This window comes from Streptomyces caniscabiei, from assembly GCF_014930365.1.
GTDB lineage: Bacteria > Actinomycetota > Actinomycetes > Streptomycetales > Streptomycetaceae > Streptomyces > Streptomyces caniscabiei.
This window is the reverse complement of sequence record NZ_JABXWI010000001.1, coordinates 218,786-274,304: the sequence shown is the minus strand read 5'-3', so window position 1 is coordinate 274,304 and position 55,519 is coordinate 218,786. Positions and strand designations below refer to the sequence as shown.

The 55,519-nt window shown below is 70.6% G+C and carries 57 protein-coding genes (2 of these 57 cut by a window edge); 37 read left to right on the top strand and 20 right to left on the bottom strand.

Annotation, left to right across the window (positions count from 1 at the left end; translation table 11 throughout):
- Positions 1 to 347 carry the 5' end (the start) of a helix-turn-helix domain-containing protein gene (locus HW837_RS01515; RefSeq protein ID WP_078853475.1) on the bottom strand. It extends 670 nt beyond the left edge of the window, so 347 of the gene's 1,017 nt are visible here — the first part of the coding sequence; it begins with the start codon at positions 345 to 347; its stop codon lies beyond the left edge, outside the window.
- Positions 348 to 655: 308 nt separating this feature from the next.
- Here HW837_RS01515 and HW837_RS01510 point away from each other — a divergent pair, with 308 nt between their 5' ends.
- Positions 656 to 991 carry a Rieske (2Fe-2S) protein gene (locus HW837_RS01510; RefSeq protein ID WP_033524521.1) on the top strand — a complete coding sequence of 112 codons (336 nt, stop codon included), beginning with the start codon at positions 656 to 658 and terminating at the stop codon, positions 989 to 991.
- 285 nt (positions 992 to 1,276) lie between these two features.
- On the opposite strand, the gene HW837_RS01505 is transcribed toward HW837_RS01510, so the two are convergent.
- Positions 1,277 to 1,690, bottom strand: a complete 414-nt coding sequence (locus tag HW837_RS01505; RefSeq protein WP_045558290.1) for a pyridoxamine 5'-phosphate oxidase family protein — start codon at positions 1,688 to 1,690, stop codon at positions 1,277 to 1,279.
- Between the two features lie 139 nt (positions 1,691 to 1,829).
- On the opposite strand from HW837_RS01505, the gene clpB reads away from it, so the two are divergent.
- From clpB to HW837_RS01485, 4 genes are all read left to right on the top strand, one after another.
- Entirely contained in the window at positions 1,830 to 4,499 is a 2,670-nt protein-coding gene (gene clpB / locus HW837_RS01500) for an ATP-dependent chaperone ClpB (RefSeq protein ID WP_234442555.1), read from the top strand.
- 149 nt (positions 4,500 to 4,648) lie between these two features.
- Positions 4,649 to 5,194, top strand: coding sequence for a YbjN domain-containing protein (locus HW837_RS01495; RefSeq protein WP_045558187.1), 546 nt, complete (start codon positions 4,649 to 4,651; stop codon positions 5,192 to 5,194).
- A gap of 489 nt (positions 5,195 to 5,683) precedes the next feature.
- Positions 5,684 to 6,637, top strand: a complete 954-nt coding sequence (locus HW837_RS01490) for a hypothetical protein (protein ID WP_193379497.1) — start codon at positions 5,684 to 5,686, stop codon at positions 6,635 to 6,637.
- Between the two features lie 77 nt (positions 6,638 to 6,714).
- Positions 6,715 to 7,251: a Uma2 family endonuclease gene (locus HW837_RS01485; RefSeq protein WP_193379498.1), complete on the top strand. Its 537-nt coding sequence runs from the start codon at positions 6,715 to 6,717 to the stop codon at positions 7,249 to 7,251.
- 30 nt (positions 7,252 to 7,281) lie between these two features.
- Here the strand turns inward: HW837_RS01485 and HW837_RS01480 are convergent, their stop codons facing one another.
- Both HW837_RS01480 and HW837_RS01475 read right to left on the bottom strand, forming a co-directional pair.
- Complete coding sequence (locus tag HW837_RS01480) at positions 7,282 to 8,541, bottom strand: pyridoxal phosphate-dependent aminotransferase (RefSeq protein WP_193379499.1); 1,260 nt, start codon at positions 8,539 to 8,541, stop codon at positions 7,282 to 7,284.
- 112 nt (positions 8,542 to 8,653) lie between these two features.
- The gene (locus tag HW837_RS01475) at positions 8,654 to 9,112 is read right to left on the bottom strand and encodes a DUF8189 domain-containing protein (RefSeq protein ID WP_143110805.1); all 459 of its coding nucleotides are present in this window, start codon (positions 9,110 to 9,112) and stop codon (positions 8,654 to 8,656) included.
- 651 nt (positions 9,113 to 9,763) lie between these two features.
- Between HW837_RS01475 and HW837_RS01470 the strand changes: the two genes are divergently transcribed.
- From HW837_RS01470 to HW837_RS01460, 3 genes are all read left to right on the top strand, one after another.
- The gene (locus HW837_RS01470; protein ID WP_045558177.1) at positions 9,764 to 9,976 is read left to right on the top strand and encodes a hypothetical protein; all 213 of its coding nucleotides are present in this window, start codon (positions 9,764 to 9,766) and stop codon (positions 9,974 to 9,976) included.
- Between the two features lie 133 nt (positions 9,977 to 10,109).
- A complete protein-coding gene (locus HW837_RS48310; protein WP_078853473.1) occupies positions 10,110 to 10,520 on the top strand; it encodes a hypothetical protein in 411 nt (136 codons plus the stop codon).
- Positions 10,521 to 11,016: 496 nt separating this feature from the next.
- On the top strand, positions 11,017 to 11,538 hold the full coding sequence (locus tag HW837_RS01460; protein ID WP_045558176.1) for a DUF2617 family protein: 522 nt from the start codon (positions 11,017 to 11,019) through the stop codon (positions 11,536 to 11,538).
- Between the two features lie 1,006 nt (positions 11,539 to 12,544).
- Here HW837_RS01460 and HW837_RS01455 read toward each other — a convergent pair.
- From HW837_RS01455 to HW837_RS01435, 5 genes are all read right to left on the bottom strand, one after another.
- Positions 12,545 to 13,363: an AfsR/SARP family transcriptional regulator gene (locus HW837_RS01455; protein ID WP_193379500.1), complete on the bottom strand. Its 819-nt coding sequence runs from the start codon at positions 13,361 to 13,363 to the stop codon at positions 12,545 to 12,547.
- A 283-nt stretch (positions 13,364 to 13,646) separates the two neighbouring features.
- Entirely contained in the window at positions 13,647 to 15,308 is a 1,662-nt protein-coding gene (locus HW837_RS01450; protein WP_313895526.1) for an MFS transporter, read from the bottom strand.
- Positions 15,309 to 15,488: 180 nt separating this feature from the next.
- Positions 15,489 to 16,106 carry an NUDIX hydrolase gene (locus tag HW837_RS01445; protein ID WP_193379501.1) on the bottom strand — a complete coding sequence of 206 codons (618 nt, stop codon included), beginning with the start codon at positions 16,104 to 16,106 and terminating at the stop codon, positions 15,489 to 15,491.
- A 107-nt stretch (positions 16,107 to 16,213) separates the two neighbouring features.
- Positions 16,214 to 16,753 carry a GTP cyclohydrolase I gene (gene folE, locus HW837_RS01440; RefSeq protein WP_045558173.1) on the bottom strand — a complete coding sequence of 180 codons (540 nt, stop codon included), beginning with the start codon at positions 16,751 to 16,753 and terminating at the stop codon, positions 16,214 to 16,216.
- A 90-nt stretch (positions 16,754 to 16,843) separates the two neighbouring features.
- A complete protein-coding gene (locus HW837_RS01435) occupies positions 16,844 to 17,245 on the bottom strand; it encodes a cupin domain-containing protein (RefSeq protein ID WP_143110804.1) in 402 nt (133 codons plus the stop codon).
- A 186-nt stretch (positions 17,246 to 17,431) separates the two neighbouring features.
- Between HW837_RS01435 and HW837_RS01430 the strand changes: the two genes are divergently transcribed.
- From HW837_RS01430 to HW837_RS01345, 18 genes are all read left to right on the top strand, one after another.
- A complete protein-coding gene (locus HW837_RS01430; RefSeq protein ID WP_193379502.1) occupies positions 17,432 to 18,130 on the top strand; it encodes a phosphoribosylaminoimidazolesuccinocarboxamide synthase in 699 nt (232 codons plus the stop codon).
- 68 nt (positions 18,131 to 18,198) lie between these two features.
- Positions 18,199 to 18,879: an SDR family NAD(P)-dependent oxidoreductase gene (locus HW837_RS01425; protein ID WP_234442552.1), complete on the top strand. Its 681-nt coding sequence runs from the start codon at positions 18,199 to 18,201 to the stop codon at positions 18,877 to 18,879.
- Positions 18,880 to 19,011: 132 nt separating this feature from the next.
- The gene (locus HW837_RS01420) at positions 19,012 to 19,479 is read left to right on the top strand and encodes a hypothetical protein (RefSeq protein ID WP_045558171.1); all 468 of its coding nucleotides are present in this window, start codon (positions 19,012 to 19,014) and stop codon (positions 19,477 to 19,479) included.
- A complete protein-coding gene (locus HW837_RS01415) occupies positions 19,476 to 20,300 on the top strand; it encodes an HAD family hydrolase (RefSeq protein WP_177262164.1) in 825 nt (274 codons plus the stop codon). Before HW837_RS01420 ends, HW837_RS01415 begins: the two co-directional genes overlap by 4 nt.
- A complete protein-coding gene (locus tag HW837_RS01410; RefSeq protein ID WP_159062547.1) occupies positions 20,297 to 20,455 on the top strand; it encodes a hypothetical protein in 159 nt (52 codons plus the stop codon). The genes HW837_RS01415 and HW837_RS01410 overlap by 4 nt, the downstream gene beginning before the upstream one ends.
- Before the next feature lie 612 nt (positions 20,456 to 21,067).
- A complete protein-coding gene (locus HW837_RS01405; protein ID WP_193379503.1) occupies positions 21,068 to 22,720 on the top strand; it encodes a polyamine aminopropyltransferase in 1,653 nt (550 codons plus the stop codon).
- A 134-nt stretch (positions 22,721 to 22,854) separates the two neighbouring features.
- Positions 22,855 to 23,814 (top strand): SRPBCC family protein, encoded by a 960-nt coding sequence (locus HW837_RS01400; protein WP_193379504.1) that lies wholly within the window; start codon positions 22,855 to 22,857, stop codon positions 23,812 to 23,814.
- Positions 23,815 to 24,308: 494 nt separating this feature from the next.
- A complete protein-coding gene (locus tag HW837_RS01395; protein ID WP_093792765.1) occupies positions 24,309 to 25,103 on the top strand; it encodes an aldose epimerase family protein in 795 nt (264 codons plus the stop codon).
- 48 nt (positions 25,104 to 25,151) lie between these two features.
- On the top strand, positions 25,152 to 25,706 hold the full coding sequence (gene pyrE, locus HW837_RS01390; RefSeq protein WP_045558166.1) for an orotate phosphoribosyltransferase: 555 nt from the start codon (positions 25,152 to 25,154) through the stop codon (positions 25,704 to 25,706).
- A gap of 188 nt (positions 25,707 to 25,894) precedes the next feature.
- Positions 25,895 to 26,917, top strand: a complete 1,023-nt coding sequence (gene fbaA, locus HW837_RS01385; protein ID WP_193379505.1) for a class II fructose-bisphosphate aldolase — start codon at positions 25,895 to 25,897, stop codon at positions 26,915 to 26,917.
- Positions 26,918 to 27,009: 92 nt separating this feature from the next.
- Positions 27,010 to 28,506 carry an MFS transporter gene (locus HW837_RS01380; protein ID WP_193379506.1) on the top strand — a complete coding sequence of 499 codons (1,497 nt, stop codon included), beginning with the start codon at positions 27,010 to 27,012 and terminating at the stop codon, positions 28,504 to 28,506.
- A 54-nt stretch (positions 28,507 to 28,560) separates the two neighbouring features.
- A complete protein-coding gene (locus HW837_RS01375) occupies positions 28,561 to 28,974 on the top strand; it encodes a DUF3151 domain-containing protein (protein WP_045558163.1) in 414 nt (137 codons plus the stop codon).
- 154 nt (positions 28,975 to 29,128) lie between these two features.
- Positions 29,129 to 29,974, top strand: a complete 846-nt coding sequence (locus tag HW837_RS01370; protein ID WP_045558162.1) for a tryptophan 2,3-dioxygenase family protein — start codon at positions 29,129 to 29,131, stop codon at positions 29,972 to 29,974.
- Positions 29,967 to 31,214 (top strand): kynureninase, encoded by a 1,248-nt coding sequence (kynU, locus tag HW837_RS01365; protein WP_093792763.1) that lies wholly within the window; start codon positions 29,967 to 29,969, stop codon positions 31,212 to 31,214. The genes HW837_RS01370 and kynU overlap by 8 nt, the downstream gene beginning before the upstream one ends.
- Before the next feature lie 264 nt (positions 31,215 to 31,478).
- On the top strand, positions 31,479 to 32,387 hold the full coding sequence (locus HW837_RS01360) for an alpha/beta hydrolase (protein WP_045558160.1): 909 nt from the start codon (positions 31,479 to 31,481) through the stop codon (positions 32,385 to 32,387).
- A 120-nt stretch (positions 32,388 to 32,507) separates the two neighbouring features.
- Positions 32,508 to 33,857, top strand: coding sequence for a sensor histidine kinase (locus HW837_RS01355; RefSeq protein WP_086784698.1), 1,350 nt, complete (start codon positions 32,508 to 32,510; stop codon positions 33,855 to 33,857).
- Positions 33,854 to 34,519: a response regulator gene (locus tag HW837_RS01350; RefSeq protein ID WP_045558159.1), complete on the top strand. Its 666-nt coding sequence runs from the start codon at positions 33,854 to 33,856 to the stop codon at positions 34,517 to 34,519. Before HW837_RS01355 ends, HW837_RS01350 begins: the two co-directional genes overlap by 4 nt.
- Before the next feature lie 61 nt (positions 34,520 to 34,580).
- Positions 34,581 to 35,798, top strand: a complete 1,218-nt coding sequence (locus HW837_RS01345; protein ID WP_093792761.1) for a cytochrome P450 — start codon at positions 34,581 to 34,583, stop codon at positions 35,796 to 35,798.
- On the opposite strand, the gene HW837_RS01340 is transcribed toward HW837_RS01345, so the two are convergent.
- The 3 genes from HW837_RS01340 to HW837_RS01330 all read right to left on the bottom strand — a co-directional run bounded on the left by HW837_RS01340 (position 35,781) and on the right by HW837_RS01330 (position 38,896).
- Positions 35,781 to 36,044, bottom strand: coding sequence for a hypothetical protein (locus HW837_RS01340; RefSeq protein ID WP_237269804.1), 264 nt, complete (start codon positions 36,042 to 36,044; stop codon positions 35,781 to 35,783). The two genes, HW837_RS01345 and HW837_RS01340, sit on opposite strands and share 18 nt — an antisense overlap.
- 231 nt (positions 36,045 to 36,275) lie before the next feature.
- The gene (locus HW837_RS01335; protein ID WP_193379508.1) at positions 36,276 to 37,937 is read right to left on the bottom strand and encodes an ABC transporter permease; all 1,662 of its coding nucleotides are present in this window, start codon (positions 37,935 to 37,937) and stop codon (positions 36,276 to 36,278) included.
- Positions 37,934 to 38,896, bottom strand: coding sequence for an ABC transporter ATP-binding protein (locus HW837_RS01330; protein ID WP_193379509.1), 963 nt, complete (start codon positions 38,894 to 38,896; stop codon positions 37,934 to 37,936). The genes HW837_RS01335 and HW837_RS01330 overlap by 4 nt, the downstream gene beginning before the upstream one ends.
- A gap of 102 nt (positions 38,897 to 38,998) precedes the next feature.
- Here HW837_RS01330 and HW837_RS01325 point away from each other — a divergent pair, with 102 nt between their 5' ends.
- A complete protein-coding gene (locus HW837_RS01325; RefSeq protein ID WP_045558155.1) occupies positions 38,999 to 39,508 on the top strand; it encodes a GbsR/MarR family transcriptional regulator in 510 nt (169 codons plus the stop codon).
- 22 nt (positions 39,509 to 39,530) lie between these two features.
- Here the strand turns inward: HW837_RS01325 and HW837_RS01320 are convergent, their stop codons facing one another.
- The 3 genes from HW837_RS01320 to HW837_RS01310 form a co-directional block, all read right to left on the bottom strand.
- A complete protein-coding gene (locus HW837_RS01320) occupies positions 39,531 to 39,920 on the bottom strand; it encodes a hypothetical protein (RefSeq protein WP_193379568.1) in 390 nt (129 codons plus the stop codon).
- 83 nt (positions 39,921 to 40,003) lie between these two features.
- Positions 40,004 to 40,468: an SUKH-4 family immunity protein gene (locus HW837_RS01315; protein ID WP_193379510.1), complete on the bottom strand. Its 465-nt coding sequence runs from the start codon at positions 40,466 to 40,468 to the stop codon at positions 40,004 to 40,006.
- Positions 40,469 to 40,534: 66 nt separating this feature from the next.
- On the bottom strand, positions 40,535 to 40,987 hold the full coding sequence (locus HW837_RS01310; RefSeq protein WP_045558152.1) for a hypothetical protein: 453 nt from the start codon (positions 40,985 to 40,987) through the stop codon (positions 40,535 to 40,537).
- Positions 40,988 to 41,213: 226 nt separating this feature from the next.
- On the opposite strand from HW837_RS01310, the gene HW837_RS01305 reads away from it, so the two are divergent.
- Together HW837_RS01305 and HW837_RS01300 are read left to right on the top strand one after the other, a co-directional pair.
- The gene (locus HW837_RS01305; protein ID WP_143110801.1) at positions 41,214 to 41,708 is read left to right on the top strand and encodes a hypothetical protein; all 495 of its coding nucleotides are present in this window, start codon (positions 41,214 to 41,216) and stop codon (positions 41,706 to 41,708) included.
- Between the two features lie 66 nt (positions 41,709 to 41,774).
- A complete protein-coding gene (locus HW837_RS01300) occupies positions 41,775 to 42,644 on the top strand; it encodes a hypothetical protein (RefSeq protein ID WP_159040897.1) in 870 nt (289 codons plus the stop codon).
- Between the two features lie 53 nt (positions 42,645 to 42,697).
- Here HW837_RS01300 and HW837_RS01295 read toward each other — a convergent pair whose 3' ends face one another.
- Together HW837_RS01295 and HW837_RS01290 are read right to left on the bottom strand one after the other, a co-directional pair.
- Positions 42,698 to 42,910, bottom strand: a complete 213-nt coding sequence (locus HW837_RS01295; protein WP_045558150.1) for a hypothetical protein — start codon at positions 42,908 to 42,910, stop codon at positions 42,698 to 42,700.
- A 244-nt stretch (positions 42,911 to 43,154) separates the two neighbouring features.
- Positions 43,155 to 43,568, bottom strand: a complete 414-nt coding sequence (locus HW837_RS01290) for an ATP-binding protein (RefSeq protein ID WP_045558149.1) — start codon at positions 43,566 to 43,568, stop codon at positions 43,155 to 43,157.
- Between the two features lie 178 nt (positions 43,569 to 43,746).
- Between HW837_RS01290 and HW837_RS01285 the strand changes: the two genes are divergently transcribed.
- Together HW837_RS01285 and HW837_RS01280 are read left to right on the top strand one after the other, a co-directional pair.
- Positions 43,747 to 44,616, top strand: coding sequence for a helix-turn-helix domain-containing protein (locus HW837_RS01285; RefSeq protein ID WP_045558148.1), 870 nt, complete (start codon positions 43,747 to 43,749; stop codon positions 44,614 to 44,616).
- The gene (locus HW837_RS01280) at positions 44,613 to 44,813 is read left to right on the top strand and encodes a DUF397 domain-containing protein (protein ID WP_093792745.1); all 201 of its coding nucleotides are present in this window, start codon (positions 44,613 to 44,615) and stop codon (positions 44,811 to 44,813) included. Before HW837_RS01285 ends, HW837_RS01280 begins: the two co-directional genes overlap by 4 nt.
- A 118-nt stretch (positions 44,814 to 44,931) precedes the next feature.
- Here HW837_RS01280 and HW837_RS01275 read toward each other — a convergent pair whose 3' ends face one another.
- Positions 44,932 to 45,507, bottom strand: a complete 576-nt coding sequence (locus HW837_RS01275) for a hypothetical protein (RefSeq protein ID WP_196788732.1) — start codon at positions 45,505 to 45,507, stop codon at positions 44,932 to 44,934.
- A 605-nt stretch (positions 45,508 to 46,112) separates the two neighbouring features.
- Between HW837_RS01275 and HW837_RS01270 the strand changes: the two genes are divergently transcribed.
- Both HW837_RS01270 and HW837_RS01265 read left to right on the top strand, forming a co-directional pair.
- The gene (locus HW837_RS01270) at positions 46,113 to 46,688 is read left to right on the top strand and encodes a hypothetical protein (RefSeq protein WP_052682883.1); all 576 of its coding nucleotides are present in this window, start codon (positions 46,113 to 46,115) and stop codon (positions 46,686 to 46,688) included.
- Positions 46,685 to 47,056: a peptidase inhibitor family I36 protein gene (locus HW837_RS01265; RefSeq protein ID WP_045558145.1), complete on the top strand. Its 372-nt coding sequence runs from the start codon at positions 46,685 to 46,687 to the stop codon at positions 47,054 to 47,056. The genes HW837_RS01270 and HW837_RS01265 overlap by 4 nt, the downstream gene beginning before the upstream one ends.
- A 75-nt stretch (positions 47,057 to 47,131) precedes the next feature.
- Here the strand turns inward: HW837_RS01265 and HW837_RS01260 are convergent, their stop codons facing one another.
- Entirely contained in the window at positions 47,132 to 48,244 is a 1,113-nt protein-coding gene (locus tag HW837_RS01260) for a diacylglycerol kinase catalytic domain-containing protein (protein WP_045558144.1), read from the bottom strand.
- A gap of 197 nt (positions 48,245 to 48,441) precedes the next feature.
- Here HW837_RS01260 and HW837_RS01255 point away from each other — a divergent pair, with 197 nt between their 5' ends.
- The 4 genes from HW837_RS01255 (at position 48,442) to HW837_RS01240 (ending at position 55,241) form a co-directional block, all read left to right on the top strand.
- Complete coding sequence (locus HW837_RS01255; RefSeq protein WP_045558143.1) at positions 48,442 to 49,725, top strand: adenylosuccinate synthase; 1,284 nt, start codon at positions 48,442 to 48,444, stop codon at positions 49,723 to 49,725.
- Positions 49,726 to 49,840: 115 nt separating this feature from the next.
- On the top strand, positions 49,841 to 51,118 hold the full coding sequence (locus tag HW837_RS49525) for an AAA family ATPase (RefSeq protein WP_093791132.1): 1,278 nt from the start codon (positions 49,841 to 49,843) through the stop codon (positions 51,116 to 51,118).
- Complete coding sequence (locus HW837_RS01245) at positions 51,118 to 51,882, top strand: RloB family protein (RefSeq protein WP_193379511.1); 765 nt, start codon at positions 51,118 to 51,120, stop codon at positions 51,880 to 51,882. Before HW837_RS49525 ends, HW837_RS01245 begins: the two co-directional genes overlap by 1 nt.
- On the top strand, positions 51,843 to 55,241 hold the full coding sequence (locus HW837_RS01240; protein ID WP_319677998.1) for a type I restriction-modification system subunit M: 3,399 nt from the start codon (positions 51,843 to 51,845) through the stop codon (positions 55,239 to 55,241). The genes HW837_RS01245 and HW837_RS01240 overlap by 40 nt, the downstream gene beginning before the upstream one ends.
- Before the next feature lie 42 nt (positions 55,242 to 55,283).
- Here HW837_RS01240 and HW837_RS01235 read toward each other — a convergent pair whose 3' ends face one another.
- Positions 55,284 to 55,519: the 3' end of a serine/threonine-protein kinase gene (locus tag HW837_RS01235; protein WP_193379512.1), read on the bottom strand. 1,645 nt of this gene lie beyond the right edge of the window; 236 of the gene's 1,881 nt are visible here — the last part of the coding sequence; its start codon lies off the right edge, out of view; the stop codon is at positions 55,284 to 55,286.

Genomic DNA, 55,519 nt, shown 5'->3' with positions numbered 1-55,519 from the left:
GCCGACACCTGGGCGCTGAGTGCCATGAAGGGTTCGAAGGCGTCGCTGAGCTCGATCGACCGGCGCCGCTGTTCGGCGATCTCGCGCTCTATCGGGTTGAGCCGCTGGGCCAGTGCGACCGATGGGGGAACGGGACGGAGCCAGCCTGCGTCATCAGGGTCGGGATGGAGCAGGGGGAACTCCATGAGGCAGGGGGCGGACTCCACCTCCTCGCGTGCGATGCGTCCCGTCCGCAGTGCGTGTGCGTAGAGACGTGCTCCCTCGTCGCACAGATCAGCCACCGTGTGGGGATGTATCGCTTCAACCCGATTTTCCACCAAATCTCCACCCCCCAGGGTCCTGAACATGCAGGAACATGATGCATCGATTATGTGGCCATGACGTGCCCGAATGAGCCATCGTCGTACTCGACGGGGGAAGAGGGACCTTCAAGTGAGGACGAAGCCGACTATGCGCAAGAGAATGCTTCGCTCGGTGCTTGTCGCCGCCTTCTCCACCGTTGCCGTGTTCGGAGCGCTGAGCGGTCTCTCCGATGCGAAGGGTGACGCTCGCGCGGACACCAGTTGGCCGGCGGTGGTGGAGTCGACGACACTGGCGCGGGCCGCTGACACGTCTTGGCCGGTGCCCCCGGCTGACGACGGAGCAGGGAGCTGATGTGACCACTCCGCCCGACGACCGTTCCTTCCGGCGCGAGATGGCCACCGCCTATCGCTCCGGCTGGCACTTCATCGACCTGGCCACCGCCATCCCCCACAGCGGTGACTCGTTGATGGTGACCGTGTTCGGCGAACCGGTGGTGGTGACCCGGGACGAGGACGAGGACATCCGGGCGTACCGGTGTCTGCGGCGACCGCGCGGCGCGCCGCAGCCAGTACGGTGTGCCGTTCGGTACGGGATGGTCTTCGTCAATCTCGACCAGCGCGACCACCGGCTCGCCGAGCCGGAGACCCAGGCCTCCACGGCCGTCTCAGCCACCCCCCGCAGTGCCTGAAGCGATTCCCCCGTCGTTTCAAATCGCTCAGGCGCTTCCCCCCAGCAGCGGCGTCACCGTGACCTGAACACGGTGACGCCGCTGCAGGTTTACGGCGACATTTCGGGATGCCGCCCGGTATAGGGGGCCGCCTCGCCCGTCCGCTCATCTGTCCGAAAAATGGTCAACCGGAAGCGAGCGGTCACCATCGGCACGCGGCAGCCCCTGGTGGCTCGCGTGGCCCAGTCGGTCGCCCCGTCGGTCACCCCGTCGGTCACCCCGTCGGTCGCCCCGTCGGTCACCCCGTCATCCCCGCCCCAGCGCCCGGGTCAGCTCGATCTCGATCACCACGCGTTCCGGATTGGGCCGGGGCTCCCTGCCGTACCGCTCCGCGTACCGCCGCTCGGCGTCCGCGACGCGCTCGCGGTCCTCGTACACCTGGGCGAGCCCCTCCAGCGTGGCCCAGCGCCCGCCGTCCAGCTGGCACACCGCGACCCGGGCCCCTTCGGCCCCCGCGGCGCGCACATGCCGCGCCTTCGCGCTCCCCGTACGGGTGATCACCCGAGCGAGTCGGGCCTCGGGCTCGTATGTCACACCGACGGGCACCACATGGGGGCTCCCATCGGCGCGGAGGGTGGTCAGCGTGCAGAGGTGCCGCTCCTGCCAGAAGGCGAGGTAGGCGGCGTCCGGGTCATCCAGATCCACTCGATAGATGCTCACGGCCTGGAATGTAGCGGCCGACCCGGCGGCAGGCCGGAGGAACCCCTCCCCGCACCACCTTGAGTGGAATAGACTCAACTTTATGCACGTTGCCCAAGTCACTGTGGCCGACGGCTGACGCAAGGAGGGAATCGCGAACGTGGACGCCGAGCTGACCAACAGGAGCCGGGACGCGATCAACGCGGCCAGCAACCGGGCCGTGTCCGAGGGACACCCCGACTTCACCCCCGCCCACCTGCTGCTGGCTCTGCTCCAGGGCCAGGACAACGAGAACATCACGGACCTGCTCGCCTCCGTCGAGGCCGATCAGGCGGCCGTGCGCGCGGGCGCCGAGAAGATCCTCGCCGGTCTGCCCAGCGTGACCGGCTCCACCGTCTCGCCGCCCCAGCCCAACCGCGAGCTGCTGAGCGTCGTCGCCGAGGCCCAGGCCAAGGCGAAGGAGCTGGGCGACGAGTACGTCTCCACCGAGCACCTCCTGATCGGGATCGCGGAGAAGGGCGGCCAGGCCGGGGACGTACTCTCCCGGCAGGGGGCGAACGCCAGGAAGTTGCAGGAGGCGTTCCAGAAGGCAAGGGGAGGACGCCGGGTGACCACCGCCGATCCGGAGGGCCAGTACAAGGCCCTGGAGAAGTTCGGGACCGACTTCACCGCCGCCGCGCGGGAGGGCAAGCTCGATCCCGTCATCGGCCGGGACCAGGAGATCCGGCGGGTCGTCCAGGTGCTCAGCCGCAGGACCAAGAACAACCCGGTGCTGATCGGCGAGCCCGGCGTCGGCAAGACCGCCGTCGTCGAGGGGCTCGCCCAGCGGATCGTCAAGGGCGACGTGCCCGAGTCGCTGAAGGACAAGCGGCTCGTCTCGCTCGACCTGGGCGCGATGGTCGCCGGGGCGAAGTACCGGGGCGAGTTCGAGGAGCGTCTGAAGACGGTCCTCGCGGAGATCAAGGACTCCGACGGGCAGATCATCACCTTCATCGACGAGCTGCACACCGTCGTCGGCGCGGGCGCCGGCGGGGACTCCGCGATGGACGCCGGCAACATGCTGAAGCCGATGCTGGCCCGTGGTGAGCTGCGCATGGTCGGTGCCACCACCCTCGACGAGTACCGGGAGCGGATCGAGAAGGACCCCGCCCTGGAACGCCGCTTCCAGCAGGTGCTGGTCGCCGAGCCGACCGTCGAGGACACCATCGCGATCCTCCGCGGACTCAAGGGCCGCTACGAGGCCCACCACAAGGTGGTCATCGCGGACGCGGCGCTGGTCGCCGCCGCCACCCTCTCCGACCGCTACATCACCTCCCGCTTCCTGCCCGACAAGGCCATCGACCTCGTCGACGAGTCCGCCTCCCGGCTCCGCATGGAGATCGACTCCTCACCCGTCGAGATCGACGAGCTCCAGCGGTCCGTGGACCGGCTGCGCATGGAGGAGATGGCCCTCGACAAGGAGACCGACGCCGCCTCCCGCGAGCGCCTGGAGCGGCTGCGCCGCGACCTCGCCGACAAGGAGGAGGAGCTGCGCGGCCTCACCGCCCGCTGGGAGAAGGAGAAGCAGTCCCTCAACGCCGTCGGTGAACTGAAGGAGAAACTGGACGAGTTGCGCGGCCAGGCCGAACGCGCCCAGCGCGACGGCGACTTCGACACCGCCTCCAAGCTCCTCTACGGCGAGATCCCCACGCTGGAGCGGGCGTTGGAGGAGGCGTCCGAGGCCGAGGAGGAGGCCGCCGCGTCCAAGAACACCATGGTCAAGGACGAGGTCGGCGCCGACGACATCGCGGACGTCGTCGCCTCCTGGACCGGCATCCCGGCGGGCCGGCTGCTGGAGGGCGAGACCCAGAAGCTGCTGCGCATGGAGGACGAGCTGGGCCGCCGCCTCATCGGCCAGACCGAGGCCGTGCGGGCGGTGTCCGACGCCGTGCGCCGCAGCCGGGCCGGTATCGCCGACCCGGACCGCCCGACCGGCTCCTTCGTCTTCCTGGGCCCCACGGGCGTCGGCAAGACGGAACTCGCCAAGGCCCTCGCCGACTTCCTCTTCGACGACGAGCGGGCCATGATCCGCATCGACATGTCGGAGTACAGCGAGAAGCACAGCGTGGCCCGGCTGGTCGGCGCGCCCCCCGGCTACATCGGCTACGAGGAGGGCGGCCAGCTGACGGAGTCCGTCCGCCGCCGCCCGTACTCCGTGGTCCTGCTCGACGAGGTGGAGAAGGCCCACCCGGAGGTCTTCGACATCCTCCTCCAGGTGCTGGACGACGGCCGCCTCACCGACGGGCAGGGCCGCACGGTCGACTTCCGCAACACCATCCTGATCCTCACCTCGAACCTGGGCAGCCAGTACCTGGTCGACCCCGTCACCACCGAGGTGGTGAAGAAGCAGCAGGTCATGGACGTGGTGCGGGCCTCCTTCAAGCCGGAGTTCCTCAACCGCCTGGACGATCTGGTCGTCTTCTCCGCCCTGGACAAGGCGGAGCTGGAGCGCATCGCGAAGCTCCAGATCGACCGCCTCGCCAAGCGGCTCGCCGAGCGCCGCCTCACCCTGGAGATCACCCCGGAGGCCCTGGCCTGGCTCGCCGACGAGGGCAACGATCCGGCCTACGGCGCCCGCCCCCTGCGCCGCCTCGTCCAGACCGCCATCGGCGACCGCCTCGCGAAGGAGATCCTCTCCGGCGAGATCAAGGACGGCGACACGGTCCGGGTGGACACGTTCGGCGAGGGAGAGGGCCTGATCGTGGGGCCGGCCACGGGCGGGCCGACCGCCTCCGAAACGGACGGCACGACTTCCCCTTCGACATCCCCGTCGATGGAGAAGAACCCATGACCGGGGGTACCCGAAAGGTTCCCGGCCACGCTCGTAGCTGAATCCCCTCCCGGATCCGGCCAAGGGCGACGAACCACGCGGGGCGGGGGTTGCCACTCCCGCCCCCGCATGGGGGAGGATGGCGGAATCCGTACGAAGGGAAAATCACGGTGAGCATCGACCCGTCCTCGATTCCGAACTTCGGGGGCCAGCCCGAGCCGCAGCCCGGCCCGCCGCCCGGCCCCGTGGTCCCGGATCAGGACCTCGTGAAGCAGCTCCTGGACCAGATGGAGCTGAAGTACGTCGTCGACGACGAGGGTGACCTCGCGGCGCCGTGGGAGGAATTCCGTACGTACTTCATGTTCCGTGGCGAGGGTGACCAGCAGGTCTTCTCGGTGCGCACGTTCTACGACCGCCCGCACCAGATCGACGAGAAGCCGGCCCTGCTGGAGAGCATCGACGACTGGAACCGCCGCACCCTGTGGCCCAAGGTGTACAGCCACACCCACGACGACGGCACGGTCCGTCTCATCGGTGAGGCCCAGCTCCTGATCGGCACCGGCGTCAGCCTGGAGCACTTCGTCTCGTCGACGGTGAGCTGGGTGCGCGCGGCCATCGAGTTCGACAAGTGGCTCGTCGAGCAGCTCGGCCTGGCCGAGGACGTCGACGAGGCCGAGAAGCCCAAGGACGACGAGGGCGACCAGGGCGACGCGTAACCGCCCCGCGCCTCTCCGCGGCCACCGGCGGCCGGCGATCATCGGCCCGGGGTGAGGGAAGGCCTGGCCCACGACGGCCGGAACCGCCCCGCAGACAGACCCGCAGACAGACCTACGAGAGCCCGGCCGAAGCGCCCGCCACCACGGCGGCGCGCTCCGGCCGGGCTCTCGTCGTCCGGGCCGAGGGTGCTGCGACGCGGGGTGGCGCGGGAACCGGGCCCCGGCCGGCGTCCGTCTTCCGGGCTCACCGGGCCCTTGTCCCCGAGGGTCCGGCGGGCCGCTGACCTCCTGAAAGAACCGGGGGAAAGAACTACCCGCCCACCCACCCTCCCCGGCCGCGAGGGGCGCGTCACCCGTACGGGTGACCGGCTTGCAGGTGCGGGATGCGGGCGGTTACGTTCGCCGCGACAACCGCACAAAGACTTCGGCCCCCGGCCGGGACTGGCATCCCGAACGAGGGCCTGACCGATCAGGAAGAACCGCTTCCCGATGGCTGATTCGCAGTCTAACGCGCCCCTGCGCGCCGACGCCGGACCTGCACCGACTTCCGGCGTGATCCACGTACGCACCCGCCTCACGGCCGACTTCACCGTGCTCTCCAACGCCCTCGCCCAGCGGCGCGGCAGCGCGGTCACGATCGGCGTCGCGGCGTACATCTCCTCCCTGCCGGACGGCACGTGCGTGAGCATCGCCGCCCTGTGCGCGCACTTCGACGAGGGCGAGATCCTCGTCTCGCGAGCGCTGAGGGAACTGGAAGCGGCCGGATACCTGGAACGCCGCCGCGAGCGGACGCCCACCGGCCAGGTCCGCACCCGGACGTACTTCTACGACGTACCCGGCGGCGAACCGGGCCCGGCCCCGGACGGACCTCCCCGGCCGCCCGGACCTCGTCGCCCCCGTAAGCAGACCACTGCTGCCGTACCCGCGACCGGGGCCGGGCGGGACACGACGGAGACGCCCTCACCGGCGGAGGGGAAGACGGAGGAGACAGCCGAGCCGGAACCGGCATCGGAGGCCGAGGTCGAGGCCGTGGCCGTGGCCGAGGTACCGGTCACGCTCGCCCACTCCGACCCCCGAGCCGTCGCCGTGCTCGCCGGGCTCCGCCGGGTCGATCCCCGCCTCGTCCTGTCCGAGCGGGAAGCCGCCCGCCTCGCCCCGGCCGTCACCCGATGGCTCGGCGCAGGCCTGCTGCCCACCCAGATCACCGACCACCTCACCGCACGACTCCCGGCGGACCTCCTCGTCCGCCCGGTCGGCATCCTCGCCTACCGCCTCAAGGAGACACCCCTGACCGCCCCGGAGACGGGTAGCCCCGAGACCCCGGAGCGACCGACGGTCCTGAGAATGCGGAACTGCGACGGCTGCGACCGCGGCTTCCGCTCCGCCGGACACAGCCACTGCCGGGACTGCCGGACCGGGGACCGACTCCCCGCTACCGGCTGAGCAGGTCGCGCATGGCCAGCATGTCCGCGCAGGGCACCGTCCGCCGTATCCTGACCGCACGAGGGAAGGAGCCGTCCATGAGCGTCGACGCGATCGTGCACACCGAGTTCCCCAAGGGATACACGGTCCTGTTCGGAGCTGACGGAAAGGTGATCATGACTCCGCAGAGCTTCGAGCACTCCAGCACGATCAAGTCGATGCAGTACGACACGATCGTGTCCCTCGGACGCCATGCGAAGACCGCCTCCGACGTCTACATCGACTTCCCCGCCGACGAGAACTCCGCCCCGGATCTCGTGATCCTTCGCGAGGACGCCCGCCGGGAAGGCAAGCGCTACGGCTTCGAGGACGTCCTGCTGATCTCCGAGGTCGTCTCGACCTCCTCCGCGCGCAAGGACTACGACGACTGCACGGCCAAGTACGGTCGCTACAGCATCCCGATCTATATGGTCGTCGACCCGTACGCCCAGGAAGTCGTCCTCCACACCCAGCCGACCGCCACGGGTTACATCGCGGCACACACCCACAAGTACGGCACGGGCAAGCTCCCCATCCCCTTGGCTGACGGCCGCACCTTCACCCTCGACCTCGACGAGCTCCCGCGCCCGGAGTGATCGGCGACCGGAGGAGCCGTACGACGGTGGTCAGCGCGCGAATGCCGAGCTGAGCCGTTTCGCGGCCTCCCCCAGCACCTCCGTGCGCTTGCAGAACGCGAAGCGGACGTAGGGTGCCCCCGTCTCCTTGTGGTCGTAGAAGACCGCGTTCGGGATGGCCACCACTCCCGCCCGCTCGGGCAGGGCGCGGCAGAAGGCGAAGCCGTCGGTCTCGCCCAGGGGGCGGATGTCGGTGGTGATGAAATACGTGCCCGCCGTGCGGAAGACCCCGAAGCCGGCGTCCTTCAGGCCCGTCGCCAGCAGGTCCCGCTTGGCCAGCATGTCCGCGCGGAACGCCTCGAAGTAGCTGTCCGGCAGCGCGAGGGCCTCGGCGACGGCGTACTGGAACGGGCCCGAGGCCACATAGGTGAGGTACTGCTTCGCCGAGCGCACCGCCGTCACCAGCGCGGGCGCGGCCGTCACCCAGCCCACCTTCCACCCGGTGAACGAGAACGTCTTGCCCGCCGAACCGATGGTGACCGTCCGCTCCCGCATCCCCGGGAACGACGCCAGCGGCAGATGCTCGGCGTCGTCGAAGACCAGGTGTTCGTAGACCTCGTCCGTCACCACCAGCAGGTCCCGCTCCACCGCCAGCTCGGCGATCGCCGTCAGCTCCTGGCGGGTGAGGACCGTCCCGGTCGGGTTGTGCGGCGTGTTGATCAGCAGCAGCCGCGTGCGGTCGGTGACCGCGTCCCGCAACTCGTCCAGGTCCAGCCGGAACCGCCGCTCCCCGCCCGCGTCGCCCGAACCCTCGGACGGCCCTTCGGACGGCCCTTCGGACGGTCGCAGCGTCACCGGTACGCGCGTGCCGCCCGCCATCGCGATGCAGGCCGCGTACGAGTCGTAGTACGGCTCCAGGGCCACCACCTCGTCGCCCGGCTCCAGCAGCCCCAGCAGGGCGGCCGCGATGGCCTCCGTGGCACCGGCGGTGACCAGCACCTCGGTGTCCGGGTCGAACGTCAGTCCGTACCGTCGCCGCTGGTGCTCGACGATCGCGGCACGCAGCTCGGGCACACCGGGACCCGGCGGGTACTGGTTGCCCCGGCCGTCCCGCAGCGCCCGTACGGCCGCCTCGCGGATCTCCTCGGGGCCGTCCGTGTCCGGGAAGCCCTGCCCGAGGTTGATCGATCCGGTCTGCAGGGCGAGCGCCGACATCTCGGCGAAGATCGTCGTCCCGAACTCGGCGAGCCGCCGGTTGAGCGGAGGACGAGCGGCGCGGGCGGGGCTTGAGCTGGAGGTCATGGGCGTCATCCTGCGCCGAAGCTCCGGAGTTCCTCAACCCGCGTTCGGAGTGTGGCGGCCGAGGCGCCGCCCCACGCGCCGCCCGGCCGGGAACCCCGGCCGGGCGGCGTGCTCCCCGACGTCAGGCGGGCGGACCGTCGAAGGAGGACCACTCGGACCAGGCGTCGTCGGGGTGGGTGCTCACCTTCCACGAGGACACCGAACCGTTGTCGGTGCCGACCACGATCTGCGGGCGGCCGTCCGTCAGGGTGGCCACACCCACACTGCGCGCCGATCCCGGCAGACCGTTGAACTTCGTCCAGTCGGCCCAGGCCGCGCTGGCGTCCGTGGCCACCTTCCAGGTGCTCCACAGCTCGCCGCCCTCGGACACGGCGAAGATCTGCGGCCGTTCGTCCGTGAGCGGGGCCGCGGCGAGCGACACCACGCGGCCGTGGTCGAAGTCGAACTGTTGCCAGTCGGTCCAGCCGGCGTCCGGGTGCTCGCTGACCTTCCATCGGGTGAACAACCCGTGGTCGCTCCCCGCGAACACCTGCGGACGACCGTCCGTGAGCCGCGCCGATGCCATGCTTCGAACAGACATATGATCCGTCTCCTTCTTCAACGCCCGGACAGGCGTTCTCGTCCCTCCCCTCGGCTCCAGCGTTCGTGCGGCCCCGAGGAACCGCAAGTCGGGTGCTCGGCGACGGACGCCGGCCTGAATATCCGCGCAGGTCAGGAGGTGTTCCCGGTGAGAACCCTCTGAAGTTGCTCAACTTCGCTTTGACCGGTGAGACGCGAGGGCATCCCCCCGTCACGCACGGCCCACGGGGGGTCTGCACGGGGGAACGAAAGGCGGGTGTCGTAATGGACGTCCTCTTCATCTGCTTCATGGGCGCGGTCGCCCTGTTCGGTGTGGTGTCGTCGCTCGGCCGAGGTTCGCGGCGCAGCCGCCGGCGCAGCTGGTGGGCGGACGGCGGGTCGTCCCACGGGTCGTCAGGCGGGGGCGGCGGCTGGTTCTCCTGCGGTGGTGGCTCGTCGTGCGGCGGCGGGTCCTCCTGCGGTGGGGGAGGCGGCGGGGGCGGCGGTTGCGGGGGCGGCAGCTGAGCAGGTCCGCCCGCGGACGAAGCTCTGGACTTGCTCAACTCGGCTTTGAGTGGCCGTCGGCGGGGGCATCCCCGCCACACGCAAGTGAGCGAGGCGCCCACGGGGGGTCGCTTCGGGGACACGGGCATGGAAGAGGGGAGGGTGGGCCATGGCGGAAGTCGGTTCCATCCTGGTGGTCAGCGCCATCGGTCTGGCCATCGTCATCGGGGTCGTCAGGAACGCCAGGCGACGCGCCCGCCGCGGCAGCTGGTGGGCGGGCGGGGGCTCGTCCGGAGGCTCGTCCGGGGGTTCGTCGTGCGGCGGCGGCTCGTCGTGCGGAGGCGGGTCCTCCTGCGGCGGCGGCTGCGGCGGCGGCAGCTGACGACGCTTCACAGACCTGCTCGACTCGGTTCGAGCGGTCACCCGCGGGGGGCACCCCCGCGACACGCACATGAACGAGGCACCCACGGGGGGTCGCTTCGGGGGACCAAGAACAAGAGGGGAGGGGTGACGCCATGAACGCGATCGCGGTGATCGGCATCATTCTGGCGGTGGTCTTCGTGGGGACGGTGGCCATTGTCGCCGCCAACAACCGCAGGAGGAGGCACGCGGCGCGGCGCCGTCCGTCGGCGGCCCGGGGCGGCAGCGCGTACCGCGGCAGCCGGAGCGACAGCGCTTCCCACAGCAGCGGCTCCGACAACAGCTGGTGGGTGCTCGGGGCGGCGACCGTCGGCGACTCGGGATCGTCGCACTCCTCGTCGCACGACGACCGCGGTTCGTCGTCCGGCGGCGGTGGCTCGTCCTGCGGCAGCAGCGGGTCCTCCTGCGGCAGCAGCAGTGGATCCTCGTGCGGAAGCAGTAGTGGCTCGTCCTGCGGTGGCGGGTCCTCCTGCGGTGGCGGGGGCGGATGCGGTGGAGGCAGCTGACACGGGGCAGCCGAGCTCCACGACACGAGCGCCCGCCGGGACGAACCTCCCGGCGGGCGCTCGCGTGTGTAGCTCCGTCAGGACGGGGCAGGCGCACCGGTGTGGTGCCGCTTCACGCCTGAGTACGCCGGGTGGGACCGGTTGTCCGGCGGGCGCTCCCGGGAGTTCGCGCGCCCGGCTCGGTGGGCGCGCGGGGAGCGTGTCGACCGATGGGGCGCACGCCTGGTTGAACAGTTGAGCTGGGCAGCCCTCGGGGGGATGGAAAGCACGTCAAGTTGGGTAAAAACGCTGTGGTTACGCCACAGTTCATGATTCCCTATAAATCGCCAACGCAGCCCCCGGACGTCCCTCCCGGCAGGCCTGACCTGGCTGACCGGACCGACCGGGACGTCGTCCTCGCCCGACCTGTCCGACCGGGCCACAGCTCCCGGTGCCGACCGGGTGCGCCGGACCCACCCCTCTTCTCTTTCTCTTTGCGTCGCTGCGGAGCCGACCCATGCTCACGACCCTGAACACCGCCTACACCGACACGCGCGCGGCAGACCTCGCCTGGGCGCTGGGACGCGAGCCGCTGCCCGCGCTCGCCACGCTAGACCTGGAACTCACCGGGGCGAAGCTGCAGTTGAGGCTGCTCGGCGCGTCCCACCAGGTACTCCTGGAGGAGGAGCGGGGGAGCCACTGTTCGGAGACGGTCGCGTGCATCCCGGGATCCAGCACACCGCTGCCGCTCGGTGTGGCCAAACGTGTGGGCGACTGGGAGTACGAATTCGCCGCCCGGGTCGAGGTCCTGTCGCCGGGGTCCTTCGCGGGGCGCGCGCAGGAACTGCTGGCGCTCGTCTCCGACCATCCGCACGGGCTGGCCGGTGTCTTCCCCGGCAGCCCGCACGCCTTCACGGCGATGCTCGCGCAGCGGTACGACGGACAAGTGCACTGGCGTACCTGGCACGCGTATCCCCAGGACGGGCAACTGGTGGCCACGAGAACGAGGGTGGGGGTGCGGGTGCCTGCGGCGCTGTGACGGGTGCGTGATAGCTCGGGGTTCGGGTGCGTCGGCGGGCGCGGGCGCGGGCGCGTGGGGCAGCGGGCCGCCCGGCGCGCCCTGACCACCCTGGGCGAGCAGTACGACAACGCCTCCGGCCCGGGCCGGAGGCTGCTGGTGGCCTGCCTGCGCCAGGGGCTGCGGCGGGCCCGCGACCACCAGCTCGACCTCGACTGGCTCACCCCGGCGGCCTGGGCCTACATCGGTGACTTCGTGTACGGCCGCCGACGCGCTGGTCGAACTCCTCGGCGCCCTCGCCCGCCGCCGGCACGAACATCGCTCCCGCACCACCGCCCGGCTCACCACGGTCGTCGACAGCTGCCTGCTGCCCGACGACCTCCAGCATGGCCCTCTACTACCGGGCCGAGGCCCACCGCGACCTCGGCCACAGCGCCGCCTCCCGGGCCGGCATGCAGACCGTCGCCGACGGCCCCACCCGCCTTGCTCCCGCCGCCCGCCGCGGCCCGGCCCACCGCCCTGGCGACCGCCCGCACCATGGGCTGGGAAGGCCGTCATCACCGCGTCGAAGGCGACATCTGCCGGCCCCACGGCGACATGCACCGCGCCGCCACCGCATACGCCTCTGCCCGCGACGAAGCCGAGCACCACGGGATCGCCGGCGAACGCGCCACCAGCCAGACACAACGTGCCTTCGTCCTCGCCTTCACCCCAGCACGTGGACCGGCTCGCCGGTCCACCGGTGCGGTGGTCGCGATGACGGCGCCGTCGGGGCGGTCCGGGGTGGCTGTGCCGCGTACTGGCTGTGCGCCGCGGCCCAGGTCGCCTGCCGTGTGATGTCCAGGGCGGCCAGGCCTGCTCCGGCCAGAGAAGGAGGGGCCGGACGCGCACTGACATGCCAGGGCCAGGCCCGGCCGGCTCTGGACCAGTTGCACCACCCCGCCACGGTTGCCGAGCCGGGGCCGGACCGGGCGACGGACGACCTTGACCGAATCAGGGCCAGGTCAAGGCCGCCACTCTCCAGACCTCAGGCCGCACGCCCATCACGGTGGGCCGGCGCCGTCGCGAGGGCGTCCAGCCTGTGGTTGCCACGCAGTATTTGCTGCTCCAGCCGTTTCAGCCGGTCGCTCGGGTCTATCCCTAGCTCCTTGACAAGCATCCGCCGCACCCTTGAGTACGCGGCGAGGGCGTCCGCCTGGCGTCCCGTCCGGTGCAGGGCGACGATCAGCAACTCCCACAGCCGTTCGCGGAACGGGTGCCGACTGGTGAGGGTGGCCAGCTCCGGCACGAGAGCGTCAGCCTGCCCCAGGTCGAGCCGCGCCTGAGCGGCGCGTTCCACGGCGAGCATCCTCAGTTCCTTGATGCGTTCCAGCTCGGCGCGGACGGACAGCGTCACGGGGAGCCCGTCGAGCGGGTTGCCGCGCCAGAGGCCCAGAGCGGACTGGAGGCTCCGCGCAGCCTGTTCGATCTGCCCCGTCGCCATCGCCAGCTCGCCCTGTCGTAATCGGTCCATGAACAGGGAGAGATCTAGCTCGGACGTCTCGACGCGCAGCAGGTACCCGCCTGTAAGCGTGGTCAGTCGCTTACTTGGCTGTAAACGGTCCCCGTTTTCCTCGCCGTCGTCAAGTGATCGGCGCAACGCACTGATATATCCTCGGACATTGACAGGCGCCGAGGGCGGAGGCTCCTCGTACCACACGGCTTCCAACAGGTGGGGAAACGTCACCAGATGATTCGCATTCATCAGGAGCGTGGCCATTACCATGCGTTGTCGCGGACCGCCGAGTTTCACAGAAACTCCATCGTCCGAAACCGCCTCTAGTGGCCCGAGGATGCCGAATCTCATCGCAGTCTCCCTTGATCTTCTCCTCATAGGGATGCCGCTTCACATCGGCACCCGGAAAAATGTTTCCACACCCCTTCTTGATTTAAACAATCACGATCTCGTGCCGAGAGATTCCAAAAAAGGACCTATGTGCTCTTTCGAGCGCTGGGCGGAGAAAGGCACGCCGAAAAGGCCCTCCGGATACAGCCCGATTCCATCGGGCCTTACCATGGAATCGGACCGTATGAAAGGTAGTGAGTAATTCGGCGATGGCGCGGTCGGGCGGTCGGAGCGCCTGCGGTTCTTATCGGCGGTCAGTTGGGGAGCCGGCGGCCGGACGGGGTCCGTTTGCCGCTCCCCCCTCCACCGGTGGGCACCTTTCCACATCGTCCGGCCTCACCGTCCCGTCTGGCTCCGTCCCGGCGAAGTGCTTCACTGTTCCCGCAGCGTCGGCTGTGGAACGGCGCGCCAGCTTCAGGCTGGCCAGCGCCAGCAGCACCAGGATGCCGACGCCGCACAGCGCCGCTGCGTGCATGCCACTGGTGAAGGCGGACCGAGCGGTCGCGAGCAGTTCGTCGCCGACCCCGTCCGGCAGGCGGCCGGCGGCCTCGGTGGCGCCTGTCAGCGTGGACTGGGCGAGATCGGCCAGCTCCGGTCGGACGCCATCGGGCAGGGCGTCGCCGGCCATCCGCGCTCCGTAAAATGCGGTCGCCACCGAGCCGAACGCTGCCACCCCCAGTGCGTTGCCGAGTTCGGCGCCCGTCTCCCCGACTCCCGAGGCGTTGCCCGCGCGCTCCGGCGGTGCGCTGCTGATGATCATGTCGTTGGTGAGGGCGAGCGCCGCCTGAACACCGAGGGAAAGGACGGCGAAGCCGATGGTGGTGAGCGCGAAGCCGGAGACGGAGCCCGCCAGGCTGATCAGTACGAGCCCCGGCACGGCGATCGCGAAGCCACCCGCCATGACTCGGCCGGGATGCAGCCTGGCGGCGACGGCCGGTGCGAGGATGGTGCCCACGATCCCCGCCACCATCGCGGGCAGCGCCCACAGGCCGGCGGTGAGTGGAGAAAGCCCCAGGACGAGCTGGAAGTACTGGAGGACGAGGAACTGCGTCCCGGTGACGACAAAGAGGCCCATCGTCTGGCCACCCAGCGCCACCGAGAATCCGGGACGGCTGAAGAGCCGCAGATCGAGTATGGGGCTGGTGATCCGCAACTGGCGGCGTACGAAGGCGACCGCGAAGCCCAGTCCGAGGGCGACGGTCAGCAGCGACGTCGCCCGGACGCCGTCCTGGGCCACTTGCTTGAAGCCGTAGACCACCGGCAGCACTGTCACGATGGACAGGACGACGCTGAGCGGGTCCAACCGACCCGGCTGGGGGTCGCGGTACTCGGGCAGCAGCACCGGGCCGACGATCAGCAGGATCACCCCGACCGGCACTCCTACCAGAAACACCGAACCCCACCAGAAGTGCTCCAGCAGCACGCCGCCGACCAGGGGGCCGATCATCCCGCCCACGCTGAAGTTGGTCATCCACACAGCGATGGCGAACCGTCGCTGGTTCGGGTCATGGAACATATTGCTGATCAGCGACAGAGTGGACGGCATGAGGGTCGCGCCGGCGATGCCGAGAAGAGCGCGCGCCACGATGAGCATCGCCACTCCGGTCGCGTAGGCGGCGAGCAACGACGCGGCGGCGAACGCTGCGGCGCCGATGAGCAGCAGTTTCCGCCGACCGATCCGGTCCCCGACGGTACCCATGGTGGCGAGGAACGAAGCGACCAGGAACCCGTAGATGTCGACGATCCAGAGCAACTGCGCGCCGCTCGGTCTCAGACTCTCGCTGAGCTTGGCGGTCGCCAAGTGCAGCACGGTCATGTCGAGACCGATCAGGATGGTCGGCAGTGCGAGGACGGCTAGCCCCGTCCACTCCCGTCGGCCCGCCCGCACTGGTTCGTTGATACTCACGAAACTATCGGCCTCTCCCCGTTCACGCGGCTGCCTCAGGGCGTCGTATTTTGATCAACTCCCGGGCAATCTTAGGTGCGTTGAACCGTCAACTGAGTAGGGCTGGTGAGGATCCGGCCACCGGCCGCCGCATCGGCCGCGGAAGTGTCTGGTCACCGGGTCAACGCTCGTCGACCCAGCTCAGAAGGTGGCGAGTTCCTGCATATGCGTGCTGAGAACCGTACGCACAGCGAGGGTGAGCGGGCGTTTCAGAGCTTCCTCCGGTGCGAGCCAGACGGCGGTGACGCCCTCCGGGCCGAGGCGCACCGCGGCCCCGCCGCCGTCCCCCGCCTCACCGTGGTAGACCTGCCACAGGTGGGCGTCGGCGCCCCGCCGGCACCCATCGCCCGGAATCGGGGTCCGGCCGAGGAACTGCAGCCCGTGCGCGGCCAGTCCGGTCTCCTCCTCCAGCTCACGCGCCGCAGCCAGGTGCGGCGCCTCGCCCCGTTCCACGTGCCCGGCCGGGATTGTCAGGCCGAAAGGGAACGCCGTCCGATCGAAGAAGAGGAAGCGTCCGCACGCGTCCCGCACGAAGACGCCCGCCGTCTCATGCCAGTACTCGCCGTCCTCGTCCGTCCACCAGGTGATCGCCGGGTCGAGCACCAGCGCTCGGTCCTGCACCGCTCCGCAGGCACCGCACACACAGTGCCGCCGACCGTCCTCGGTGCGCCACTTCACCGCGTCCTCGTGGCACCGGAGGCAGTAATGGTGCACGGCCCCGTCGGTCAGTGCCGTCGGTGGCAGGAAGTCGAGCCGCATCGCCTCTCCTCGCGCAGTCTCCAGCAGGGACGGACGCCGCACCCGGCCGCGCGGCAGACAGCCCCATGGCTTGTCTGCCGCGCGGTGTCCGTGGCGGGGACAGGTCGTCAGACGTCCAGTCCGTAGCGGGTGAACAGTTCCTTCTGACCGGTGACGTAAGAGGTGTCGGTGATCACGGTCTGGTCGGACGGCCCGCGGCTGCACATGCACATGTGCCGTCCGTTGGAGACGACCCTCGCGGCGCGAGCCCCCCCGGAACTCATGATCTCCTCGGCGATGTCCTTCACCAGGTGTTCCTGGATCTGGAATCGCTTGCTGTATGCCTGCACCAGCCTCGGGAACTTACCGAGGCCGAGAATTCGGTCGCCGGGGACGTACGAGATGGCGATCTTCCCGAAGAACGGCAGGAAATGGTGGGCGCAGATGGAGAAGTAGTTGATGTCGTGCACCCGGACCACGCCGGCGTGCTCGCCGTCGACTTCGACGGTGGTCTTGAGGATCTTCGATGTGTCGATGTCGTAACCGCTGAGCAGCTCACGGTAGGCGCGGACGATGCGGGGCTCGCACTCCTCCTCCTGGTACCAGTCCAGGGCTCGCTTGTCGGTCGTCACGTTCTCTTCGAGCCACTGGGCGATGCTGGTGGTCATGCTGGGCCTCCTGCTGGGGGATCGACGCGGCTGTCGGTTTCTCCGGCCGGTTCCGGCGGTTCATGGAGTGCACGTGTCAGTCGGCGGTGCTCACTTCGCGTCGGCGGGCGGCCACTTCTCCGGCGGAGCCTGGCCGAGGAATTCGATGACCACGTTCCGGTAGAAATGGTCACCCCGGTTCACCAGCCGGTGCGGCTTTCCACGCCGGCGGTGCACCACGTCGCCGATGAAGTCGTCCTGGTCCTCTATGTCGCCGTCCTCGTACTCCAGTCGCACCTGACCGGGGTGATCGACGACGAACACGTAGTCCCAGGGATGTTCGTGCCATTCGCTGGCTTCACCCGGCTGTAGTTCCAGTAGCCACACCCGGGTGCTCTCGTCCTCGAACAGAAGTTTCGTTCCCGCCGTTCCGTAATGCCGGCCGGGCGTTTTACCGCGTAGCTCATCAGGTATTTCCGTGTTGCCGTGCTGCGTGCTCTGGCCGTGGGCCATTCCGATTTTTCCTCCTTGGGGAAGGCAGCATTCCGATGTGCCTCCGACATGTTGCCCCACTGATGTATAAACCCTGTACAGTCTATGTATATTTACGCGGAGACTGCGGTATGCGGCGTTTCCGATGAGGGTAGATTCGACCGAGCACTCCGAAGTCGACCGATCCTGGAAGAGGGAGACGTGAAGATGACGAGGCACACCCGGAAGCCTGATTTAGAGGGTAGGAGCAAGAAACTCTGGATGAACGGCGACGGTACCTGCGATATCGAACTCATACCGAGCCTGCGCAGCTTCACGTACGACCGGGACGCCCTGATGCCACAGACCGCGGCACTCCGCCTCGACTTCTACGAGGCGGCGGCCGAGCGCCTCGCCGGCAAGGGCGTACGCACGGTCTTCAGGAAACGACTCGACGCCATCTCCTACAGGGCGGACTACGTGCAGGCGCCGCCGTTCGAGGTCATCGTGAAGAACCTCGCCACCGGGTCCACCGTGCGCAAGTACCCGGGGCTCTTCCCCGAGGGCCACCGGTTCCGCCCCCCGGTGGTGAAGTTCGACTACCGGATCGATCCCGAGGACCAGCCGATCGGCGAGGACTACCTCCGCGCGGCGGGCGTGGACGTCACGTCCTTCCGCGACTGCGCGCTCCAGTGCAACGACGCACTGCGGACCTGGTTGGCGCCGCTGGACCTATGGGACTTCTGTCTGGTCGTGGGGGTCGGCGAGGGCGGTGAGCCCGTCGTCAATTCCGAGGTGTCGCCGGACTGCATGCGGCTGCGCGACGAGGTCGGCAATCCGCTGGACAAGGACCTGTTCCGGCAGGGCGCTGACGAAGCCACACTTGTGCGGGCTTGGACGGACCTGGTGCGCAGGATGCGGGGATGAGCGCGGCCGCGGACGACACCTGCGCGACGAGTGAACCTCCCCGGCCTCCTCGCACTGACCCTCCCGTCGTGCTGTTGACCGGGGCCACCCGCGGCACCGGCCGGGCGGTGGCCGAGGGGTTGCATGCCGCCGGCTGGCGGGTTCATGCCCTTTCTCGGACACCCGTGCGACTGCCCTGGCTGCACGAAGTCGCCTGCGACCTCCGATACCCCGAGCAGGTCGGCCCAGCCGTCGACCGGGTCGCCACGGCCGCCGGCGGCCTGGACGCGGTGGTGACCGGCGGAGTCGTACGCGCCTTCGGGGACGTCGCCGCGCTCCCCCTCGACGACTGGCGGGAAGCGGTCGACGTCAATCTGACCTCGGTGCTGGCACTGGTGCAGTCGGCTCTGCCACACCTGCGCCGCGGCGGGGGCCGGATCGTCCTGATGGGCAGCCACGCGGGCAGCCGCTTCTTCGAGGGCGGGGCCGCCTACTGCATGACGAAGGCATCGCTGAAGGCGCTCGCCGAGGTGCTGCTGCTGGAGGAACGGGTGCACGGCGTCCGCACCACCCTGCTCAGTCCTGGTGCCATCGCCAATCTGCCCGGTGACGACTCCCCGACGAAGATGGCCACCTCGTCGGTGGCACAGGCCGTGCGCTGGACACTGGAGGCGCCGGACGACACCGTCGTCGGCGAGCTCGAACTCCGGCCCGCCCGCCTCCCCGCCCACCAGGCGGTGTCGGGTCTGGACCGACTCCAGGCCGTATGACAGCGCAGGTCACCCCATCACGCGGCACGGCACACCTTACGAAGCCGCGCCGCATCGCGCCGCGTACGAGGCGCACGGCCCTGCCGTCAGTCGTGGGACGTTCCGCACACTTCGGCGTGGCGAAGGAGAGGCATGACCGAGCAGACGAATCAGTTGAACGCGGTCGCCGGCACCGTCGACGTGAGTTGGGACCTGGGAGTCGGGCTGGTCTCCGCCGTCGGTGACATGCCCGACGCGCCGTTCTCGGCAGGAGACGGAGTACAGATCCGCTTCTTCTCCCGCCTGTGGATCTCCCTGGACACCAGCGGACGCCCGGTGGCCCTGGACGTCTTCGATGTCCCCTCGGTGCTGGTGGGTGTGATCCCGCTGGCCCGGCGCGACAAGGAAGGCGCGTCCGCCGCACCGCTGGGCACGATCCCCTGGCTCCTCGACACCGACAGCAACTGGGTGTGGATCATGCTGATCGCGGCGCCCGCGCGCCAACGCCTCGTCCGCGAGGGCTGGGTCGAGATGTGGCTGTACCAGGACCGGCTGGTGCGCCTCAAGGTGCGGGCGCCGGTCGCCGGTACCCCCACCTCAGCCAGGCGGGCCACGCTGTGAACGCGCCGGACCGAATCCGTCTGGTCTGCACTGATCTCGACGGCACCCTGCTCAACGAGAGTGGCGCCGTCGGACCGTTGACCCACGACGCGCTCACCAGAGCGGCGCGTGGCAACGTGCCGGTGGTATGTGTGACCGGCCGTCCGCTGCGCGACGCGCTTTCCGTCTGCCGCGATATCAGCATGGACGGCCTGGTGGTGTGCAGCAACGGAGCCGTCGTGGCGGAGGTCGCGACCGGGAAGCCGCTGCGGTGCCGTGGCTTCTCCCGTCACCGGGCCCGCACGGTCCTCGCCCGGATGCGCGCCCGGCTGCCCGGGGTGGTGCTTGGCGTGGACACCCTGCGCGGACTGTTCCTGGAACGCGGGTTCGAGGAACTGGTCCCGGACTGCTGGCAGCACGTGTGTGTCCCGGACGCCGCCGAGGTGCTGATCCGGGGCGACGGAGTGGTCAAGATTCTTGCCGTGCACCCCGACCGGCCGGGGCCGTCGCTCGCGCGTCCGCTGGTCCGCCCTGGCGACGGCGTCCTCGCGACCTGCTCCACGCCGTACTTCCTGGAAATAGCGCCGACCGGCGTGGACAAGGGGGCTGCCCTGCGCTGGCTGGCCGACCACCACGCGATACGGGTTACCGCCGTCGCCGCAGTCGGCGACATGCCCAACGACCTGCCGATGCTGCGCGCGGCCGGCCTCGCCGCCGCAGTCGCCAACGCTCACCCGTCCGTACGTCAGTGCGCCGACCTGATCCTCCCCAGCAACGAGGAGGAGGGGGTGGCCGACCTGCTGTCGATGGTCCTGTCGGCACAGAAGGAGGAGGCCACGTGAGGCGGCGGGGAGGAGGGGATCGCCGCGAGGGGCACGGATCCGGCGCGGTGGCGGCCCGCCGTGGGGAGGCCGGGGCGGGCGACTACGCGGTCTGGGCTGACGCAATGACGACGGAGACGGATCTGATGGCGACCGAGGCCGCCGTCGCCTGGTGACCAGGACGGCAAGAGCGGAGTGACGGAAGATCGTCACGCTCCGTTCTGTGGGAGCCCGGGGGTGCGATTCACCGAGCTGGCAGTGACGTGATGGCAAGGCTCGCGCCTGCCAGCTCTCGCCGGGCTCCAGACGCTCCATGCGAGGCCGTGGCAGCGTCGGTTGCAAGGAGCGCCGGTAATGGTCGGCCAGGGTGGGCGTCTTGTGCGCGCTGAAGCCGTTCCGTGGCGCCCCGGGCGCATGGCCGGGGGTTCGCCACGGCGGGACTGTCAGCTCGGGGTGGCTACTTGCCCTCCTCGGCCAGCCGCGCTATTTGCCCGGCCAGCTGTCGCGAGGCTTCCTCCTGCTGCAAGGCCGCCTGCCGCAGGGCCTCCATCACCTCGGGTGACGTCTGCTCGGACACGGCTCTCTCCTTCCTCGGGCGGTGCGTTGCTGTTGCCGGGTGGTGATCAGTGGGGCAGGTTGCGGCGGCCGGAGTCGTACATCCGCCGGACCGATGACTGCTTTTCGGGGTCGTCGAGGATCGCTGAGGCGATTACGCACCCGGCCAAGCGCCGCAGACCACCCGTGTGGGTGACACAACGCAGCGTGACCGTGACGGTAGCGTGCCAGGAGTGATCGAGCCGCACGCCCCCGCACCCCCCGGCGCCCCTCCCCCCTGGCGAGGCCCCGGCGGTCCCAGCGGCCATGGCGGCCCCGGCGCCCACGCGTGGCTCCCGGTCCGCCCGGGCATCGGCCGGTTCCTCGTCCTCGCCGGCGTGTTCGTCTGTGCCGCCTGCGGACTCGTGTACGAACTCGAACTCGTCGCCCTCGCCTCGTACTTGATCGGCGACTCCGTCACCCAGGCCTCCGTGGTCCTCTCGGTCATGGTCTTCGCCATGGGCATCGGCTCCCTTGCCGCCAAGCGTCTCCGTCCCCGCGCGGCCCTAGGTTTCGGCGCCATCGAGGCCGCCCTCGCCCTGGTCGGCGGATGCAGCGCCCTCGCGCTGTACGCGGCGTTCGCCTGGACCGGCGACTGGGGCGGCATGTGGGCCGGCGGTTCCCGGTATCTCCTCGTCGCCTTCTCCCTGGCCATCGGCCTGCTCATCGGCGCCGAGGTCCCGCTGCTGATGGAGCTGATCCAGCGCATCCGCCGCCAGGACGCGGGCGGCGCGGTCGCCGACCTCTTCGCGGCCGACTACGTGGGCGCGCTCGTCGGCGGCCTCGCCTTCCCCTTCCTCCTGCTGCCCTGGCTCGGCCAGCTGACCGGCGCCCTGCTCACCGGCACGGTCAACGCCCTGGTCGGCGGCGCGCTCGTGCTCGGCCTGTTCCACCGCGACCTCAGCCGCCGCGCCCGCTGGCTCCTGCTCGTCACCAACCTCGCCGTCCTCGGTCTCCTCGCCACCGCCGCCGTGCACGTCGACGACTTCGAGCGCGCCGCCCGGCGCGCGGTGTACGGCAAGGACGTACGGGTCGCGTTGCAGACCGGCCGGCAGGAGGTCGTCCTCACCGGCGGCCGGGACGGCCGCCCGCTCTCCCTCTACCTCGACGGCCGGCTCCGGATCAGCGGCACCGACGAGCGGCGCTACCACCGGGCGCTCGTCCACCCCGCCATGGCCGCCGGACCGCACGCCCGCGTCCTCGTCCTCGGCGGGGGTGACGGCCTCGCCGCCCGCGAAGTGCTCCGCCACGACGGCGTACGCCACGTGGACATCGTCGAGATCGATCCGGGCGTGGTGCGCCTGGCCCGCACCGACCCGGCGCTCTCCGCGCTCAACCGGCACGCCTACGCCGACGACCGGGTCCACGTCCACACGGAGGACTCCTTCGGCTGGCTGCGCGGCGCCCGGCCGACCGAGCGGTACGACGTCGTCGTCTCGGACCTCCCCGATCCCGGGATCACCGCGAGCACGAAGCTGTACTCGCAGGAGTTCTACGGGCTGGCCCGCGAGGTCCTGGCGGCCGACGGGCGCATGGTGGTGCACGCCGGGCCGGTGGCCTCCCGCCAGCAGGTGTTCTGGACGGTCGACGCGACCGTCCGCGCCGCCGGGCTGCGCACCACGCCCTACGGCGTCACCGCCGCCGACCCCGGTTTCGTCACCGGCCCCGACCGCACGGCCCACACCTCCCGCACGCCCCACGACTGGGGCTTCGTCCTGGCGACCCGCCTCGACGACGGCCGGCGCCCACGCCTCGCCCTCGGCACCGGGATCACCCGGCTCGCCGCCGCCGACGGGGTGCGGGACCTGCCCCCGTCGACGCTGGTGCACCCGAGGTACACGGGCTGAGCGGTGGCCGGGTGCGTGTCACGTAGGTGATGGGGTGGGGCGTGTGGGGGTGTGTGGGGCCGCGTGGGCGGAACACGAGCAATAACGCGTATGTACGGGTGCGGTGCGGGGCCTCGTGGGTAGGCTCGACTGCCATGGAGCATGAGGTGTTCGTTCCGGTTCCCGTCGGCCGCCTCCGGGAGGCGCTGTCCGACCCCGAGCGGGTGGCCCGAGCGGTCCCCGGGCTCCAGCAGGACGCGGGCACGCCGCCGGTCGCGGGGCGCCTGAAGGTACGGGTCGCGGGGCACACCATCACCTATCGCGGCACCCTGCGCGTGAGCCCCCAGGACGACGGCTCCTACGTCGTGGAGGGGGACGCGGCCGAGGTCCGGGGCTCCGGCACGGTGAAACTCACGCTCACCCTCCGTCTGGTCCCGACCGCCGAGGGCACCACCCTGACCTGCTCCGCGAGCGCCACCGCCACCGGCCGCATCACCGACCTCCCACCCGACCCGGTGACCTCGGCGGCCACCCGCCTGCTGGAGAGGTTCGCGGAGAACCTGGCGGCCCGCCCGGAACCCGAGCCGCACGAAGGCACCACCGAGCGCAACGAGCGGGACAGGCCCCCGGCCGCCGCCCCGGAGAACGAGCCCCCGGCTTCGACCGAGGAGGCCCCGTCGCCTTCGGCCGAGGCGGAGAACCCCTCGCCTTCGGCCGAGGAGGAGCCCCAGGCCGCTGCCGAGGCGGAACCCCAGGTCTCCGACGAGGGCGAGTCCCGGACCGCCGCCGACGAGGAACCCCCGGCTGCCGCCGAGGACGAGTCGTCCGCCTCCGTCTTCGAGGCCGACGTCCCGCCGTCGGCACTGGACCCCTTCGGGGAGGGCGGCTTCGTCGCCGGGGACGAACCACCGGCCGAGGCCGCGCACGCACGCCGGACGATGATCGGCCGCAGCGCGGAGGAGGTCGACCACGCCCCACCACGCGGCCGGTACGCCCCGGTCCCGGCCCCCGAAACGGTCTCCGCGAGCGCGACGCTCCGCTGGGCGGCCCCGGCGGCGGCCCTGGCCGTGGCCTCGGCCATCATCGTGAGCCGGGCCTTGCGCAAACGCCGCTGAACGCCTGGGCCGGCGGCCACGCCGAGCACCACGCGCTCGCTGTCGCCACCGCTGCCTAGGTCCCGGCGCCGGGGAGGGCCGCCGCGAGCGCCGTGCTCCGCAGGTAGCTCCGCCGAGGCTTCGGCCCTCGCCGTGAGCTGAGCCGTGTGGGTGCGCCGCTGAGCGGCCGGACCGACGGCCATGCCGACTTCCACGCCTCGCCGCTGGCCCCGCCGCCCCAGGTCCCGGCGCCGGGGAGGGCCGCCGTGAGCGCCGTGCTCCGCAGGTAGCTCCGCCGTCGGCTTCGGCCCTCGCCGTGAGCTGAGCCCTGCGTGTGCGCCGCTGACCCGACGCCCCCCGCAGGCAGCCACACCCGGCACCGCGCCCCCGATCCGGCCCCTCCCGATCCGGCCCCCACTCCACCAGCGCACCCCCACCCCCCCGGCCCCTACGGGCTCCCCCGACCCACCCCCATCCCCTAACTCCCCCGTCCCGTCGACCAGTAGGGTCGAGGGGTGAGTAGTGAAGAGATCACGTTGGCCGCGGGTGACGCGGAGGTCGTGTTGGTGCCGGGGAACGGTGGCCGGGTGGCGGGGCTGCGGGTCGGTGGGGTCGAACTGCTGCGGCAGGGCGAGCGGTTCGGCTGCTTCCCGATGGTGCCGTGGTGCGGACGGATCCGGGAGGGACGCTTCCTCAGCGGTGGCAACGTGCGGCAGATGCCCCTCAACGCCCCGCCCCACGCCATCCACGGCACCACCCGCGAGGGCGCCTGGCGCGTCGCACGCCACGACGCCGGCGAGGCCGTCCTCACGTACGACCTGGTCGACCCCTGGCCCTACCCCGGCCGCGTCACCCAGATGTTCACCCTCACCCCGGACACCCTCACCCTCGCCATGTCCGTGGAGACGTACGACTCCTCCTTCCCGGCGCAGGTCGGCTGGCACCCCTGGTTCAACCGGACCCTCGGGGACGGCGGCGAGGACGTAAGGATCGACTTCCGGCCCGCCTGGCAGGAGGAGCGCGGCGCGGACCACCTGCCCACCGGCAACCGTGTCGACCCCCGCCCCGGCCCCTGGGACGACTGCTTCGGCATGCCCGACGGCGTCGACGTCACCCTCACCTGGCCGGACCGGCTGGAGCTGAAGGTGACCTCGCGGGAGGAGTGGGTCGTCGTCTACGACGAGCAGGCCGAGGCCGTGTGCGTGGAGCCGCAGACCGGGCCGCCCAACGGCCTCAACACCCACCCCCGGCTGGTCACCCCCATCGACCCGCTGGAGGCGACCACCACCTGGACCTGGCGTCGCCTGTAAGCGGACACGCCGGTAAGCGGACATAAGGGCCCCCTTAAGCTGACTGCCATGACTGACGTGGACGTACGTGGATCTCTGCTGCGGCAGATCAAGGACAAGGCCGTGGTGCACGGCAAGGTGACCCTGTCGTCGGGTCTGGAGGCGGACTACTACATCGACCTGCGCCGCGTCACCCTCGACGGCGAGGCCGCCCCGCTGGTCGGACAGGTGCTCCTCGACCTGACCGCCGACCTCGACTTCGACGCGGTCGGCGGTCTCACCATGGGCGCCGACCCGGTCGCCGGCGCGATGCTGCACGCGGCCGCCGCGCGCGGCCGCAGGCTGGACGCGTTCGTCGTGCGCAAGGCGGCCAAGGCGCACGGGATGCAGCGCCGGGTGGAGGGGCCGGACATCAGCGGCCGTCGGGTCCTCGTCGTCGAGGACACCTCCACCACCGGCGGCTCCCCGCTCACCGCCGTCGAGGCCGTCCGCGAGGCGGGCGCCGAGGTCGTCGCCGTCGCCACCATCGTCGACCGCGCCACCGGTGCCGCCGAGAAGATCGAGGCGGGCGCCGGCGTCCCGTACCGGTTCGCGTTCTCGAAGGACGAGTTGGGCCTCGACTGAGGTCCCGGCCGACGTTCGTACGACTGTCGGCACGGTCGAGAACACCAAGGTCAGCGGTTACCGACCAGTTCCGGACACCCTGGCCGGAGCATCGGGTCCCGTCTGGAAGGATGGGGCCGACGATGACGTCGCAACCCTAGGTCAGGGACCGTAAGCACAACGCCACCCGCACATACAAGGAGCGGACCATGCCCATCGCAACCCCCGAGGTCTACAACGAGATGCTCGACCGGGCGAAGGCAGGCAAGTTCGCCTACCCGGCCATCAACGTGACCTCGACCCAGACGCTGCACGCCGCGCTGCGGGGCTTCGCGGAGGCGGAGAGCGACGGCATCGTCCAGATCTCGACCGGCGGAGCCGAGTTCCTGGGCGGTCAGTACAGCAAGGACATGGTGACGGGTTCCGTCGCCCTCGCCGAGTTCGCGCACATCGTGGCCGAGAAGTACCCCGTCACGGTCGCCCTGCACACCGACCACTGCCCGAAGGACAAGCTCGACGGCTACGTACGTCCGCTGCTGGCCGTGTCGGAGGAGCGGGTCAAGGCCGGCCGCAACCCGCTGTTCCAGTCCCACATGTGGGACGGCTCGGCGGAGACCCTCGCCGACAACCTCTCCATCGCCCAGGAGCTCCTCGCCCGCGCCGCCGCCGCGAAGATCATCCTGGAGGTCGAGATCACCCCGACCGGTGGCGAGGAGGACGGGGTCTCCCACGAGATCAACGACTCCCTCTACACCACGGTCGACGACGCGATCCGCACCGTCGAGGCGCTCGGCCTCGGTGAGAAGGGCCGCTACCTGCTCGCCGCGTCCTTCGGCAACGTCCACGGCGTCTACAAGCCGGGCAACGTCGTGCTCCGCCCCGACCTCCTCAAGGAGCTGAACGAGGGCGTGGCCTCCCGCTTCGGCAAGGAGTCCCCGTTCGACTTCGTCTTCCACGGCGGCTCCGGCTCGACGGAGGAGGAGATCCGCACGGCCCTGGAGAACGGCGTCGTCAAGATGAACATCGACACCGACACCCAGTACGCCTTCACGCGTCCGGTGGCGGCCCACATGTTCAAGAACTACGACGGCGTCCTGAAGGTCGACGGCGAGGTCGGCGACAAGAAGACCTACGACCCCCGCACCTGGGGCAAGCTGGCCGAGGCGAGCATGGCCGCGCGTGTCGTCGAGGCCACGCAGAACCTGCGCTCGGCGAGCCAGAAGATCAAGTAAGCCCAGCCCACACGTATTTTGCATACGACGAGCCCGGTGCCATCACGGCGCCGGGCTCGCCGTGTGTGCGAGGGCCGCTGTATACCTGACCCATGCCCGACATCCGGCTCGCCTCGCCCCAGGGCAAGTGGATCCTGTTCACCACGATCCTCGGCTCCAGCATGGCGCTGCTGGACTCCACCGTCGTCAACGTCGCCCTGCCCCGGATGGGCGAGGACCTGGACGCCGATCTCGCGGCCCTCCAGTGGACCGTCAACGCGTACATGCTCACCCTCGCCGGTCTGATCCTGCTGGGCGGCGCGCTCGGCGACCGCTTCGGCCGGCGCAAGGTGTTCGTGATCGGCGTGGTGTGGTTCGCCGTGGCGTCCCTGCTGTGCGGTCTCGCCCCGAACGTCGGCGTCCTGATCGCGGCCCGCGCGCTTCAGGGCGTGGGCGGGGCGCTGCTCACCCCGGGCTCGCTGGCCCTCATCCAGGCCTCGTTCCACCCCGACGACCGCGCGCGGGCCGTCGGCCTGTGGTCCGGCTTCGGCGGCATCGGCGCGGCCGTCGGCCCGTTCCTGGGCGGCTGGCTGGTGGACGGCCCCGGCTGGCGCTGGGTCTTCCTGCTGAACGTCCCGCTGGCGCTCGTCTGTGTGCCCGTGGCCACCCGGCACGTCCCGGAGTCGGGCGACGGCCGGGCCCACGAGAACCGCTTCGACGTGCTGGGCGCGGTCCTCGGCGCCTCGTCGCTGGCGTTGGTGACGTACGCCCTGATCGAGGCGGGGGAGGGCTCCCTCGCGGTGACCGTCTCGGCCGCCGCCGGGGTCGCGGCGGGCGTGGCCTTCGTGTACGTCGAACGCCACCGCCCCGATCCGATGATGCCGCCGACGATCTTCGCCTCCCGCCAGTTCACCACGGTCAACCTGGTCACCCTGTGCGTGTACGCGGCCTTCGGCGGCTTCTTCTTCCTCGCCGCGCTCCAGCTCCAGGTCGTCTCGGGCTACTCGGCTCTGGAGGCGGGCACGGCCCTGCTGCCCATCACGGTCCTGATGCTCCTGCTCTCCTCCCGCGCGGGCGCGCTCAGCGAGCGGATCGGTCCCCGGATCCCTCTCACCGTCGGCCCGCTGCTGTGCGCGGCGGGCATGCTGCTGGCCCTGCGGGTGGGCCCGGACGCGTCGTACGTCGTCGACGTGCTGCCCGCGCTGGTCGTGCTCGGCCTCGGCATGGTCACCCTGGTCGCGCCCCTGACCGCGACGGTCCTGGCCTCCGTGGACACCGAGCACGCGGGCCTGGCGAGCGGCATCAACAACGCGGCGGCCCGCGCGGCCGGTCTGGTCGCCGTGGCCGCGTTGCCGCTGATCGCGGGGATGGGCCCGGAGGCGTACCGGTCGGCGACCCAGTTCGACGACGCGTTCGGCACGGCGATGATCGTCTGCGCCGCGACGCTGGTGGTGGGCGCGGTGCTGTCGTTCACCACGGTCCGCCGCCCGCAGCCGGACTGCCGCCATCCCGAGTGCCGGACCCACTGCGGGGTGGTGTCGCCGCCGCTGGAGGCGGGGGAGAGAGGGGCGGGCGACAAGGGACCGGGCGGCCTCGGACCGGGTGACTGAACCACCCCCCGGCCCGTGCCACTCCCCACCCCCTGATGAGCCAGACTGGAACCCATGACGATTCACGAGAACCTCCTCGGGGGCCCGCCCCCGACGCACCTCCCCGACGACCCGGAGCCCCGCGAGCTGCTCGCGAACGGCACGCCCCCGGCCGACGTCGCCGCCAAGTACCCCACCTCCTCCCTCGCCTGGGCCCAGCTCGCCGACGGGGCCTACGAGCGGGGCAGTGTCGTGGAGTCGTACGCCTACGCCCGTACGGGCTACCACCGCGGCCTGGACGCCCTGCGCCGCAACGGCTGGAAGGGCCACGGCCCCGTCCCCTGGGAGCACGAGCCGAACCGCGGCTTCCTGCGCGCCCTGCACGCCCTGGCCCGTGCCGCCGGGGACATCGGCGAGCAGGAGGAGTACGAGCGCTGCTCCCAGTTCCTGAAGGACTCCTCCCCGACGGCGGCGCAGACGCTCGGCTGACGGCAGGGTCGTTCGTGCAGGTCCGCCTGGTGTGACCAGGCGGACCTTGCGGTGCGGGGGTGGTATCGCCGACCATGCCGGTGGGGACCGGGGCCCCCGTGTCGGAATTCGGCAGGGGCGGACCGCTACCCGGAGTACACAACAGGAGACAGCGATGTCCCTTCAGGCTCAGCCCCATGAGGCTTCGGAGCCCGAGACCCCGCATCTCGACTTCCAGGGCACGACGCCGTACGAGGACTACGTCCAGGCGGACGTCCTCACCCACCTCCAGCACCCCCTCTCCGACGACCCCGGTGAGATGGTCTTCCTGGTGACGACCCAGGTCATGGAGTTGTGGTTCACCGTCATCGTCCACGAGTGGGAGACCGCGACCGCCGCGCTCCGGGACGACGACGTGGCACGGGCCAAGGACGCGCTGAAGCGTTCCGTACGCGAGCTGGAGGCGCTGAACGCCTCCTGGCGCCCGCTCGCCCAGCTGACCCCCGCGCAGTTCAACTCCTACCGCGCCGCCCTCGGCGAGGGCTCCGGCTTCCAGTCGGCGATGTACCGGCGGATGGAGTTCCTGCTCGGCGAGAAGTCCGCCTCCATGCTCGTCCCGCACCGGGGCGCCCCGCGCGTCCACGCCGAGCTGGAGAAGGCGCTGCACGAGCCGAGCCTCTACGACGAGGTGCTGCGGCTGCTCGCCCGGCGCGGCCACGCGATCCCCGAGTCCGTCGTACGCCGTGACGTCTCCCAACGCTACGAGCCGTCCCCCGAGGTCGAGGAGGTGTGGACCGCGCTGTACTCCGGCGACCCGGACCACGAACTCGCCCGCCTCGGCGAGGCGTTGACCGATGTCGCCGAACTGGTGTGGCGTTGGCGCAACGACCACCTCGTCGCCACGCGCCGCGCGATGGGTTCCAAGGCCGGCACGGGTGGCTCCGCCGGTGTGGCCTGGCTGGAGAAGCGCGCCCGGAAGAACGTCTTCCCCGAGCTGTGGACGGCGCGCTCCCATGTCTGAACTCATCAGTGAAGCAAGGGAGTTGGACGCGGCCGACCAACTGGCGTGCCTGCGCACCCGCTTCGTCCTCGACGAGGCGGTGTACCTCGACGGCAACTCGCTCGGCGCGCTGCCGGTGGCGGTCCCCGGCCGGGTCGCGGACGTCGTGTACCGCGAGTGGGGCGAGCTGCGTATCCGGTCCTGGGACGAGAGCGGCTGGTGGACCGCGCCCGAGCGGATCGGCGACCGTATCGCCCCGCTGGTGGGCGCGGCGCCCGGCCAGATCGTGGTCGGCGACTCCACGAGCGTCAATGTCTTCAAGGCGGTCGTGGCGGCGGTGCGGATGGCCGAGGAGGACGGCTCGGGGCGACGCGACGAGATCCTGGTCGACGCGACGACGTTCCCCACGGACGGCTACCTGGCCGAGTCCGCGGCCCGCATGACCGGCCGTACGCTCCGCCCGGTGACCCCGGCGGAGGTCCCGGCCGCCCTGAGCGACCGTACGGCCGCGGTCCTGCTCAACCACGTCGACTACCGCACGGGCCGGCTGCACGACCTCCCCGGTCTGACGGCGGCGGTCCACGAGGCCGGTGCCTACGCCGTCTGGGACCTCTGCCACAGCGCGGGCGCGCTGCCCGTCGGCCTCGACGCGCACGGGGTCGACCTGGCGGTCGGCTGCACCTACAAGTACCTCAACGGCGGCCCCGGCTCCCCGGCGTACCTGTACGTCCGCCGGGACCTCCAGCCCCGCTTCGACTCGCCGCTCCCCGGCTGGACCTCCCATGCCGCCCCCTTCGCCATGCGCCCGGCCTACGAGCCCGCGCCGGGCGCGGTACGGGGGCGGGTCGGCACGCCGGACATCCTGTCGATGCTGGCCCTGGAGGCGGCGCTCGACGTCTGGTACGGCTGGGGCGGCGGGGGCGAGGCGGGCCCGGCCGGTGAGGCCGCGGTGATGATCGAGTCGGTCCGCGCGAAGTCCCTCGCCCTGACGGACTTCTTCCTGCGCTGCGTGGCGGCGTACGTCCCCGAGGGCCGCGTCGAGTCCCTCACGCCGGCCGCCCACGCGGAACGCGGCAGCCAGGTCGCCCTCCGCTGCGACGACGCCGGCGACATCATGAAGCGCCTCATCTCCCAGGGCGTCATAGGCGACTTCCGCCACCCCGACGTCCTCCGCTTCGGCTTCACCCCGCTCTACGTCAGCTTCACGGACGTGGAGCGAGCGGCACGGGTGCTGGCGGAGACGCTGGAGGGGGCGGGGTAGGCCGGGGCAGGGGGCTGGCGCAGCCCCCTGCCCGTACCCGTACCAACCCGGCGAGCGCCGGTGAGCGAAACCCACCCCCGCCCCGGGCCACAGTCCCCACCCCGCCCGACCCCGGTCCCGACCGCCCCCCTGACCCCCCGTCACATCCCCGTGTCCGCGCACGTCATCGGCCTGATACCGTCCCCGCCAACGGAGCAGGCGCCCTTTCCCCGGCACCTGCCCGCCCAAACCCTTCCAAATCCGTTTCACCCGAGAGGTTGCCGCATGCCGGACGACGACGCCGCAGCCCGCGATGCCGCCGAAGAGGCATCAGCCTTCTCGCACCCCCAGGTCACCCCGGACGCCACCGCCCCCTACGGCGACCACCCCGACCAGGTGATCGACTTCTACGCCCCCCGCACGCCCACGGACCCCGACGGCGCGTCCACGGCCACCGCCCCCCTCGTCGTGGTCCTGCACGGCGGCGCGTGGCGGGCCCCGTACGACCGCCTGCACATCACCCCCTTCGCGGACTTCCTCGCCCGCCACGGCTTCGCGGTGGCCAACGTCGAGTACCGCAGGGGCAGTTCGCTCCCCGCCCAGACCGGGCCCACCGGCACCCCCGGCCCGGTCGCGGGCCGCTGGCCGGAGACGTTCGACGACATCGCCGCCGCCCTCGACGCCCTCCCGGACCTCGTGCGCGCGGTCCTGCCCCAGGCCGACCCCCGCCGCACGGTCCTCACCGGCCACTCCGCGGGCGGTCACCTCGCCCTGTGGGCCGCCGGCCGCCACGTACTGCCGCCCGGCACCCCGTGGCGCACCGACCGCCCCGCCCCCCTGCGCGGCGTCGTCGCCCTCGCCCCCATCGCCGACTTCGCGATGGCCGAGAAGCTCGACGTCTGCGGCGGTGCGGCCGTCCAACTCCTCGGCGGCCAGGACAAGTTCACGGACCGCCGCCCCAGCGCCGATCCCGCCCTCCTCCTCCCGACGGGCATCGCCACCACCCTCGTACAGGGCCGCTCCGACATCGTCGTCCCCCAGGCCGTCGCCGAGGCGTACGCCGACGCCGCGGCCAAGGCGGGCGAGGTCGTGGGCCTGACCCTGCTGGAGGACGTGGGCCACTTCCCCCTCATCGACCCGGCGGCGGACGCCTGCGCGGTCGTGGTGGAGGAGATCACCCAGCTGGCCTGGTGAAAGCCGATCCGACGGGTCCGGCGGGGCCCCGTGCCCGTACCCGTAGTACCTGAGACGGACCCGGACAGACCCTCCTCACTGGTGACGACGGCGCACCCGCCCTCCGCCTACCGTTTCCACGTGACCGAGACGACCCAGACGCAGACGATGCCCTCGCGCGGCGGGGGCAGGCAGAGCAGCCCGGAGTTCCGGGTGGCGATGGACGCGTGGCGCAGGCTGCGACAGGACCTGTTCCACGACGCGTTCGCCTACCTGCCGATGCCCCCGATGAAGATGGACGGCCCGTTCACCAGCCGGTTCTCCGGCCGCCTGCGTGCATACGTGGCCTGGGCCCCGCACGCGGCCGTGGTGGTGGCCGGCCTGTTCTCGATGGCCATCGCCGCCTCCGGGAACGACGGAGGCGGGCTCGGCGCGATGGTGGCCGCCGTCCTCGCCGTGCTGCCGATCCTGCTGACCATGATCAGACCCGTGGCGGCCTTCTGGGCCTCCATGATCGCGGCGCCCCTGACCGCGGTGGGCAGCGGTCAGTGGGACGACTGGCCGTGGACGGCCGGCAGTTTCGCGGCCCACCTCGTGGTGATGACCGTCGTGGCCCTGCGCACCCGGCCGCGCATAGCCGCCTGGATGTGGATCCTGACCGCGGCGTACGGGGCGTTCATGGAGACCACCCTCGGCGGGGGCCACTACGCGGTGAACAACACGGTTCCCCTGCTCTTCGTCTCCGCCATGTCCATGCTGGCAGCGTCCGCCCTGACCATCCGCCGCACGGCCCAGCGGGAGGTCACCGCCCAGCAGACGGTGACCGAGCACGAGCGCTCCCGGCGCACCCTGCTGGAGGAGCGCACCACGATCGCCCGTGAGCTGCACGACGTGGTGGCCCACCACATGTCGGTGGTCGCCATCCAGGCCGAGGCCGCGCCCTACCGCGTGGAGAACCCGCCGCCGGAGCTGGAGCAGGCCTTCGCCACCATCCGGGAGAACGCGGTGGCCGCGCTCACCGAGCTGCGCCGCGTCCTCGGGGTGGTCCGCGCCGAGGACTACGAGGCCCCGGACGCCCCCCAGCCCACCCTCGCCGACCTCGACCACCTGCTCGCCAATGTGCGGGAGGCCGGTCTCACGGTCGACAAGGTGGTCACCGGAGCGGTCCGTGAGCTTCCGCAGGGCGTGGAGCTGTCGGCGTACCGCATCGTGCAGGAGGCCCTCAGCAACACCCTGCGGCACGCGCCGGGCGCGACGGCCCGCGTGGAGATCGGCTATGTCCTGGGCGGCCTGGGCCTGCGCGTGGTCAACGGCCCGTCCCCCGAGGTGACCCTGGTGAAGTCCACCCACGGCACGGGCCACGGCCTCACCGGCATGCGGGAGCGCGTCACCATGCTGAACGGCGAGATGACGACGGGCGAGACGGAGGACGGAGGCTACGAGGTGACGGTGTTCCTGCCGGTGGCCGGCGTGAGCGAGGCCGACGCATGACGATCCGCGTGCTGATCGCCGACGACCAGATGATGGTCCGCGAGGGCTTCTCCGTGCTGCTCAACGCGATGCCGGACATCGAGGTGGTCGGCGAGGCGGTGAACGGCCGGGACGCCGTCGACCGGGTCCGGGAGCTGTCGCCGGACGTCGTCCTGATGGACATCCGGATGCCCGAACTGAACGGCATCGAGGCCACCCGGGAGATCGTCGCGTCGGACGGCGGGGCGAGGGTGCTGGTGCTGACCACGTTCGACCTGGACGAGTACGTGTACCAGGCACTGCGCGCGGGCGCCTCCGGCTTCCTCCTCAAGGACGCCTCGGCCCGCCAACTGGCCGACGGGGTAAGGGTGGTGGCCGCCGGTGAGGCCCTGCTCGCGCCGTCCGTCACCAAGCGGCTGATCACGGAGTTCTCCAAGCTGGCCCAGGCCCCCCGCCCCTCCGCGGCCACCCAGCTGGCGTACGGCGAACTCACCGACCGCGAGACCGAGGTCCTGGTCCTGATCGCCCAGGGCCTGTCGAACGCGGAGATCGCGGAGCGCCTGGTGGTCGCCGAGTCCACGATCAAGACCCATGTGAGCCGGGTCCTGGTCAAACTGGGCCTGCGCGACCGGACGCAGGCGGCGGTGTTCGCGTACGAGGCGCGGCTGGTCACGCCGGGTTGAGCGGCCCCTGGCCGGCAGGACACCCCTGGTCAGAACGGGGGAACCGGGCTAGCGTCGCTCCATGGCAGCTGCTCTTGACCTCGTCTTCGACCCGTGGGACCCCGCCTTCCTGGCCGACCCGTACCCGGCGTACGCGGAGCTGCGGGCCCTCGGCAGGGTGCGGTACTTCGAGCCCACGAACCAGTGGCTCGTCCCGCACCACGCGGACATCTCGGCGCTGCTGCGGGACCGGCGGCTCGGGCGGACGTACCAGCACCGGTTCACCCACGAGGACTTCGGACGCACCGCCCCGCCGGCGGAGCACGAGCCGTTCCATACCCTCAACGACCACGGGATGCTCGACCTGGAGCCCCCGGACCACACCCGGATCCGGCGGCTGGTCTCGAAGGCGTTCACCCCGCGCACGGTGGAGCAGCTGAAGCCGTATGTACGGGAGCTGGCCGGCGAGCTGGTGGCCGGACTGGTGGAGGCCGGCGGGGGTGATCTGCTGGCGGATGTCGCCGAGCCGCTGCCGGTGGCGGTGATCGCCGAGATGCTGGGCATCCCCGAGTCGGACCGGGCGCAGCTGCGGCCCTGGTCGGCGGACATCTGCGGGATGTACGAGCTGAGCCCGTCGGAGGAGACGGCGAAGCGGGCGGTACGGGCGTCGGTGGAGTTCTCGGAGTATCTGCGGGAGCTGATCGCGCACCGCAGGGCGGAGCCGGGCGAGGACCTGATCTCGGGCCTGATCGCCGCTTACGACGAGGGCGACCGGCTCACCGAGCAGGAGATGATCTCGACCTGTGTGCTGCTGCTGAACGCGGGCCACGAGGCGACGGTGAACGCCACGGTGAACGGCTGGTGGGCGCTGTTCCGGAACCCGGAGCAGCTGGCGGCCCTGCGCGCGGACCGCTCGCTGGTGCCGACGGCGGTGGAGGAGCTGATGCGCTACGACACCCCGTTGCAGCTCTTCGAGCGCTGGGTGCTGGACGACATCGAGATCGACGGGACGACGGTCCCCCGGGGCGCGGAGATCGCGATGCTGTTCGGCTCGGCCAACCACGACCCGGCCGTGTTCGCCGAACCGGAGAAGCTGGACCTCACCCGCCGGGAGAACCCGCACATCTCGTTCAGCGCGGGTATCCACTACTGCATCGGCGCGCCGCTCGCCCGTATCGAACTGGCGGCCTCGATGACGGCCCTCCTGGAGCAGGCCCCGACCCTCACCCTCGCCACCGAGCCGACCCGCAAGCCGAACTTCGTGATCCGGGGCCTGGACGCCCTAGCCGTCGAGATCTGAGGGCGCCCCGGTGCCGGACTCCGGCCCGGCACCGGCCCCCGACCTCCGTCGTCGGGCCACCAGGAGGGCGATCAGCAGGCAGACGGCGGCGGGGAGGGCGGCGCCGGCCAGGGCGACGAAGGGGAGTTCGGTGGCGAGGACCGTGTAGTCCATGTCCTCGCCCTCGAAGCCGCCCCGCAGATGCCGCCGAGTCCGGTTCGAGGTACTCCAGGCGAGGGTGGCGGCCACCGCGCCCACCGCCGACACCGCACACCCACCACACCCGGCAACACTCTGGCCTTCCAACTCCGGCCCCCTCACCCGACCCGGCCCCGGCTCCGGACTGCTCCGGCCGACCCGTGCCCCGCAAGACGCGCCCCGCTCCACCACGGTTCTCCCGACCGACGACACGCGCCACGACAACGGCACCCCGGTCCCGTCGCCGACAGCGCCGGTGCCGACCCACAGACCCCCGGACCCCACAGACCCGAACCACCCTCAGCCGCTCACATCCCTCCGCCGCAACCCCGCCAGGCCCCCCGCTACCAGCACCACCGCGAGGCCGGTCAGGGTCAGTACCGGGGTCCAGTCCATCGCGCCGCCCGGGAGCTTCGGGAGGTGGCCGAAGGGGGAGAGGTCGAGGAGCGCGGCGGGGGCGTCGAGGGCGGGGCCGATCCAGCCGATGAGGAGGACGGCACCGGCGAGGCCCCAGGCTGCCGGCGCCGCCCGGGGGGTGAGCCCGAGGAGCAGGACGGCGGCGCCGCCGACGACCCAGACCCCGGCGACCTGGACGAGGCAGGCGCCCAGGATCGGACCGGCCTCCTTGCCGTAGCCGAGGGTGAAGCCGAGACCGGCGAGGAGCATGATCCAGACGGTGCCGCCGAAGGCGACGACCAGATGCCCGGCGGCCCAGCGGAGCCGGCTCACCGGGGTCGCGAGGAGCGGCTCGGCGCGCCCGGAGGTCTCCTCGCCGTGCAGGCGGAGCACCGCGCCGACGACGTACAGAGCGGCGATCAGACCGAGCATGCCGATCATCGACGCGAGGAACGCGTTGGTCAGGCCGGACTGCCCGCCCATGCGTTCGAAGATCTCGCGGGCGCTCTTGTTGTCGCCGACGAAGTCGGCCGTGCCCTCGGTCAGCCCGCCGTAGACGAGCCCGGTGAGGAGGAAACCGATGCTCCAGCCGAAAACACTGCCGCGCTGGAGCCGCCAGGCGAGCGCACCGGCCGTGCCCAGCCGGCCGTTGGCCGGTCCCGGCCGGGTCGGCAGGAAGCTCATGCCGACGTCGCGGCGCCCGGCGAGCCCGTACGCCACCGCGCCCTGGATGACCGCCGCCGCGACGAACAGCAGCAGCACCCACCAGCGCTCGTCCGCGAACGAACGCTCGTTTTCCAGCCACCCCAGCGGCGACACCCACGTCAAGAAAGACGAACCTTCGTTCTCGGAAGCGTCGCCCGCCGCCCGCAGCACGAACGCCGCCCCCAGCACACCCGCCGTCAGCCCCCGAGCCAGCCGCGCGCTCTCCGTCAGCTGCGCCACGACCGCCGCCATCGTCGCGAACACCATCCCGACGCCCGCGATCCCCAGCCCGAAGGCCAGCGCGCCCGCCGCGCCCTGCCCCGCCAGCCCGAGCGTCACGAGCAGCGCGAGCCCGCCGTTGGCGACGGCCGCCGTGAGCAGGGCGGCGGTCAGCGAGGCGCGCCGGCCGACCGTGCCGGACGCGATCAGCTCCTGGCGGCCGCTCTCCTCCTCGTCGCGCGTGTGGCGGATGACGACGAGGAGGCTCATGACGGCGGCGAGGAGACCGGCGTAGACGCCGACGCGCCAGGCGGTCAGGGCGCCGAGGGAGTCGTCGAAGACCGGGCCGACCAGGGCGCGCAGCGAGGAGTTGGTGGTCAACTGGCGCATGAGGTCGGCGCGTTCGGCGGCGGTGCCGTACAGGGCGGCCAGGCTGTTCGGCATGGAGAGGACCATCAGCCCCGTCACCGCGACCCAGACCGGCACCATCACCCGGTCGCGCCGCAGGGCGAACCTCAACAGGGTTCCCGTACCGGCGAGTTGACGGCCGCTGCGGGACCGTACGGCGAGCGGCCCGGAGAGAGCGGTGCCGGCGCCGCCTGTGGTGTCGGCGCCGCCCGCGCTGTCGGCGGTCGTGGTCATCGCGCGGCCACCTCTTCCGCCCCCTCGGCCTGGTAGTGCCGCAGGAACAGCTCCTCCAGCGTCGGCGGTGTCGAGGTCAACGACCGTACGCCGGACTGGGTCAGGGAGCGGAGGACGGCGTTGAGTTCGGCGGTGTCGACCTGGAGGCGGACGCGGTTGCCCTGGACGTCGAGGCCGTGGACACCGGGGAGATGGGCCAGGCCGTCGGGTGGGCCCGCCAGTTCGGCGGTGACGGTGGTCCGGGTCAGATGGCGCAGCTCGGCGAGGGAGCCGCTCTCGACGGTGACGCCCTTGCGGATGATGCTCACCCGGTCGCACAACTCCTCGACCTCGCTGAGGATGTGGGAGGACAGCAGGACCGTACGGCCCCGGTCGCGCTCCTCCCGTACACAGCGCTGGAACACCTCCTCCATCAGGGGGTCCAGGCCCGACGTCGGCTCGTCCAGGATGAGGAGGTCGACGTCGGAGGCGAAGGCGGCGACGAGGGCGACCTTCTGGCGGTTGCCCTTGGAGTACGTGCGCCCCTTCTTCGTGGGGTCGAGTTCGAACCGTTCGACGAGGTCGGCGCGGCGGCGGGCGTCCAGTCCGCCCCGGAGCCGTCCGTAGAGGTCGATGACCTCGCCGCCGGACAGGTTGCGCCAGAGGGTCACGTCACCCGGCACGTACGCGATCCGGCGGTGCACCTCCACCGCGTCCGCCCACGGGTCGCGGCCCAGCACCCGCGCGGTGCCCGAGTCGGCGCGCAGCAGGCCGAGCAGGACGCGGATGGTGGTGGACTTCCCGGCGCCGTTGGGGCCGAGGAAGCCGTGGACCTCGCCGGTCGCGACGGTCAGGTCGAGGCCGGCCAGGGCGTGGGTGCGCCCGAAGGACTTGTGGAGTCCGGAGACCTCCAGGGCGGGAACGGCGGGGTTGGCAGGGTCGGCGGGGTCGGCGGAGTCGGCGGAGTTGGCCTTCGTCATGCTTCAGAACGTACGCTTGCTTCAGAAATTTGTGAAGTTAAGGAAGCGTATGAAGCGCCGGTAGGCTGGGAGCAGTGTCCGACCAGGGGAGATGATCCAGGGATGGTGGAGCCGCAGGCCGAGGTGGACGTGCCGGAGCGGGACCCGGAGTCGGTCTCCCGTTTCGTCGAACACTTCGCGGCGCAGCTCGTCGAGGCTGGGATGCCGCGTATGCCGGCCCGGGTCTTCGCCGCGCTCCTGGCCTCCGACACCGGCGCGCTGACCTCGGCCGAGCTGGGCGAACAGCTGCGGATCAGCCCCGCCGCCGTCTCCGGCGCGGTCCGCTATCTCGCCCAGGTGCACCTGGTCTCACGCGAACGCGAACCGGGTTCGCGCCGTGAGCGCTACCGCGTCCACAGCGAGCAGTGGTACGAGGCCCTCACCAACCGCGAGGCCATCATCAAGCGGTGGGAGGAGGCGTTGCGCGAGGGGGTCGCCAGCCTGGGGGCCGACAGCCCGGCGGGCCGCCGACTCTCCGAGACCCTCGCGTTCTTCGAGTTCATCGAGACCGAGGTCGAGGCGATGATGAACCGCTGGCGCACCCACCGCGACGAACTCTTCGGACGGGACTGACCGGCGAGGTGGCGGCGGGCTGTCAGGCGGCAGGGTCGACTTCGGGGTGCGTGAACCGCACGGGCTTGCCCAGCGACCGGGCGTAGGCGATTTCGGCTCGGGTGCTGTGTCCGATGTAGTCGCCGACCACGAGCACCTCGTCAGCGAGCCGGATCTTCGCCCGGTGCAGCTCGTCCAGCCGCACCTTCAGCGCCTCGGCCTCGACAGGATCGGACCAGAGCTCGTGCGGCGCCTTCATGTCGCAGCCCGGTTTGACGACGATCCTTCCGGCTGTGGTCTCGCGTAGATCGGCCTCGTTCATCTCGGCCATGAAGCGGGTGGAGCCGCAGATCGCGACGATACGCGGGAGGCGCAACAGCAGCTTCGCGTCGGCGAGTTGCTCCTCGGGGGTGAGCGGACGCGGGGATGGCACTGGTTCCTCCTGAAGGGCATCCGCTGGGGCGGGCGCCCCCTCGGCGTCGCGATGTGAGCAGCCCGCTGCGATGTTCTGCGTGGTCACACGCTCATGCTGTAGCCCAGTTCCTCGGCCCCGATGTGCCAGAAGGAGTTCTCGTCGGCGACGGCATCGGCGTCAAGCGTCCCGAATCGTTCCAGCAACGCCTCAGTGAGCGCGTCGGCGGCCTCCTCGGCCAGGTCCACGGCCTCGTCTTCGCTCAGGCCGTCGTCACCGGGCCCCTCGTATGCGGCGGCCTCGGCAGAGGCCTCCTCATAAGCGCGGCTGAAGGCGACGAACGCCTCGACGCTGGAGTTCACCAGTTGCGGAACACCGCCCTCCGGCAGACACCACAGGGAGCCGTCATCACGCCGTACGGCGAGCGCGCTCAGCCCTGGATCGACCGCGACCAGAGCGTGCCGCGCACCGCCGACCGTGCGTTCCACAAATGGGGAGGCCTGCCACACCCCGGGGTACGGGCAGCGAGCGCATCCGGCCAGGAGTGAGGCGACTTCGGCGTCGTTCATGCCGGGAACATAGCCCGCCTCTCCGACACTTCACCAGGCTGGTGAACCCATGCGGCACGGCACTGGTCAGGGGTCCGCCCTCTCCGTACGGCTCGCCAGACGTTCGTAGCGCTGCCGTGCCGCCTGGGGTGTCTGGAGCCCCAGCCCGTAGGCGATCTCCGGCCAGGTCATGCCCCTGCCCCGGGCCATCTCCAGTAGACCGGCCTCCAGTTCGTCCATCTCCCCGCGGGCGAGGGGGATGAGGCTGAGCGCGGCGGTGATGTCCGCGCGGTCGACCTCCTCCTCCCCGTCGTCGAGGAGTGCGGCGCCGCTGAGCAGGAACGACACCAGCCGGATCGCCTCGTGGGGCCCCAGCACATGCGGATGGGTCTGGCGCCGGCGCTGCGCGTCCGTCGCCGCGTGTCGCTCGGCGATACGGAACAGGGAGGTGGGGGCCCGCCGCGCCCGCGCCTCGTCCGCGCTCGGCGGCGTGAACGGGTCGGCGGTGTCGGCGGGTTGAGGAGTGCTCGACGAGGTCATACGACCAGCGTCGAGGGTGAACAACTTGTTGTCAACGTTTTATTGTCTGGCGCGGCTGGCGTGCGGCTGGCGTGCGGCTGGCGTGCGGCTGGCTCGCAGCCGGCGCGGATCGCACGGACCCCTGGTGCCTGGAAATAAAACACATGCGCGAACGTCGGATCATTGATCTGATGGCTGGCGCGACCGACAAGGCTCGACCAACAAGGCTCAACCACGGGGGAATTACATGCGTACACGTATGGCGGCGGCTTCCGCCGCCCTCGCCGGTCTGCTCGCGCTCGGCGCGACGGTCCCGGCGCACGCCGACGACAGCGACTCGGCGGCGTCCACCCAGACCTACAGCCACGAGGCCACGCGCACGGCCGCCGCGGGCGTGGGTGCCTTCCAGACGGGCGGCGACAACGTCCACTTCTCGCACACGGTGCCCGGGGCGGTCAACGCGCACGGCTGGTGGAAGCGGATCAGCGGCCCGGCCACCAAGGCCAAGGTCACCGTGGACATCCAGGTGAAGTCCGGAACCGGCTGGCGCACGCTGAACACGGGCACCAAGACGGTGTACTCCGGCGGCGGCAGCGCCAAGCGGGCGTCGGCCGCCTGGAAGTGCACGAATCTGATCCAGCGGAACTCCTTCCGCAGCGTCGTCGACGTCGATCTGGTCGGCTACCCGGACGACTCGAACAAGAAGATCACCGCCACACAGACGCTGTACTGTGGCACGTGATGAAGAGCTGACAGCGGCGCCGGAGGAGGAATCCTCCGGCGCCGCGTGTTTCCGGGAGCGCTCGTGATGTCCCCGACCGAGATCCCGCCGACCGTCATCATCGGTCTGCACGGCATCCTCCAGCGGCACCCATGGCTGGACCGCGTGGTGGAGCGGGACCCCGAGAGTTCCGTCGAGGAGGACGTCCTCGGACTCGTGATCGACCGGGCGGGTGCCTACGGCTGGCAGACCGTGAGCAGCTGGCTGAGCGAGGGTGGCCAGGTCACGGCCCACCATGAGCCCACCGCGTGGGCCCATGAGGAGGTCGGCGGCGACTGGACCGACGACGGCAGGGTTCACCAACTGGGCTGGGTGCAGGCCGGAGTTCTCGGCGACTCCGTGCTGCCGGGGCTCCCGGTCCGGCCGATCGCCCTGGTCCTGTCCGAGGCGCTGGCCCGGGTGGGCGAGGTGACGTTCACCGGCCTGCACGCCTTGGTGCCACTGCGGGCCGGCGAGCGGAACACGGCCTTCCATCAGGCCGAGTTGGCACCGTGGTTCGGCCTGGCCGATCCGGACGCCCGGCACGAGGTGGTGGTGACCGTCTCCGGCCTCCCCTCCGCGTGCGCGCTGGACGAGGACGGCAGCGTGGCCGTGTGCGACGCGGTGCGGGACATGGCGCAGGACTCCGTGACGGACTTCTCCGCGTCCGCTGCGGCGGCCGGCCTGCCGCCGGGACTGGAACTGGATCTCGATCGTGTCCTGCACACACAGGGGATGCGTGAGGTGGCCCGCTTCGGTTGCCGTACCCGCGAATGGTCACCGGACGTCGCCGTCTGGCTGCTGGAGATGGTCGCCGACGGGCTGCGCGGGGCGGGCCTGTCGACCCGGCTCGTGATCACGGTTTCCCTGGCGACCCCCTCCCCGGCACCCTCGTCCCCGACCTCGCCGACGGCGTAGCTCCGGAGGCGGCGCGCGGAGCCACACCGGAGCCACGCCGGCCCGGCCCGGGATCAGTCCGAGCTGTTCCGCCGCGCCGCTCCCGCCGCCTTCCTCGCCGCGCGGTGCCGTTTGGCCAGCCGCATCGAGTGCAGGCACGAGACACCTTCCCTCCGGCACGCGTCCACGCAGGCCACGGCGTGGTCCAGCCAGTCGCTGAACGTGGCCAGGACGGGGTCGGAGGGCGGGGCGGCGCCCCCTGCTCGTTTCGTCGTTCCGTCGGTCATGCCGTACGCCCCTCACCCAGGTACGCCGTGACATACGCCCGCACGAGGCCTCCCTCGTCTTCTTCGCCCACATATGGACCACCCATGAGTACGGCGCGCACGGGCGCCGCTCTCACCGGCCGCCTCCCCCAGCAGGGTTCGCGCGACGGGAACGGCAACCACCGGCCGTACGTGGCCCGATGCCGTTCCGCCCGGGCCGCCCAACGCCGCCACCGCCCACGGTACGGACTCGGCGCCGCGGCGCTCACCCTTCCCGCCCCGGGACCACGAAGTACGCCCACACGCACTTGGTGAACGGCCGCGCCTCGTGCCCCCACCGCTCGGAGAGCGCGGCGACGAGCACGAGGCCACGCCCGCCGTCCTGTTCGGCGTCCCCGCCACGCGGTGCCGGAACCTTCTCTTTGTCCGGGTCCGACACCTCCACCAGTACGCCGCACCCCCGGACCGACACCACCACCTCCACCTCCGCGAGCGTCACGCGGCAGTGCCGGACGGCGTTGGTGACCAGTTCCGTGGCCACGGTGGCGACGTCATGGGCGAGTTCACCGTCGATGGCCCAGTCCTTGAGGATCCGCCGCACGTGGGCACGGGCTTCGGGGACGTGTCTTTGGCGCTTGGGGATACGGAAGGAGTCGCTACGTGGGGTGAGAGCGGGCATGGCTGATAGGCCCCCTGACGTGCGGTCAAGTTCACGCCCAGTAGTGGTGCGTGCACAGTGAGGCTAGGGTTCAATCGGATCCTTCTGCAACTGAAGAAGCCTCATGCATGCGGATTTTCCTTCTTGAGGGGGACGACGCCCCCTAGAGTTGGGGCGGTTCAGACCGAGAGGGGACGCGATGCCCGCAGGGGGACGGCCGACGGTGCGCAGCAGGCGGCTCGGCGCTGCGCTCAAGCGATACCGACAGGCCGCCAAGCTCGACCAGTTGGCGGCAGCTGAGGTGCTCGGGGTGGATCCGGCCCGCGTCAGCCGCATAGAGAGCGGGCTCGTGACGGCGCGCATCCTGGAGATCCGCGTGCTGCTGAATGCCTACGGCGAGGAAGATCCGGAGGTCCGCAGCAAGCTGGAGGACTTGGCGAAGAGGTCGAAGCACCGTGGTTGGTGGCTCGAACATGCGGCGCACCTGCGGCCGGACTACCTCGACCACATCTCGCTGGAGGACGACGCGACGCACATCCGGGCCTGGGCGCAGGCGCTGGTGCCAGGGCTGCTGCAAACGCCGGCCTATGCGGAGGCCGTCATCACGTCAGGGCCCAACTACGTCGCCCCGGAACGGGTGGCTCAGCTGGTCAAGGTGCGCGAGGCTCGGCAAGCGAAAATCGAGGAGGGCGGGGCGGCGTACACGGCCATCGTCTGGGAGCCGGTGATCATTCATCCGCTGGTAAGAGTCGGCATTCACCAGGAGCAACTGGCGAACATTCTCGAAGTCGGCCGGCGGAGGAACGTGACCGTGCAAGTCCTACCCTTGAGTGCCGGAACGCTCGCGGGAGAGATCTCCGCCTTCGCGTCCTTCAGTTTCGACGCGGAGCCGGTCGTGGAAGCCGTGACGTTGGAGAACCTACGGGGCACTTCGATCCTGGAAGCCCCCGAAGACCTTGCGGCTTACACGCTCGCCTTCGACCAACTACGATCGGCAGCGCTGGCACCGGACGCAAGCGCGCAGCTCATCCAACGCGCACGCGAGAGAATCAAGGACGATGCGTCGTGACCCCTGAGTTCATAGGCACCTTCCGGAAGTCCTCGTACTCCGGACAGCAGGGCGACTGTGTTGAGGTCGGCGTAACGATCACCGGCGGTCGAGTCATCCGCGACAGCAAAGACCCCCACGGCCCCCTCCTGCACATCTCGCCCACCGGATGGCGCGCCTTTATCGGCGCCGTCTCCGGAACGGCCGTGTCGCGCTGACTAACATGGCGAAGGTCATCCCGTAGGGATACCCCCGTGCCGGAACCCCGGCTCGATTACGGCGAGCCGGGGCTTCCGATACTGGGTATTCCGGGGTGTGCGCTTGCCCTCTCGGTTATCACCAGTGGCCGTTTCCGACGACGCGGAAGCTGCCGACGAGGAACTGTCCCTCCCGGTCCCCTTCGACCGCGCTGCTGGAACTGTGCGGTCCGACCGTGGCGACAGGCGCCCCGTTGTCGCAGGTGATCCCGTTGAAGAATTCGACGGTCTTGTCGCTGTCGTTCCGGATGTTGAAGCTGCCGGGGCCCCTCTGCCCCTGCCCCTGCCCCTGCCCGCGGCGCACGTTGACCACGGCGATGCAGGAGCCCGGCTCGGCGCCGTACACGCGCTCGTTGACCTGGATCTGGCCCTCGCCCCTGCGGTTCTCGCCGCGACCCGCGCCGCGGCCCTCGTTGCCCTTCCGGGGACCGTTGAAGTTGTCCGCCGCACCCGCGTCGGCCGGCGCGGTGGCCGCGTTCGAGCCGGTGTTGGTGCCCGTGCCGTTACCACCGCGGGGCGCGGGGGCGGCGTCGGCGACGGCCGAGGCGGACTTGGGGGCCGACTCCAGGGCGGAGCTGGCGTAGGTGACACCGGTGGCGGCCGCGACGGCCACGCCGACGGAGGCGGCGATCACTGTGATCTTACGAGTGCGCAATGCACTTCCCCTTCTCTTCGTTCTCGTCGACAGGACCTGCCGACGAGAACGAACGTAATGACGGCCATTTCGGCTGTCATGTCGAGGAGGGTCGGGGTGGGGCCCGAAAAGGGGCTGAACGGCCGTAAGAACTGTCGCTCTGCCGGGTGACGGTCGGCGTGCCTGACGCACCATCAAAATATGGCAATGAGCTGGTATTTCGAATCCGGGTGCGGTCTACACCCGCGCACGCTGACGTACCGTCACTCTCTTGGAGGCTCCGGGGGATACCTCGCCTCCGGGATTCACGTCAGGAAAGGCGCAGGGCTGCTACCTGACGGCTCCTCAAAGGTGTTCTGTCGTAGGGCGAAAGGTGCTGCGCCCTACCGCGTGAATTTCATCGCCGAGAATTGATCGCGGCGGCGTGTCGCGTGCTCGTACGGGCCGCACGGCGCATATCGTCGTCCGCCCTCCGGCGCGACGCGCGACGTCGGCAACACGCGCCCCCCGCGCGCTCGCCGGTACGGGTGGAAACGGGCATATCGGCGTGCGCGGTGGGCAGGTCGCCGTGTCAGCTGTGGCTGGCCCCCTGTCGACCGAACGACCGTTTCCGGAAACCTCCTCCCATGCGCCGACCCGGCAACCCCCGTCCCACCCCCGCCACGAACTTCGCCGCGCTCCTCGTCTGTGGGCTGCTCCTCACCGCAGGAACCGCCTGTACGCCCGCCCCGCCGACCGGCCGGCCCCGGCTCTCCCCGGACGACGTCATCAGGGTCGCCACCCAGCGGCTGACCGACGACTGTCTGACCCGGCACGGGTTCACCCCGCCGCGCCCGGGGCGCGGTGAACCGCCGGGGGCCGAGCGGACGCGGGTCGCCGAGGCGATGTTCGGCGCGGGGCGCACGGAACTGTCGTTGCGGCTGCCCACCGGGCACGTCGTCCGTGCCCACACCGACGGCTGTCTGGCAGAGGCCCAGCGGCGGCTCTACGGCGACCAGCGCCGCTGGTTCCGTACCTCGACGGTCGTCAACAACCTCGCACCCGAGGCCGCCCACACCGACCGCACCCTCGCCGAGGTCCGCGCGGACCGCCGTACGGAACTCACCGAGTGGCGGCGGCTGCGGGCCCGCGCCCTCACCCAAGCCACCTCCCTGATCAGCAGTACCAACCCCCCACCCCCGAAGGGAAACACAGCACAGTGAAGCGCTTCACCGCCCTGTTCTCCGCCCTGCTCTTCTCCGCCGGACTGGTTCTCACGTCGTCGGCTCCGGCGCAGGCCGCCGCCTGCGGAAGCGGCAACTTCTGTGTCTGGACGGACGCCAATTTCGCCGGCATGAAGGTGGAGTGGCCCGGCGACGACCGCTGGTGGGAGAGCAACATCGCCGACGAGGACTCGTCCTGGGCCAACCACGGCATCTCCGGCCCCGGCGTCAAGGACCACGTCAAGGTGTACTCCCGCGCCCACCTCGGCGGTCACATGACCATCTGCCTCGCCCCCGGCCAGGAGGTCGGCCACAACAGCGCCGCCAACGACAACGGCGACTCCCACACCTGGGCGATGGGCTGCTGACCCTCTGACCCGCTGACCCTCTGACCCGCTGACCCAGGGGGCGCCCGGCATCCACCGGGCGCCCCCTGCACGCCCTCACCCCGGCAGCGTCAGCCCCCACGCCGCCTCCCGGACCGTCCACGTCCGCGTCCGCACCGGGCCCGCCACCAGGGAATCCGCCCGGTACCGGAAGTCCGCGCCGGACACGGTCACCCGGTGGCCGATCGCGTGCAGTGGGGCCGCCTCGGCGCCCAGCGACACCGGCCGGATCTCGATGTCGGCGCCGCCCTGGACGTTCGGCGTGATGGACACGGCCTCCACCGGCTGGTCCAAATCGACGAGGATCACCCCGTCCACCTCCACCCGCAGCCGCGAGGGTCCGGCCCCGCCCCCGGCGGCGACCCGTATGCGCGAGGGCCGCAGCGGACGGGACATCCGGGCGGGTATCGCCGGTCGCGTCGACAACGTACGGGCGAGGGACTGCGGCCAGGCGCGCAGCCAGGAGTGATGGCCGGACGGCGGCGACGCGCACCCGTCGGCCGACGCGTCCTCGGCCCCTGACACCCCGCCCGGCCCCGGGCCGCTGTCCGCCTCGCGACCCGCCTCCCGACCCGTCTCCGCGTCCGTCCCCGAGCCGGTCCCTGTCCTGGAGGCCGTCCCGGGCGTCCCCGTCGCCGCGTCCCGGTCGGACCCCGGGGCCGTTCCCCTGGCAGGTCCCGGCGGGAATGGGCCCACTGCCGGGCCGCCCGCCCCCGGCGGCTCCCGTGGCGGCACGCCCGGCAGGGCCGGGATGCGCAGGGTGCCCAGGACCACGCCGTCGCTGTCGTCGACGAGCAGATCCAGCCGCCGCTCGACACCGTCGAGGGCGGCGCGGGCCGCCGCGACCGCGCCGGTGGGCACGCCCAGGGAGTGGGCGAGGCCCAGGGAGGTACCCACCGGAACCAGGGCGAGAGCGCACGCCGCCAGCTCCCGCTGGCGATGCAGATGAGCCACCGTCCGCAGCAGCGCGCGGTCGTCGCCGACCACCACCGGGCGCCGGGAACCGCGCCGCGAGAGCGCTCGCGCGAATTCCTCCGGCCCCTCTGGAAGGCACACCTTCGTGCTCGCCGCACCCGCGCTGAGCACGTCTTTCGCGATCCGTACGGCCTCGCCGTCCGTGCGACGGGCGAGGGGGTCGATGACCACGAGGAGCTGGTCGTCAGTCGCCACCTCGGTCCTGCCTCGCTTCCTCGGGTAGCATCTTTGTGCAAGAGCCCCTTGCGCTATTGCGCCAGGGGCTTCGTCTATTCCGGGGCATCCGGGTCCACAGTGTGCGGCCAACGACGGTCGCGGCGCACGCGACGGTAATGAGCCATCGCGTACGCCCCCGACCTTGGACATGCCCCGCCCGGAAGGGGTGTACGCGCGTGCCCGCACTTGTGCTGCTCGGTGCTCAGTGGGGTGACGAAGGCAAGGGAAAGGCGACGGACCTGCTAGGCGGATCCGTTGACTATGTGGTGCGCTACCAGGGCGGCAACAACGCCGGCCACACGGTAGTCGTGGGTGACCAGAAGTACGCCCTCCACCTTCTCCCTTCCGGGATCCTCACTCCGGAGTGCACTCCGGTCATCGGTAACGGTGTCGTCGTCGACCCGTCGGTCCTGCTCTCCGAGCTGAGCGGTCTGAACGAGCGCGGCGTCGACACGTCCAAGCTCCTGATCAGCGGCAACGCTCACATCATCACGCCGTACAACGTGACGGTGGACAAGGTCACGGAACGTTTCCTCGGTAAGCGCAAGATCGGCACGACGGGGCGGGGCATCGGCCCGACCTACGCCGACAAGATCAACCGCGTGGGCATCCGGGTCCAGGACCTGTACGACGAGTCGATCCTGACGCAGAAGGTCGAGGCGGCCCTCGACGTCAAGAACCAGCTCCTCACCAAGCTCTACAACCGCCGCGCGATCGCCGTGGACCAGGTCGTCGAGGAACTGCTGGTCTACGCCGACAAGCTCGCGCCCTATGTCGCCGACACGGTGCTGGTCCTGAACCAGGCCCTGGAGGAGGACAAGGTCGTCCTGTTCGAGGGCGGCCAGGGCACGCTCCTGGACATCGACCACGGCACGTATCCCTTCGTGACCTCGTCGAACCCGACCGCCGGCGGCGCCTGCACGGGTGCGGGCGTGGGCCCGACGAAGATCAGCCGGGTCATCGGCATCCTCAAGGCCTACACGACCCGGGTCGGCGCGGGCCCGTTCCCGACCGAGCTGTTCGACGAGGACGGCGAGGCGCTGCGCCGCATCGGCCACGAGCGGGGTGTGACCACCGGCCGTGACCGCCGCTGCGGCTGGTTCGACGCGGTCATCGCCCGCTACGCGACCCGCGTGAACGGCCTGACGGACTTCTTCCTCACCAAGCTCGACGTCCTCACGGGCTGGGAGCAGATCCCGGTCTGCGTCGCCTACGAGATCGACGGCAAGCGCGTCGAGGAACTCCCGTACTCGCAGTCCGACTTCCACCACGCGAAGCCGATCTACGAGACCCTGCCGGGCTGGTCCGAGGACATCACGTCGGCCAAGTCCTTCTCCGACCTCCCCAAGAACGCCCAGGCGTACGTGAAGGCACTGGAGGAGATGTCCGGCGCCCCGATCTCCGCGATCGGCGTCGGCCCGGGCCGCGACGAGACGATCGAGATCAACTCGTTCATCTAGTCCGCCACCATTCCGTCCGCGAGGCGGCTGACCCGTAACCGGTGTCGGCCGCCGCCGCGTACCCAGGACGGGGGCCGGACGGTCTGACTAGTCTGTCGGCCATGAAGGAGACGGGATGCTGCTGAGATTCAGGGTGGCGAATGTCAGATCCCTGCGCGACGAGCAGGAGCTGTCCTTCGTCGCACCGGAGGGATCCGAAGGGGATCACACTGCGGCCCGCGAGGTGACGCTCTCCGACGGCCGGCAGCTGCCCGTGCACACCGTTCTCGGGGTCTTCGGCGCCAACGCGTCCGGCAAATCCAACGTCATCACCGCGTTGAAGAACATGCGTCACGCGGTACTGCGCTCGTACGCCGAGTGGACTTCCTATGACGGCATCCCACGCGACGAGTTCGCCCTGGATGCGAAGGCGGCGGCCGAGACCACGCTGTACGAGGCGGACTTTCTGCTCGACCGGAACGTCCGTTGGACCTACGGTTTCGAGCTGGGACCTCAGCGGGTCGAGACGGAATGGCTCTACGGCTACCCCAAGGGCCGGCGCCAGGTGTGGTTCGAGCGTGACGCCACGCGGGAGAGGGAATTCGAGTTTCCGGCCGACCGGCTGCACGACCGTGCGCATCTGGCCCGCACGACCCGACGTGACGCCCTTCTGCTCACCCGTGCCGCCAATGACGGGCATGAACAACTCACCCCTGTCTTCGACTGGTTCAAGAGCAATCTCTGGGATGTGACGCCCGAGACCGAACGCGCCCAACGCGAGGACTACACGGCGACGCGACTGCTGCAGAGCGAGGACTTCCGGCGGCGGACCGAGGAACTGTTGAGGGTCGCCGACCTCGGCATCTCCGGTGTGGAGGTCGAGCAGTCGTCGTCCGGGCGGCCGACGGTACGCCTCGTGCACACGGGCAGCGATGAGCGCATGACGATGGACTGGGCTTCGGAGTCGTGGGGGACCCGCTCGTGGTTCGCGCTGATCGGCCCACTTCTGCTGGCCCTGGACACCGGGGCGGTCCTGCTGATCGACGAACTCGACGCAAGCCTGCACTCTCGCTTCGCGGCGGAGGTCGTCCGCCTCTTCCAGGCTTCCTGGGTGAATCCGAAGGGTGCGCAGCTGGTGTTCACCGGGCATGATCCCTCCCTGCTGCAGACGCCGAGCGGCGGCAGGCTGCTGCAGCCGGGGCAGATCTGGCTCACCGAGAAGGACGGGCGGGGCGCCACGGAACTGTCGTCGGTCGCCGAGTGGGAGCCGACGGAGGAAGAGGACCTCATGGCCGCCTACCTGGCGGGGTCGTTCGGCGCGGTGCCGAAGGTGTCGGAGGGCCAGATCGGACGACGGCTGCTGCGCGCTGGCAGGACGGCACGGGGGGAGCGGACGGGGGCGGAGGGGGCCTGATGGCCAGGTCGAGGGGCGGGGACAGAATCACCCCCAAGAAGGGCAGTGCGAGGGGCCGGGCCACCCGGGACCGTCAGGTGTACATCTACACCGAAGGCGAGGTCACCGAGCCCGAGTACATCGACATCATCGTCAGGAAGGGCCTCTGGGATCGGCCCGATCGCAAGGTCCAGCACCACATCGCGAACGAGAACGCGGAGAGCAAGTACCGCAAGCCGTACCGGATGGTGCAAGAAGCGGTCGGTACTCGGATCAAGGCCGAAGGGGAAGCCAGGCGCGCGGGCCTGAAGCCGTACGAGGTCCATCAGGACGGGACCGAGGAGGGTGACTGGAATTGGCCGCAGGTATGGGTGGTGTTCGACCGGGACGACCACCAGGGCATCCCCGAGGCAATGACCCTCGCGGACGACGAGAAGATCCACGTCGCCTACTCCCACCCCTGCTTCGAACTGTGGCGGCTCCTGCACTACACCAACTACACCAGCACGTTCGGCGGCGTCTGCGGCGACGCCAACAGCCGACTGCGCTCGCGTGCCGGCTTCGCGGGGACGTATGGGCCGGGTGTCCAACGCGTCTCGGAGCAGGAGTCCAAGCATCTGCGTGAGGACCAGGTGCTGAGTGAGGACGGACACCGCTACGAGTCGGCCAGGAAATACGCGAAGAAGATCAACGAGTACCACTCCACGCCCAATCCCAACGCCTGGGACCCCTACACGAACGTCTGGTGCCTCGTGGAGCAGGGGCTGCTCCTCGGCGGCTACTAGACCGCGCCGTCGCACCTGCCCAGCTGTCAGCATTCGATCACCCATCAGGGAGCTCGTCCGTGGCCAGACTCACGCTCGCCCAACTGGAGCGCCACCTCTTCGCCGCGGCGGACATCTTGCGCGGCACCATGGACGTCGCCGAGTACCGCGACGTGCTGTTGGTGCTGCTCTTCCTGAAGCGGGCGAACGACGAGTTCGAGGCGGCACGCGAGAGGATCATAGAGGAGGAACTCGCGGCGGGTGCCACCCGTGAGGAGGCCGAGAAGCGCGCCGACGAGCCCGCCCGATATATCGCTCGCGGGGTCGTTCACGTGCCCGAGGCGGCTCGCTGGGGGCGGCTCGCCGGCGTCGTCGACGACGTGGCCGACAGCCATCTCCGGCCCGCGCTGCTCGCTCTGGAGAACCAGGCGGGGAACGAGCGGCTGCGCGGCCTGTTCGAGCACATCGATTTCGGCCGGGTCGGTGGTTTCGGCCCCTCGGCGGGCAAAGCGGCCGACAAGCGACTCTCCGCGCTCATCGACCACTTCGGCAATCTGAGACTGGGCGCCGAGGATCTCGAATTCCCCGATGCCGTCGGCGCCGCGTACGAGTACCTCGCGAAGGAGTTCGCCGACTCGGCAGGCGCCAAGGGCGGCGAGTTCTACACACCGCGCACGGTGGCGCGCCTGATGGTGGAGCTGGCCCGCCCTCAGGAGGGGCAGAGCGTGTACGACCCGTGTGTGGGCACCGGCGGAATGCTCATCCACGCCAGGGCGCACGTCGAGGAGCACGGTGGCAATGGCGGGAGCCTCACCCTGGCCGGTCAGGACGCCAACCACGGCTCGTGGGTCATGGCCACGATGAACATGCTGTTCCACGGCGTCGACGCGTTCGACCTGAAGACCGGGGACACACTCACGTCTCCGCGCCACCTGGACAAGTCGTACGACCTCGTCCTGAGTAACCCGCCGTTCTCCATGGACTACGAGGCCGAGGGCATCAAGGACCTCGAGACGCGCATGCCGTACGGCCGGACACCCGAGCGGGGCAAGGCCGACCTGATGTTCCTCCAGCACATGCTGCACATGGCGGGACAGCGCGGCGGTTCGGTCTTCACCGTCATGCCGCACGGCGTGCTGTTCCGAGGAGGAGAAGAGGGAAGGATCCGGGCCCGGCTGATCGAGTCCGATCTGCTGGAAGCGGTGATCGGTCTGCCGCCGAACCTCTTCTACGGGACCGGAATCCCGGCGTGTGTGCTGGTGCTTCGGGCACCGGGCAGGAAGGACGCGGCACGGCGGGACAAGGTTCTGTTCATCAACGCGGACCGTGAGTTCCACCCCGAGCGGGCGCAGAACGTGCTGTTGCCGGAGCACATCGAGAAGATCGTTTCCACCTTCCACGATTTCGCCGAGGTCGAGCGCTTCTCTCGGGTCGTGAGCCGCTCGGAGTTGGAGGCCAACGGCCACAACCTCGGCATCCGTCAGTATGTGGACAACACACCCCCGCCCGAGCCGCAGGACATCCAGGCCTACATGCAGGGTGGGGTGCCGGTCGCCGAGGTCGAGGCAGTCGGTTCCGTTCTGGGCGCGTACGCCCTCGAAGTGGGTGACCTCTTCGCCGTACGAACCCACGACCCCGCCTACGTCGACTTCCCGCCGCAGAGTGCACGGGCGGGCGGAACCGGGCTTGCCGAGCGGATGCGTGGACAGGAGGCGAAGCTGTGGGCTGCCTTCGATGACTGGTGGGCATCACAGGCCGACCGGATCGCGGCTCTTGAACCACGCGAGGGCGTCGGCGGCGGGGAGCGTGAGCGGCGGGTCCGACTCGCCCGCTGCCGTGCTGAGTCGATCAGGTCGTTCCTGGCCCGGTTGCTCGATGTCGGCCTGTTGCCTCGGCACGCGCTGGCCGGCGCGGTGGCCGACTGGTGGCACGAGGAGACGAGCGAACTCCAGGCTCTGTCGATCTTCGGTTTCGACGCGGTCGTGGACGGCTGGGTGGCGGACGTCGAGATGATGCTCGGTCCGGACCCTGTCTCGCTCGCGAGCGGGCCACCTGGTCGAACGCGGGATCAGCGGGCGGCGGTGCACCAACACAAGGTTGTTGCGGCCATGCTCCCGGACTTCCTGGACGAACTGAGATCCGCGACGGAATCGGCCGCCGAACTGGAAGTGGGGTTGGGGAAAGCTCAGGCGGCGCTGACGCTGGCTCGAGCGGATGCCGATGCGGAAGCGGAAGCCGCACAGCAGGGGGCCGAACTCGGTCAGGCGCATTCCACACAGGCCGCTGTGGACGCCGCCGAGGCTGAATTCCGTGCGCTCAAGCGACAGCGGACCGCGTCCCAGAGAGCGATCAAGCTCTTGGAGCAAGGCTTCCCGGCGCGACTGGAACGGGCGCGCGCGGCCCTTGCCGAGGCAGAGGGAGAGCGGATGCTCGTTCTCGACGTGCTGCGCCAGGAGATGGCGACCGAACTGGAGCGTCTGGTCGCCGGAAGACGGCGCGAAATGGTCCAGGTGTACGAGCGGTGGGAGGAGAAGTATCGGCTCTCCTTCCGTGAGATAGAGCAGCAGCTCTACGGCACGTCGGCGGGTATGGCCCAGAACAACCCCTGGTCCCAAGGACGAGCTTGGGATTTCACGGCGGACAGTCTGCAGACCGTCTCCGGCCGACAACAGCTTGTGACCGCCGTCCGCGAGCTGATCGACGCCGAGAAGACAACGGAAGCGGAACTGGCCAAGCTGGAGTTCGACGGCCTGGCTGCCACGCTCGCACTATTGGGGCCTGGAGCGGTGGGAGAAAGCCGAGTGAAGCGGCTCCCGCTGCGTGACCTCCTCGTATCGGCGCGTACGGGGGTGCCGTCACGTGCCCGCGTCAGCGTCGACGGCATGCCGGTGATCCGGCCGGCCAATCTGACGGAAGCGGGCCTCGACCTCGATCCGTCGCGTCTCCAGCGCCTCGACACCGGGGCGAGCGTCGGCGCGCTGCTGGAAGAAGGAGACGTCCTGCTCTCAGCGCCGGCTGCGAACAAGGTTTTCCGGGCCGCAGTGTGGCAGGGGCAACTGGAGCGTGCGATGTTCGGGTCACTCGTCATCTGCCTCAGGCCCCGCGTCCCCGTGTTGTCTCCCCATTACTTGGTGGCGTGGTTGCGACTGCCGCACGCCCAGGACCGGATCTTCGAGGTGGGGCGGACATCGCAGCGGGATCTCACGGTCCTCAACGCCGGTCGGCTGCTCGATGTGGAGGTGGAGCTGCCTGGGCGTCCGGAGCAGGAGGAACTCGGCCGCCGATTGGCGGAGCTGCACGACAAGGCGGCTGTACGGCATCGCCAGCTCGCGAAGCTACAGCTGATCAGGGAAGCCTTGACCGACGTCCTCACCGGCTGACGGCTGAGGTGGGAGCCCACTGCCGTTGCGATGGCTCCTGCTTCAGGGGATGCGCTCGACGAGGGAATGGCGTGGGGCCTCACAGGCCGGGTCGGAGCGAATCGGGTCGAGCTGGGCGGGGGAGGCCAGCAGGAACTCGCTCGCGTCGAGGACCACGGCGGACATGACGCAGCGGCGTCCCTCGGCGTCGCGTGTACCTGACACAGCAACCGAGCCGACCTTGCCCCGGTCCAGGGTCACCGTCCAGCCTTCCGCCTTGTGTGTGCCGAGAAAGCGGT

What these genes read in the sequence shown, in the direction of transcription:
- HW837_RS01490 (WP_193379497.1), top strand. Translation starts at nt 5,684, where the DNA reads ATGGCTGATTCGCAGTCTAACGCGCCCCTGCGCGCCGACGCCGGACCT.
- HW837_RS01485 (WP_193379498.1), top strand. Translation starts at nt 6,715, where the DNA reads ATGAGCGTCGACGCGATCGTGCACACCGAGTTCCCCAAGGGATACACG.
- HW837_RS01480 (WP_193379499.1), bottom strand. Translation starts at nt 8,541, where the DNA reads ATGACGCCCATGACCTCCAGCTCAAGCCCCGCCCGCGCCGCTCGTCCT.
- HW837_RS01475 (WP_143110805.1), bottom strand. Translation starts at nt 9,112, where the DNA reads ATGTCTGTTCGAAGCATGGCATCGGCGCGGCTCACGGACGGTCGTCCG.
- HW837_RS01470 (WP_045558177.1), top strand. Translation starts at nt 9,764, where the DNA reads ATGGCGGAAGTCGGTTCCATCCTGGTGGTCAGCGCCATCGGTCTGGCC.
- HW837_RS48310 (WP_078853473.1), top strand. Translation starts at nt 10,110, where the DNA reads ATGAACGCGATCGCGGTGATCGGCATCATTCTGGCGGTGGTCTTCGTG.
- HW837_RS01460 (WP_045558176.1), top strand. Translation starts at nt 11,017, where the DNA reads ATGCTCACGACCCTGAACACCGCCTACACCGACACGCGCGCGGCAGAC.
- HW837_RS01455 (WP_193379500.1), bottom strand. Translation starts at nt 13,363, where the DNA reads ATGAGATTCGGCATCCTCGGGCCACTAGAGGCGGTTTCGGACGATGGA.
- HW837_RS01445 (WP_193379501.1), bottom strand. Translation starts at nt 16,106, where the DNA reads ATGCGGCTCGACTTCCTGCCACCGACGGCACTGACCGACGGGGCCGTG.
- folE (WP_045558173.1), bottom strand. Translation starts at nt 16,753, where the DNA reads ATGACCACCAGCATCGCCCAGTGGCTCGAAGAGAACGTGACGACCGAC.
- HW837_RS01435 (WP_143110804.1), bottom strand. Translation starts at nt 17,245, where the DNA reads ATGGCCCACGGCCAGAGCACGCAGCACGGCAACACGGAAATACCTGAT.
- HW837_RS01430 (WP_193379502.1), top strand. Translation starts at nt 17,432, where the DNA reads ATGACGAGGCACACCCGGAAGCCTGATTTAGAGGGTAGGAGCAAGAAA.
- HW837_RS01420 (WP_045558171.1), top strand. Translation starts at nt 19,012, where the DNA reads ATGACCGAGCAGACGAATCAGTTGAACGCGGTCGCCGGCACCGTCGAC.
- HW837_RS01400 (WP_193379504.1), top strand. Translation starts at nt 22,855, where the DNA reads ATGGAGCATGAGGTGTTCGTTCCGGTTCCCGTCGGCCGCCTCCGGGAG.
- pyrE (WP_045558166.1), top strand. Translation starts at nt 25,152, where the DNA reads ATGACTGACGTGGACGTACGTGGATCTCTGCTGCGGCAGATCAAGGAC.
- fbaA (WP_193379505.1), top strand. Translation starts at nt 25,895, where the DNA reads ATGCCCATCGCAACCCCCGAGGTCTACAACGAGATGCTCGACCGGGCG.
- HW837_RS01380 (WP_193379506.1), top strand. Translation starts at nt 27,010, where the DNA reads ATGCCCGACATCCGGCTCGCCTCGCCCCAGGGCAAGTGGATCCTGTTC.
- HW837_RS01375 (WP_045558163.1), top strand. Translation starts at nt 28,561, where the DNA reads ATGACGATTCACGAGAACCTCCTCGGGGGCCCGCCCCCGACGCACCTC.
- HW837_RS01370 (WP_045558162.1), top strand. Translation starts at nt 29,129, where the DNA reads ATGTCCCTTCAGGCTCAGCCCCATGAGGCTTCGGAGCCCGAGACCCCG.
- kynU (WP_093792763.1), top strand. Translation starts at nt 29,967, where the DNA reads ATGTCTGAACTCATCAGTGAAGCAAGGGAGTTGGACGCGGCCGACCAA.
- HW837_RS01360 (WP_045558160.1), top strand. Translation starts at nt 31,479, where the DNA reads ATGCCGGACGACGACGCCGCAGCCCGCGATGCCGCCGAAGAGGCATCA.
- HW837_RS01350 (WP_045558159.1), top strand. Translation starts at nt 33,854, where the DNA reads ATGACGATCCGCGTGCTGATCGCCGACGACCAGATGATGGTCCGCGAG.
- HW837_RS01345 (WP_093792761.1), top strand. Translation starts at nt 34,581, where the DNA reads ATGGCAGCTGCTCTTGACCTCGTCTTCGACCCGTGGGACCCCGCCTTC.
- HW837_RS01335 (WP_193379508.1), bottom strand. Translation starts at nt 37,937, where the DNA reads ATGACCACGACCGCCGACAGCGCGGGCGGCGCCGACACCACAGGCGGC.
- HW837_RS01330 (WP_193379509.1), bottom strand. Translation starts at nt 38,896, where the DNA reads ATGACGAAGGCCAACTCCGCCGACTCCGCCGACCCCGCCGACCCTGCC.
- HW837_RS01325 (WP_045558155.1), top strand. Translation starts at nt 38,999, where the DNA reads ATGGTGGAGCCGCAGGCCGAGGTGGACGTGCCGGAGCGGGACCCGGAG.
- HW837_RS01315 (WP_193379510.1), bottom strand. Translation starts at nt 40,468, where the DNA reads ATGAACGACGCCGAAGTCGCCTCACTCCTGGCCGGATGCGCTCGCTGC.
- HW837_RS01310 (WP_045558152.1), bottom strand. Translation starts at nt 40,987, where the DNA reads ATGACCTCGTCGAGCACTCCTCAACCCGCCGACACCGCCGACCCGTTC.
- HW837_RS01305 (WP_143110801.1), top strand. Translation starts at nt 41,214, where the DNA reads ATGCGTACACGTATGGCGGCGGCTTCCGCCGCCCTCGCCGGTCTGCTC.
- HW837_RS01300 (WP_159040897.1), top strand. Translation starts at nt 41,775, where the DNA reads ATGTCCCCGACCGAGATCCCGCCGACCGTCATCATCGGTCTGCACGGC.
- HW837_RS01295 (WP_045558150.1), bottom strand. Translation starts at nt 42,910, where the DNA reads ATGACCGACGGAACGACGAAACGAGCAGGGGGCGCCGCCCCGCCCTCC.
- HW837_RS01290 (WP_045558149.1), bottom strand. Translation starts at nt 43,568, where the DNA reads ATGCCCGCTCTCACCCCACGTAGCGACTCCTTCCGTATCCCCAAGCGC.
- HW837_RS01285 (WP_045558148.1), top strand. Translation starts at nt 43,747, where the DNA reads ATGCCCGCAGGGGGACGGCCGACGGTGCGCAGCAGGCGGCTCGGCGCT.
- HW837_RS01270 (WP_052682883.1), top strand. Translation starts at nt 46,113, where the DNA reads ATGCGCCGACCCGGCAACCCCCGTCCCACCCCCGCCACGAACTTCGCC.
- HW837_RS49525 (WP_093791132.1), top strand. Translation starts at nt 49,841, where the DNA reads ATGCTGCTGAGATTCAGGGTGGCGAATGTCAGATCCCTGCGCGACGAG.
- HW837_RS01245 (WP_193379511.1), top strand. Translation starts at nt 51,118, where the DNA reads ATGGCCAGGTCGAGGGGCGGGGACAGAATCACCCCCAAGAAGGGCAGT.